Source organism: Acinetobacter sp. SCLZS86, assembly GCF_021560715.1.
GTDB lineage: Bacteria > Pseudomonadota > Gammaproteobacteria > Pseudomonadales > Moraxellaceae > Acinetobacter > Acinetobacter towneri_A.
In genome coordinates this window covers 1,557,131-1,614,801 of sequence record NZ_CP090864.1, presented here as the reverse complement: position 1 = coordinate 1,614,801, position 57,671 = coordinate 1,557,131, and the positions used below count along the sequence as shown (strand labels likewise).

Annotated in this window: 56 protein-coding genes (2 of these 56 running past the window's edge); 51 read left to right on the top strand and 5 right to left on the bottom strand. The window is 39.2% G+C overall.

Annotation, left to right across the window (positions count from 1 at the left end; all coding sequences use genetic code 11):
* The 36 genes from LZP46_RS07720 to LZP46_RS07545 form a co-directional block, all read left to right on the top strand.
* Positions 1 to 266, top strand: partial view of a hypothetical protein gene (locus LZP46_RS07720; RefSeq protein WP_236093456.1) — the 3' portion only. 55 nt of this gene lie to the left of the window's left edge; only the last 266 of its 321 coding nucleotides appear in the window; the start codon falls outside the window, past its left edge; it ends in the stop codon at positions 264 to 266.
* A gap of 2 nt (positions 267 to 268) precedes the next feature.
* On the top strand, positions 269 to 631 hold the full coding sequence (locus tag LZP46_RS07715) for a hypothetical protein (protein ID WP_236093455.1): 363 nt from the start codon (positions 269 to 271) through the stop codon (positions 629 to 631).
* The gene (locus tag LZP46_RS07710; protein ID WP_236093454.1) at positions 628 to 1,305 is read left to right on the top strand and encodes a hypothetical protein; all 678 of its coding nucleotides are present in this window, start codon (positions 628 to 630) and stop codon (positions 1,303 to 1,305) included. The genes LZP46_RS07715 and LZP46_RS07710 overlap by 4 nt, the downstream gene beginning before the upstream one ends.
* Positions 1,302 to 1,817, top strand: a complete 516-nt coding sequence (locus LZP46_RS07705; RefSeq protein WP_168377808.1) for a hypothetical protein — start codon at positions 1,302 to 1,304, stop codon at positions 1,815 to 1,817. The genes LZP46_RS07710 and LZP46_RS07705 overlap by 4 nt, the downstream gene beginning before the upstream one ends.
* Positions 1,814 to 2,071 carry a hypothetical protein gene (locus LZP46_RS07700; protein WP_080747880.1) on the top strand — a complete coding sequence of 86 codons (258 nt, stop codon included), beginning with the start codon at positions 1,814 to 1,816 and terminating at the stop codon, positions 2,069 to 2,071. The genes LZP46_RS07705 and LZP46_RS07700 overlap by 4 nt, the downstream gene beginning before the upstream one ends.
* 73 nt (positions 2,072 to 2,144) lie before the next feature.
* On the top strand, positions 2,145 to 2,723 hold the full coding sequence (locus LZP46_RS07695) for a hypothetical protein (RefSeq protein ID WP_180182753.1): 579 nt from the start codon (positions 2,145 to 2,147) through the stop codon (positions 2,721 to 2,723).
* Positions 2,720 to 3,025: a hypothetical protein gene (locus tag LZP46_RS07690; protein ID WP_236093453.1), complete on the top strand. Its 306-nt coding sequence runs from the start codon at positions 2,720 to 2,722 to the stop codon at positions 3,023 to 3,025. The genes LZP46_RS07695 and LZP46_RS07690 overlap by 4 nt, the downstream gene beginning before the upstream one ends.
* A 10-nt stretch (positions 3,026 to 3,035) precedes the next feature.
* Entirely contained in the window at positions 3,036 to 3,719 is a 684-nt protein-coding gene (locus LZP46_RS07685; RefSeq protein ID WP_236093452.1) for an adenylosuccinate synthase, read from the top strand.
* A complete protein-coding gene (locus LZP46_RS07680) occupies positions 3,716 to 4,684 on the top strand; it encodes a helix-turn-helix domain-containing protein (RefSeq protein ID WP_236093451.1) in 969 nt (322 codons plus the stop codon). Before LZP46_RS07685 ends, LZP46_RS07680 begins: the two co-directional genes overlap by 4 nt.
* Positions 4,677 to 5,258, top strand: a complete 582-nt coding sequence (locus tag LZP46_RS07675; RefSeq protein WP_180172923.1) for a hypothetical protein — start codon at positions 4,677 to 4,679, stop codon at positions 5,256 to 5,258. Before LZP46_RS07680 ends, LZP46_RS07675 begins: the two co-directional genes overlap by 8 nt.
* Positions 5,255 to 5,650: a DUF1064 domain-containing protein gene (locus LZP46_RS07670; RefSeq protein ID WP_236093450.1), complete on the top strand. Its 396-nt coding sequence runs from the start codon at positions 5,255 to 5,257 to the stop codon at positions 5,648 to 5,650. The genes LZP46_RS07675 and LZP46_RS07670 overlap by 4 nt, the downstream gene beginning before the upstream one ends.
* Positions 5,651 to 5,673: 23 nt before the next feature.
* Complete coding sequence (locus LZP46_RS07665; RefSeq protein WP_236093449.1) at positions 5,674 to 6,132, top strand: hypothetical protein; 459 nt, start codon at positions 5,674 to 5,676, stop codon at positions 6,130 to 6,132.
* An 87-nt stretch (positions 6,133 to 6,219) separates the two neighbouring features.
* On the top strand, positions 6,220 to 6,873 hold the full coding sequence (locus LZP46_RS07660; protein WP_236093448.1) for a hypothetical protein: 654 nt from the start codon (positions 6,220 to 6,222) through the stop codon (positions 6,871 to 6,873).
* 101 nt (positions 6,874 to 6,974) lie between these two features.
* Complete coding sequence (locus tag LZP46_RS07655) at positions 6,975 to 8,639, top strand: terminase (RefSeq protein WP_236093447.1); 1,665 nt, start codon at positions 6,975 to 6,977, stop codon at positions 8,637 to 8,639.
* 9 nt (positions 8,640 to 8,648) lie between these two features.
* Positions 8,649 to 10,937 (top strand): portal protein, encoded by a 2,289-nt coding sequence (locus tag LZP46_RS07650; RefSeq protein WP_236093446.1) that lies wholly within the window; start codon positions 8,649 to 8,651, stop codon positions 10,935 to 10,937.
* Positions 10,938 to 10,940: 3 nt separating this feature from the next.
* Positions 10,941 to 11,381 carry a hypothetical protein gene (locus LZP46_RS07645; RefSeq protein ID WP_236093445.1) on the top strand — a complete coding sequence of 147 codons (441 nt, stop codon included), beginning with the start codon at positions 10,941 to 10,943 and terminating at the stop codon, positions 11,379 to 11,381.
* A gap of 131 nt (positions 11,382 to 11,512) precedes the next feature.
* Positions 11,513 to 11,974, top strand: coding sequence for a DUF2829 domain-containing protein (locus tag LZP46_RS07640; RefSeq protein WP_228256792.1), 462 nt, complete (start codon positions 11,513 to 11,515; stop codon positions 11,972 to 11,974).
* A 5-nt stretch (positions 11,975 to 11,979) separates the two neighbouring features.
* The gene (locus tag LZP46_RS07635; RefSeq protein ID WP_120365282.1) at positions 11,980 to 12,285 is read left to right on the top strand and encodes an Acb2/Tad1 domain-containing protein; all 306 of its coding nucleotides are present in this window, start codon (positions 11,980 to 11,982) and stop codon (positions 12,283 to 12,285) included.
* Positions 12,286 to 12,459: 174 nt separating this feature from the next.
* A complete protein-coding gene (locus LZP46_RS07630; protein ID WP_236093444.1) occupies positions 12,460 to 13,521 on the top strand; it encodes a hypothetical protein in 1,062 nt (353 codons plus the stop codon).
* A gap of 26 nt (positions 13,522 to 13,547) precedes the next feature.
* Positions 13,548 to 14,837, top strand: coding sequence for a phage capsid family protein (locus tag LZP46_RS07625; RefSeq protein ID WP_120364422.1), 1,290 nt, complete (start codon positions 13,548 to 13,550; stop codon positions 14,835 to 14,837).
* Positions 14,838 to 14,915: 78 nt separating this feature from the next.
* Positions 14,916 to 15,389, top strand: a complete 474-nt coding sequence (locus LZP46_RS07620) for a hypothetical protein (protein WP_042890533.1) — start codon at positions 14,916 to 14,918, stop codon at positions 15,387 to 15,389.
* Between the two features lie 71 nt (positions 15,390 to 15,460).
* Positions 15,461 to 16,354 (top strand): RyR domain-containing protein, encoded by an 894-nt coding sequence (locus tag LZP46_RS07615; RefSeq protein WP_236093443.1) that lies wholly within the window; start codon positions 15,461 to 15,463, stop codon positions 16,352 to 16,354.
* On the top strand, positions 16,354 to 17,028 hold the full coding sequence (locus tag LZP46_RS07610; protein ID WP_236093442.1) for a phage adaptor protein: 675 nt from the start codon (positions 16,354 to 16,356) through the stop codon (positions 17,026 to 17,028). The genes LZP46_RS07615 and LZP46_RS07610 overlap by 1 nt, the downstream gene beginning before the upstream one ends.
* Before the next feature lie 93 nt (positions 17,029 to 17,121).
* The gene (locus tag LZP46_RS07605; protein WP_236093441.1) at positions 17,122 to 17,319 is read left to right on the top strand and encodes a hypothetical protein; all 198 of its coding nucleotides are present in this window, start codon (positions 17,122 to 17,124) and stop codon (positions 17,317 to 17,319) included.
* Positions 17,300 to 17,707: a hypothetical protein gene (locus LZP46_RS07600; RefSeq protein WP_236093440.1), complete on the top strand. Its 408-nt coding sequence runs from the start codon at positions 17,300 to 17,302 to the stop codon at positions 17,705 to 17,707. Before LZP46_RS07605 ends, LZP46_RS07600 begins: the two co-directional genes overlap by 20 nt.
* A 55-nt stretch (positions 17,708 to 17,762) precedes the next feature.
* Entirely contained in the window at positions 17,763 to 18,614 is an 852-nt protein-coding gene (locus LZP46_RS07595) for an HNH endonuclease (protein ID WP_236093439.1), read from the top strand.
* Positions 18,598 to 19,035, top strand: a complete 438-nt coding sequence (locus tag LZP46_RS07590) for a hypothetical protein (protein WP_236093438.1) — start codon at positions 18,598 to 18,600, stop codon at positions 19,033 to 19,035. The genes LZP46_RS07595 and LZP46_RS07590 overlap by 17 nt, the downstream gene beginning before the upstream one ends.
* Positions 19,032 to 19,346, top strand: a complete 315-nt coding sequence (locus LZP46_RS07585; RefSeq protein WP_236093437.1) for a hypothetical protein — start codon at positions 19,032 to 19,034, stop codon at positions 19,344 to 19,346. Before LZP46_RS07590 ends, LZP46_RS07585 begins: the two co-directional genes overlap by 4 nt.
* Before the next feature lies 1 nt (position 19,347).
* The gene (locus LZP46_RS07580) at positions 19,348 to 20,022 is read left to right on the top strand and encodes a discoidin domain-containing protein (RefSeq protein WP_236093436.1); all 675 of its coding nucleotides are present in this window, start codon (positions 19,348 to 19,350) and stop codon (positions 20,020 to 20,022) included.
* A gap of 7 nt (positions 20,023 to 20,029) precedes the next feature.
* Positions 20,030 to 23,770 (top strand): hypothetical protein, encoded by a 3,741-nt coding sequence (locus tag LZP46_RS07575; RefSeq protein ID WP_236093435.1) that lies wholly within the window; start codon positions 20,030 to 20,032, stop codon positions 23,768 to 23,770.
* A 1-nt stretch (position 23,771) separates the two neighbouring features.
* Positions 23,772 to 24,995, top strand: a complete 1,224-nt coding sequence (locus tag LZP46_RS07570; RefSeq protein ID WP_236093434.1) for a hypothetical protein — start codon at positions 23,772 to 23,774, stop codon at positions 24,993 to 24,995.
* A 27-nt stretch (positions 24,996 to 25,022) separates the two neighbouring features.
* Positions 25,023 to 25,601: a hypothetical protein gene (locus LZP46_RS07565; protein WP_442863495.1), complete on the top strand. Its 579-nt coding sequence runs from the start codon at positions 25,023 to 25,025 to the stop codon at positions 25,599 to 25,601.
* A 2-nt stretch (positions 25,602 to 25,603) separates the two neighbouring features.
* Positions 25,604 to 28,180 (top strand): hypothetical protein, encoded by a 2,577-nt coding sequence (locus LZP46_RS07560; RefSeq protein ID WP_236093433.1) that lies wholly within the window; start codon positions 25,604 to 25,606, stop codon positions 28,178 to 28,180.
* Positions 28,177 to 29,517, top strand: coding sequence for a hypothetical protein (locus LZP46_RS07555; protein WP_236093432.1), 1,341 nt, complete (start codon positions 28,177 to 28,179; stop codon positions 29,515 to 29,517). The genes LZP46_RS07560 and LZP46_RS07555 overlap by 4 nt, the downstream gene beginning before the upstream one ends.
* Positions 29,518 to 29,519: 2 nt before the next feature.
* Positions 29,520 to 32,033, top strand: coding sequence for a hypothetical protein (locus LZP46_RS07550; protein ID WP_236093431.1), 2,514 nt, complete (start codon positions 29,520 to 29,522; stop codon positions 32,031 to 32,033).
* A gap of 69 nt (positions 32,034 to 32,102) precedes the next feature.
* On the top strand, positions 32,103 to 33,980 hold the full coding sequence (locus LZP46_RS07545) for a hypothetical protein (RefSeq protein WP_236093430.1): 1,878 nt from the start codon (positions 32,103 to 32,105) through the stop codon (positions 33,978 to 33,980).
* 56 nt (positions 33,981 to 34,036) lie between these two features.
* Here the strand turns inward: LZP46_RS07545 and LZP46_RS07540 are convergent, their stop codons facing one another.
* Positions 34,037 to 34,837: a BRO-N domain-containing protein gene (locus tag LZP46_RS07540; protein WP_236093429.1), complete on the bottom strand. Its 801-nt coding sequence runs from the start codon at positions 34,835 to 34,837 to the stop codon at positions 34,037 to 34,039.
* Between the two features lie 78 nt (positions 34,838 to 34,915).
* On the bottom strand, positions 34,916 to 35,080 hold the full coding sequence (locus LZP46_RS07535; protein WP_236093428.1) for an Arc family DNA-binding protein: 165 nt from the start codon (positions 35,078 to 35,080) through the stop codon (positions 34,916 to 34,918).
* A gap of 107 nt (positions 35,081 to 35,187) precedes the next feature.
* Between LZP46_RS07535 and LZP46_RS07530 the strand changes: the two genes are divergently transcribed.
* On the top strand, positions 35,188 to 35,517 hold the full coding sequence (locus LZP46_RS07530; RefSeq protein ID WP_178866665.1) for an Arc family DNA-binding protein: 330 nt from the start codon (positions 35,188 to 35,190) through the stop codon (positions 35,515 to 35,517).
* Positions 35,518 to 35,549: 32 nt separating this feature from the next.
* On the opposite strand, the gene LZP46_RS07525 is transcribed toward LZP46_RS07530, so the two are convergent.
* A complete protein-coding gene (locus tag LZP46_RS07525; protein ID WP_236093427.1) occupies positions 35,550 to 36,236 on the bottom strand; it encodes a hypothetical protein in 687 nt (228 codons plus the stop codon).
* A 487-nt stretch (positions 36,237 to 36,723) separates the two neighbouring features.
* On the opposite strand from LZP46_RS07525, the gene LZP46_RS07520 reads away from it, so the two are divergent.
* The 10 genes from LZP46_RS07520 to LZP46_RS07475 all read left to right on the top strand — a co-directional run bounded on the left by LZP46_RS07520 (position 36,724) and on the right by LZP46_RS07475 (position 51,858).
* A complete protein-coding gene (locus LZP46_RS07520; protein WP_236093426.1) occupies positions 36,724 to 37,503 on the top strand; it encodes a TIGR04255 family protein in 780 nt (259 codons plus the stop codon).
* Positions 37,503 to 38,042, top strand: coding sequence for a hypothetical protein (locus LZP46_RS07515; protein WP_236093425.1), 540 nt, complete (start codon positions 37,503 to 37,505; stop codon positions 38,040 to 38,042). Before LZP46_RS07520 ends, LZP46_RS07515 begins: the two co-directional genes overlap by 1 nt.
* Positions 38,043 to 38,064: 22 nt before the next feature.
* On the top strand, positions 38,065 to 38,868 hold the full coding sequence (locus LZP46_RS07510; RefSeq protein ID WP_236093424.1) for a hypothetical protein: 804 nt from the start codon (positions 38,065 to 38,067) through the stop codon (positions 38,866 to 38,868).
* Positions 38,869 to 38,984: 116 nt separating this feature from the next.
* Positions 38,985 to 48,821: a PLxRFG domain-containing protein gene (locus tag LZP46_RS07505; RefSeq protein WP_236093423.1), complete on the top strand. Its 9,837-nt coding sequence runs from the start codon at positions 38,985 to 38,987 to the stop codon at positions 48,819 to 48,821.
* A gap of 130 nt (positions 48,822 to 48,951) precedes the next feature.
* Positions 48,952 to 49,692, top strand: coding sequence for a hypothetical protein (locus LZP46_RS07500; protein WP_178866662.1), 741 nt, complete (start codon positions 48,952 to 48,954; stop codon positions 49,690 to 49,692).
* Position 49,693: 1 nt separating this feature from the next.
* Complete coding sequence (locus LZP46_RS07495) at positions 49,694 to 50,101, top strand: hypothetical protein (protein WP_178866661.1); 408 nt, start codon at positions 49,694 to 49,696, stop codon at positions 50,099 to 50,101.
* 99 nt (positions 50,102 to 50,200) lie between these two features.
* Entirely contained in the window at positions 50,201 to 50,407 is a 207-nt protein-coding gene (locus LZP46_RS07490; RefSeq protein ID WP_178866660.1) for a hypothetical protein, read from the top strand.
* A gap of 88 nt (positions 50,408 to 50,495) precedes the next feature.
* Complete coding sequence (locus tag LZP46_RS07485) at positions 50,496 to 50,783, top strand: hypothetical protein (protein ID WP_236093422.1); 288 nt, start codon at positions 50,496 to 50,498, stop codon at positions 50,781 to 50,783.
* 113 nt (positions 50,784 to 50,896) lie between these two features.
* Positions 50,897 to 51,277: a hypothetical protein gene (locus LZP46_RS07480; protein WP_178866657.1), complete on the top strand. Its 381-nt coding sequence runs from the start codon at positions 50,897 to 50,899 to the stop codon at positions 51,275 to 51,277.
* On the top strand, positions 51,274 to 51,858 hold the full coding sequence (locus LZP46_RS07475) for a glycoside hydrolase family 19 protein (protein ID WP_442863494.1): 585 nt from the start codon (positions 51,274 to 51,276) through the stop codon (positions 51,856 to 51,858). Before LZP46_RS07480 ends, LZP46_RS07475 begins: the two co-directional genes overlap by 4 nt.
* Before the next feature lie 32 nt (positions 51,859 to 51,890).
* On the opposite strand, the gene LZP46_RS07470 is transcribed toward LZP46_RS07475, so the two are convergent.
* Complete coding sequence (locus LZP46_RS07470; RefSeq protein WP_236093421.1) at positions 51,891 to 52,634, bottom strand: hypothetical protein; 744 nt, start codon at positions 52,632 to 52,634, stop codon at positions 51,891 to 51,893.
* Between the two features lie 388 nt (positions 52,635 to 53,022).
* On the opposite strand from LZP46_RS07470, the gene LZP46_RS07465 reads away from it, so the two are divergent.
* Positions 53,023 to 53,514, top strand: coding sequence for a hypothetical protein (locus LZP46_RS07465; RefSeq protein WP_236093420.1), 492 nt, complete (start codon positions 53,023 to 53,025; stop codon positions 53,512 to 53,514).
* A 104-nt stretch (positions 53,515 to 53,618) separates the two neighbouring features.
* Here LZP46_RS07465 and LZP46_RS07460 read toward each other — a convergent pair whose 3' ends face one another.
* A complete protein-coding gene (locus LZP46_RS07460; protein WP_236093419.1) occupies positions 53,619 to 54,536 on the bottom strand; it encodes a LysR family transcriptional regulator in 918 nt (305 codons plus the stop codon).
* 93 nt (positions 54,537 to 54,629) lie between these two features.
* Between LZP46_RS07460 and LZP46_RS07455 the strand changes: the two genes are divergently transcribed.
* The 3 genes from LZP46_RS07455 to LZP46_RS07445 form a co-directional block, all read left to right on the top strand.
* Positions 54,630 to 55,871 (top strand): acyl-CoA dehydrogenase family protein, encoded by a 1,242-nt coding sequence (locus LZP46_RS07455; protein WP_236093418.1) that lies wholly within the window; start codon positions 54,630 to 54,632, stop codon positions 55,869 to 55,871.
* Between the two features lie 130 nt (positions 55,872 to 56,001).
* The gene (locus tag LZP46_RS07450) at positions 56,002 to 57,123 is read left to right on the top strand and encodes a phosphotransferase family protein (protein ID WP_236093417.1); all 1,122 of its coding nucleotides are present in this window, start codon (positions 56,002 to 56,004) and stop codon (positions 57,121 to 57,123) included.
* Positions 57,120 to 57,671, top strand: partial view of a histidine phosphatase family protein gene (locus LZP46_RS07445; RefSeq protein ID WP_236093416.1) — the 5' portion only. It continues 147 nt past the right edge of the window; only the first 552 of its 699 coding nucleotides appear in the window; it begins with the start codon at positions 57,120 to 57,122; its stop codon lies off the right edge, out of view. The genes LZP46_RS07450 and LZP46_RS07445 overlap by 4 nt, the downstream gene beginning before the upstream one ends.

Genomic DNA, 57,671 nt, shown 5'->3' with positions numbered 1-57,671 from the left:
TACCGCTGGAAGTCCAAGAGATCATTGATACTTTGGCTGAAAGCCAAGGTAGTGATCGTGCTAAGTGGTTAAGAGATGCCATAGATAAAAAGATCGAACTGGAGACAGGTCAATCATCATCTGAGCACATAGAAAAATCAAAGAATACAACGTCTACCAGTGTATTCAAGAATGTATGCAGAAATTTAAAAAGTTTTTGGCAGGCATTAAAAAAGCCCGACGTTGCAGGTCGAGCTTCTAGTATTCATCAACATTCAGGTAAATGAACATGAGTAATTTAACAGAACATAAGTGCGCTGGCAAATGTCCAGAATTTAAAGGGGAACAGTGCCATCACTGTTTGATTCAGCAAATTGAAAAACGAGAGTTTGATTTGGGTTTAGCACTTGATGATGCGTATGTGAAAACTGCAGAAGATTTCACCGCTGGTGATGTCGTCGTGTTTATCGATGCATTGAAACCAGATCATCTCATGACTGTCCACAAAGTACAGGGTGATGGCGTGCTGCTGGATGGGAATCGCAATTTCGCATTAGCTCATTTGATACGACATGCGAACACAAGAGAAATTCTTGCAAATAAGCGCCACATCACGACTTTTGAAGAAGCATTCGGGGAGGATGTGGAATGAAAGAACGTCCGATTCTATTTAGTGCCCCAATGGTCAGCGCAATTTTGGAAGGTCGCAAGACTCAGACTCGTCGAGTAATAAATCCACAGCCTGAAGGCACAACTTTGAAATGTTTTTTAAATGGGGAGTGGTTGAGTAAAGATTTTAATGGTTTGGCATTACCTCAAATTGAAGATTTACCAATTCATTGCCCATACGGAAAAATAGGTGATCGTCTTTGGGTACGTGAAACATGGTCAACTGTAAATTTATACGGTGAAATCGCACTTGCTTATAAAGCTGATGGTGAAATTACACGTGTTGTAGAAAATGAAAGTTTTCAAGATGAAGATGGATTAATAAATTATGACGATCCACGATTAGAAAAATATTCATTTGCAGCATGGGCTGATGATCTACTTGAGGGTAAAGAAGGTAACTGGAAGCCATCTATTCACATGCCACGTTGGGTATCACGTATTTTGCTTGAAATCACCAATGTTCATGTAGAGCAACTTCAAGACATTTCTGAATCAGACTGTTTAAAAGAAGGTGTCGGTTCACCAATCTTACGTGACTGCAAAAAACCTAAATTTATGCAGTTATGGGAATCAATTAACGGTACTGGCTCATGGAATAAAAACCCATGGGTTTGGGTGGTTGAGTTCAAAGTCATCCAAGGTGGTGCAGCATGATTGATAACACCTCAATTCTCGCCCTAACTGACATTATCCAATTGCCTGAAGCTGAACGCTTACAGGCAATCAAGGATAAGTTTTCAGCAAAATCACATGATGAATTACTTAATTTACTTGGCAATGTTCTGAATGTTGCTGTGAATTATGCCCAATCGTGTGATGAAACATTGTATTTACATCTCGTCACCACTGGCGATATGCACCCATACGCAATAGATAAGCTTATTTCACCTAGTTTTCATGGTGCTTTGAATGGGCTGATCCTAGCGCAAAAAGCACCTAATCAAGATGTTTTATGTGAATCGTGTGCTTATCGTTGCGGCACTTTAGCAAATCATTGTCTTTCTACTCAATCTGACTTGGCTCATGCCTTGGAGTTGGATGCTGTTTTTTATTGCCATAAAGATATTGAAAATTTGCATAGTCCGTCTGCTACAGATCGTAAGCGCATGAAACCATGCAAAGGCTGGGCACAGCATGTGAAGAAACATAAGGGAGTAGCAGCGTGAAATCAAATGAAGCTAAAAAACCTATGTATATCTTTACTGAACTAGGTAAAGAAAAACTTTGTAAGCACTGTGATGAATACTGGCCTACAGATTCAGAGTTTTGGTTCATGATTAAATCAAAGTTAAAGGATGGAACCATTACATTTCGACCAGAATCAGCATGTAAAGGCTGCTATGACCGTGTTTACAGACCACATCATTTAAAAGGTGTGAACAAGGTTCGTTCAAGTCATGAAAAGAAGGTGGCAGCATGAAAGAACTCCACAAAACTTTGCTGTTCATTTTTACGCTCTTTGGGGCTGTTTTAATTCGATTAGGGGGTGTGGCGTGATTAAAAAACGTAATAAAAAATACAACCCCAATAAACCTGCTTTAAATCCTGTACGCAAGTTTCAGCTTATTGGGGAAGCGATTGAAGAAAATCGCATTCTCGAACTTTGGCAATTAACAAATGGGAAATCTGAGGATCAAGCGCCTGAGTTAGCCCATTTGCTAACTTTGACCAAGGGTACACTTGTGATTGCCATGCGTAAGGATTTAATCGACAACGAGCAAAGCTTCCATATCAGTTGTGACATATACGCAGATCATCCAGATGGCCGATCTATACAGCTCGATTTTGAAATAGCTGTACCTGAACGCATGACATATGGACAGTTTTTGAATGGTTGTGAAGAAGATCAAGAGCCGATTTACATCGTTGAATGTGGTGTCAAAACTCGCTGGAAAGGTGCCAACAAGTTAATGGATGAATATTTCCATGAAGTTGCGGGACCGGGATTCAAAATTGTAAAGCAGCCATACATTGTGACTTGCTTTTCTGCATTCAAGAACGTGGCATGTCAGCGCGAATTTAAAGCCGTTCAGATCTCCCTTACTGGTAATGGGTTAGGGGTGGCAGCATGATTATCGGAGTTGCTGTTAAAGCAGGTGAGCTTATGGTCGCTCTACCAAAACCTAATCGCCATGCAGATTGTATCAATATTATTTTGTCACTTGGTTTGGTGCCAGATATTCAAAACCAATGGGGTAAATCATTACACCAAGGTTTTTATTGTGAAAATGGGAAGTTCTATACACGACCACAAGCTTTTTTACATGCAGTTGAATGTGGCCAACAAGAATGGACAGAAAATGACTTAGAGCTAATAGCCTTGGGTGAAAAGAAATTTTCACGTATGGGGCTATGTAGTGAAGATTTGTGGTGAGGTGGAATTTATGAATCATCGTGAGTTGTGTGAAATCGGTGCAAAATTTCTAAAACGATCTGAATCTGCAAATGGGCATGGGTGTCATTTCACTATAGTTGAAGCAGCTTGTTATGGTGAGAATCCAGATGTGTTTGGTATACGTCATGGAGGAATACATGGTCATGGCGTAGGTACTTTCCTATTGGAAGCTAAAATAAGTCGGTCTGACTTTTTGGCTGATAGAAATAAACCACATCGTATAAATCCCGAGACTGGTATGGGGAAGTATCGTTACTACATCTGTCCTACAGGTTTAATTAAAATTAATGAATTGCCTGAAAAATGGGGATTAATTTACGTCAGTCCAAAGGGTACCTGTAAAGTTATTGCTGGTGTGTTATCCGCACCAAAGATCAAATATTATTGTGAGTGGTCCAAAAAATATAAAAGCCACTTTGATCATCATATGATTAAAGAAAATTTTAAAACGTTGGCATTTAATGAGCGAAATATCCAAAACGAATTAAATCTTTTAACGATGGCTTTGGCTCGTATAGATGATCCTGAACAATTGCTTTATCAGAAAAGAGAATTTTCAAAAACTCTCTTAGAGAATCAGAAGCTTAAACACGAATTACATGTAATTAAACATGATCGAAATTTAAAGTCTTTAATTGATGGTTTACCTAATTTGAGAGGTAATCCTGCATGAGCAATTTCAACTTTGTTAAAGCTGTACGTCAAATTTCCATGCCACCAACAACCAAGTTAGTGGCAATCACTTTGGCTACATACGCTGATTATGAAACTGGTGAATGTTATCCATCTATCCAAACGCTCATGGACGATACTGGACTATCAAATCGAGCAGTGGGCTTACACATTAAACACATCGAAAATTTAGGAATATTGGTTGTAGATCGTTCAAATGGTCGTCGATCTTATTACCGTTTTGACGTAGAAGGTCTCACAAAAGCAGTGACGCAGGGTCACAGCTCGGATAATAAAAGCAGTGACTCTGATAACAATACCAGTGACTCTGACGACAGTGAACCAGTGACTCTCACGCAACAACCAGTGACTCTGGTGCAAAAAGCAGTGACGCAGGGTCATACTAACTACCAAGAACAACCAATAGAACAACCAATAGAACGTAGTAGTAATACGCACGAGGAAAAAATTTCACAACCGCCAGCTCAATTTGTTCAGTACCACAATTTTGATCTTGCAAAAATATCAGTGATCGAACTTGGTCAGAAATATTCAACATTGAAATCTGATTTCATCGAATTGTCTAAACCTAGACACCCTGATCTTGATCAACACGATCTTGAAAACTTGTTTGATGAATTTGGAGATTGGTTTGCATCACCGAATGATTACGGTAAGCAATCTTTCAAGACAGCACAGAAGTGGGCTGTAGCGTTTCTGACATGGGTAAACAACAACAAGCAAAAACTTATCAACCGAAAGGCGAAAAATAGCGTCACTGAGCAATCAGGACGAAATAAACCTATTCAAACACCATCTGCATACCAAGCTAAACAGGAAAATGTAAATCGCTGGTTGCGTTATGGTCAAAAAGTCCGTGAAGAACAACATCAGGAATCATCAATAATTGATGTAGTACCTGAACCCCCAAAGAACTTTCTGATTGAGGAGGTGGGTCATGCGTGAGTTCACCATTACTGAAGCACGTCGTTTAATTGACAAAATGCGTATTCGGTACGGTAAGAAATTTACAGATTTTTGGGCAGCAGTTGATGAAGCTGATCTTGAACAGGCCATGATCGAGGACTTTTCAGGATTGACAGTTCAGCAGCTGGAAAATGGGTATAACCGTATGCTCCATGAACCATGGCCACCATGTATTCAAGATTTTAAGATTTGGTGTTTACAAGGTTCACATTGGCTCACTGAAAATGAAGCATGGCAACAAGCATTGGCATACGAGAAGTCGAATCAAACAATCTCAATCAGTGTGCATGTACTCAAAACTCTTAAAGAATTTAAGAAAGGTTTTGATGAAATAAATCCTAAAGCTGAATCTCAAGCTAAAGCTTTTAAAGATATGTATATCCGTATTATTTCAAATGCAAAGTTAATTGGGGATGTCCAAAGCTTTACTGATCCAGTGAAGATGATTGAAGCACCAGCAGAATCAAATCATCGAGCTGTTCCTTGTCCACCCGAATTAGCTTCTCAAATGCGGAAACGCAGAATCAATAAAAATATTAAGGATGTGGCATGACAAGTTATTTATCTCCAGCGCAAATTAAGAGACTTGCACACAAACGTGAGGCCAAACCTAAAAAGCCAAAGTATGGGAATCATAAAGTTGTCGTTGATGGTGAAAAAGTTGCTGATTCACAGCATGAATATCGTCGTTTGAACGATTTGATTGTTTTACAGCGTGCAGGTGAGATCAAGGATTTACAGACCCAGGTTCGATACAACCTGATACCGGCACAGAAAATTTGTGGTGAGAGAGTACGTGGCACAGATTACATAGCAGACTTTGTTTATTGGACTAAAGATGATCAGTTCATCTGTGAAGATGCCAAAGGTCATAAAACTGCGGATTACATCATCAAACGTAAATTGATGAAATTAATTCACAATATTGACGTAGTTGAAGTTTAAGAACGATTTAGGGGAGTATGACAATGAAGTCTAACGCTGAAACAATCCTTGAAGCCATTGAGGATTTACATAATCAAGAGCAAATCGTTACTAGAGAAACTTTGTCACAATTGACAGGCTTCAAATTATCTATCGTTGATGATCGTTTAAGCTATCTTGTCGATAGTGGCCAGATTATCCGTGTACAGCGTGGTGTATTCATTCCAGCCCCTAAACATCGCCCATCTCGTATTATGTCCAAGATGGTTTTACCTGATGGTACCGTTAAAATTGAAATTGGTGATGATCAGATTTTGACATTAACGCCACGTGAAGCACGTAACCTTGGCAATCTCATGGTTGCTGAAGCTATGCAATATGCCAATATCGAAATGGGCCATCACATGGCAATTTTACAAAGCGAGGTTTCTGGTCAGGTTCGTAAACTTTCAAAGCAAGTAAGTGATTTATTGGATATAGGCAAGCAAGGAGAGCTGTTGTAATTTATCAAAACGGCTTCACCCCCCTCTAAGGTTAGACCTCCCCCACATATATACATGATCATTAAACCAATATGAGGTTTGGTGATCATGGCTGAAAAAAAAGTAATTGATTGGGAAAAGATCGAACTCGATTATCGAGCAGGTATTAAGTCTCTACGTCAAATTGCAGGTGAGCATGATATTGCAGAATCAGGCATTAGACGTAGAGCAAAGCAATACGAATGGGTTCGTGATCTATCTGAAAAAATTAAAGCTAAAGCAGATGACATTGTGCGCAAGGAGAGTGTGCGCAACAGTGTGCGCACGAAAACGACCATTTCAGAAAAAGACACTATTGATGCAAATGCCAATGAAGTAGCGTCAGTCCGATTAGCACATCGTAAAGATATTCAACGTTCACGCAAGATTGCTATGAGTCTTTTTGATGAGCTTGAAATGATGGTCGGTCAAGAGAATGTCAAATTGCTGGAAATGCTGGGTGAGCTTATGTGGTCGCCTGATGATAAAGGCAACGACAAGGTGAATGACCTTTACATGAAGATTATCTCAATGCCTGGTCGTGTGAAGTCTATGAAAGATTTAAGCGACACACTCAAAACATTGATTGCTTTAGAACGTCAAGCGTTTGGACTTGATGATGAGAACAATAAACCTGTCGATGCACTGACTGCATTACTTGAACGAGTGAGCACTGGAAATAGTTCTGCATTTAAACCAATTGCCGATGATCCTGAATATTAGTGCATGTACGTGAATGGAACGACTAATCACCCACACCAAAACAATTTCATTCACGTACACGCTTCAAAAATGCACCAATGTTGTGCAAAATGGAGTAAAAATTGATTTATAACACTAACTTACAGCCACTACCGACAAATGCCGAGGAGCTTGAACGCTGCTTGGCAGACCCTGTTTGGCGTATTTTTAGTGGCTGTTTATATAAGATCAAAATTAAAGGTGATGACTTTGTAAATGAGTTAGGGCAAGTAGAAGAAGCTCCAACATTTGAATTACCGTTCCAGCCTAATGATGCACAGAAGAAATTCTTAAATCGGTTGTGGTACCGCAATATTATTTTAAAAGCGCGTCAGTTGGGTTTCACCACATTGATTTGTGTGTTGTGGTTGGACCATGCGCTATTTAATGCGAATCAGCATTGCGGTGTGATTGCACAGAACCTTGAAACTGTTGGTGATATTTTTAGCGATAAGATTAAATTTGCGTACGATAACTTACCGCCTGAAATATTAGAACGCTTTCCACTCAAAACGAATAATGGAACTGAGATGGAATTCGCCCATAATGGTTCTAAAATTTCAGTGGCCACATCATTCCGTGGCGGTACCATGCACCGCTTACTTATTTCTGAATACGGTAAAATTTGCGCTCAATCGCCTGGTAAAGCGAAAGAGGTTCGTACAGGTTCATTACCAGCAGTTCCAACAACAGGGATCTGTGTCATTGAATCTACTGCTGAAGGTCGTGGTGGTGACTTCTTTGATAAGGTTCAGATCGCACAGAAGAACTTTGCTTCACGCAAAAAACTTACGCCAAAAGATTTCAGACTACATTTTTATGGTTGGTGGGAAGAACCTAAGTACCGTATTGACTCAACTGAAGTCATTATTTCTAAAAAAGATCATAATATTTTTGATCACATTGAAATTGTTGTATCCAGAAACTTAGGCAAGAAGATCAAAATTGATCCTGATCAACGTGCTTGGTATGTATCGACACGTGATAATGATCTATCTGGTGATCAAGCTTTGATGTGGCAAGAGTATCCCTCATTTCCTGACGAAGCATTTCAGGTCAGTACAGAAGGGAACTACTACGCAAAAGATATGCTTGAGTTGCGTAAACGTAGTGGTATTGCTCAAATTGAAGTTTTAGATGTACCTACGTGTACGTTTTGGGATATTGGCAACCATGATGGTTGTGCAATTTGGTTTCATCAAATGATGAATCAGCAAGATCGCTTTATTGATTATGAAGAAGATCATTTTCAAGATTTGCGTCATTACGTGAAACTGATTAAAGATAAACCTTATATCTATCATACTCATTTTTTACCTCACGATGCAGCACATCAAAGGCTTGGCGATTACAACAAGTCAGTATTAGAAATGCTTGAAGAATTATTACCTGGTCATAATTTTGTGGTCATTCCACGTATTACGTTACTCACAACTGGTATTCAACAGACTCGTAGACATTTAAAGAATGCTTGGTTTGATGAAGAACGATGCAAATTGGGTATCGAACGTATTGAAGGCTATAAGAAAAAGTTTAACCAACAAGCCAATATGTTTATTGACCAGCCTGATAAATCGAATGGTTGCTCAGAAGGTGCAGATGCACTTAGACAGTGGGCACAGGCTAAAGATGCAGGGTTGCTTGGTGATTATGTCTATACGGCTAGTCTTACTGGTATGAATCAAGGTACAACACATCAAAATCCACATGGTTATGTCGAAGCACCTCCGACAGATTGGCGTTTATAAGGAAAAGCTATGTTTACTCAAGAAGATACAGCTACAAGTGAGCAGATTAGCGATGATGATACGCTCAGTCTGGAAGAATTAACGGAGATCATGCACGAAATTGAGGAACAACCTCATTGGCGTCACATCGCAGATAAAGAGATGGATTATGCAGATGGCAATCAATTAGATACAGATTTGCTTAACCGCATGCAACAGATCGGTATTCCACCTGCAGTAGAGGACAGAATTAGTCCAGCTTTATTGTCGATTATGGGTTATGAGCTACAGACTCGTACTGATTGGCGTGTAAAAGCCAATGGTGAAACTGGCGGTGATGATGTTGCTGATGCCTTGAACTACAAGTTAAATCAAGCTGAACGCTTATCTAAAGCAGATAAAGCGTGTAGTGATGCTTTTCGTCCTCAAATTTCATGTGGTTTAGGATGGGTTGAGGTAAAGCGTGAGCAAGACCCATTCAAATATCCTTATCGTTGTGTTGTAGTTCATCGTAATGAGATTCATTGGGATATGAAGTCTACAGAACCAGACTTATCTGATGCACGTTGGTTACGTCGTACTCGTTGGGTTCATCCTAAACGATTGATGAGTGCTTTCCCAGAACACAAGGAGCTCATCCAAACAGTTGGTCGTTATGGCGGTTCATGGTGGCAACAACCTGATGTGCTGGATGGTGGAGCAAGTACAGGCTTACAAAACGCTTGGCTTGATGCACGTTCATGGACGATAAGTGAAAACTACTGGTATAACCCTACATCTAAAGAGATAAATGTTACTGAGGTTTGGTACCGTCGTTGGATCCGTGTACCAGTTTTAAAGTTCAGTGATGGTCGAATCGTTGAATATGACGCCAATAATATGGCTCATGACTTAGCAATTTATCAAGGTGTTGCACGTGTAGAGCAGGCTACCATATCAAAGTTGCGTCGTTCATATTGGCTTGGACCACACCTTTTACATGATAGTCCTTCGCCATATTCACACTATTATTTCCCCTATGTTCCGTTCTTTGGGTTCAGAGAAGATAACACCGGCATTCCTTATGGCTTTGTTCGTGGCATGAAGTACAGTCAAGACAGCATTAACTCTGGTATCTCAAAGTTACGTTGGGGGATGAGTGTTACACGTGTTGAACGGACCAAAGGTGCAGTGGCTATGACAGACGAACAATTACGTCGTCAAGTTGCACGTCCTGATGCTGATATTGTATTGGATGCAGCACACATGGCTAGACCTGGTGCAAGATTTGATGTTAAACGTGACTATGAATTATCACAGCAACATTTCCAACTGATTAGTGATAATCGTGCTGCCATTGAGCAAGTAAGTAATATTACTTCTGGGTTCCAAGGTAAAAAAGGTAATGCTACTTCTGGAAAACAAGAACAGTTACAGATAGAGCAGTCAAACCAGACCTTAATGAAGATGATGGATAATTTTCGTGATGGACGTACCCTCATGGGAGAAATGCTACTATCAATGATTGTTGAGGATATGGGCACTCAGCAACAGACTATTATTATTGAAGGTGATGCGGTACGTGAGGATCGTACAGTTGTTATCAATAAACCTGAGGTTGATGAACATGGTTATCCTTATGTTAGTAATGATGTTCAACGTACACGCTTGAAAGTTGTACTTGATGATGTTCCAAGCACCAGCACATTCCGAGAGCAACAGCTTAATGCCTTGTCTGAGATTGTGAAGTCCTTACCTCAAGAGGTTCAAGTCGCAGTATTGCCTTATGTGATGGCCTTGACTGACATTCCATTCAAGAAAGACATTATTGAATCTATTCGCCAAGCTACACAGGCACCAACACCAGAACAAGTGGAGCAACAAATTAAAGAAGCTGTTGATAAAGCACTTGCCGATGCAGGTATTGATCTAAAACGTCGTGAGCTTGAACTTAAAGAGCGTAAAGCAGTAAGTGAAATTAAGGAAATAGACGCACGTTCAGTACAAATTGGTGTGCAAGCTGCATATTCAGCAATGCAAGGAGGTTCACAGGTAGCAATGATGCCACAGATCGCACCTATTGCTGACGAGATTATGAAAGGTGCAGGTTATCAGCGTCCCAACCCAATGGGTGATGATCCTAACTTCCCAACCGCAGAACAGACAGCAGCACGTGATGTACGTTCACCATATTTAGAAGGTGAAGGGGCGCAGTTAGGCAGTGAAGGATTGGCAGAGGTACAACAGAACACAAGTCCAATGAACCCACCAGTACCACAACAAAGTGGCACAGGAATGCAGGGGATTGAGACTCTACGTACAACAGATAATTTAGGGTGATTTATGATTATTAAACCAACAAGCGAAATAGCAAATCTGCCAACACTTAGGGTAATGTGGGACTGCATAAATTTTACAGATGAGAACTTATATAAATACACATCCGAAGATATGATTAATTCGGAAATCTATATAATTTTTGAGAATGAATTTCATAAGGTGTTTGTAAAAAATAAACCATTAAATGTAGATTGGTTATCTTGTGATTCATACACAGTAAATCAATTTTATATCAATGATCCATTTTTAACTAATGGAAAAGATATACATCTTAAATTTTTTGTTCATTCTAATGATTGGATTGATTCTAGGGGAATTGCGTTATCTTTATCTTATGTAGAAGATACTGATGTTCAGGAAAAATTAAAGGAACAAATCAATTCAAAAATATATTTTCCAACTGTTCTTATAAATCATGTGAAGCCCCCTGTAAGGCAAGAGTAATTCTTGTTATTCACAGATACTAAGACAGTCAAATCGACTGTCTTTTTTATTGTGGGCATAAAATGTTAAAGAAATTATTACCTTTCGCTATGTGTGCATACATCGGCACTAAATCCGTATTAGCAACAACTATGACACGTGGTGAATATAACCATTATCGTAATTGGGATATACCTGAAAACGAAGACCCTTCAGAACAAGGCTACTTAGTTGAATATGTTGATGGTGGAAAACCAAATGATGAACGACATAAAGGCTATATCTCTTGGTCGCCAGCATGTGTATTCAAAGATGCTTATCGACCAAACGGAAGTTTAAATTTTGGTGATGCACTTACTGCTTTGAAACTAGGTAAAAAAGTTGCTCGTTCATGTTGGAATGATTTGCAATATGTGGTTGCTCAAGGTGAATCCAAGCAAATTGAATCAACCTATATCTGGAATCCACACAACAAAGCTCATGCTGAAAAACTTGGTGGGTACATCGATGTTGCACCATATTGCACATTAAAGACAGTACAAGACACTTTGGCTATGGGTTGGACACCATCTACAGGTGATCTATTCGCAAATGATTGGTTGATTTTGGAGTAATAAGGATGGAAAACCAACACCGTAAAATTACTGGTTATCGTGAACTTAATACAGAAGAAATCGCATTGATGAATGAGATCAAAGAACTTGGACCACAAATTGAAGCGATGATCATTAAGGTTCAAGCGCATATTAAAAAGCAGCGTGATAGCTGTTGCATCATCGAACAGTTTCAAGAGATAACTGACCAAGAAACTTATGATCGACTCAACGATGCAACTCCAGAACGTTTTGCAGCTATGGCTAAGACAGAATTTCAAACAGGACTCATGTATTTGGTGCGTTCTGTGGCACAGCCAACAACATTCTAAATAGCTTGATTTAATCTAAGCCACCTTCGGGTGGTTTTTTTATACCCCCTGTAAGGCTAACGACATCATATATAAATCCTAGACACTTGTCTCATGTTGAGCAATCAACAGCTAAACGCTAGATAACTCTAGCCATTCGCCTTTGCGGTCACAGCGATAAGTGATAGGACAGACATGGATATTACAGAGCAACAAAATGAGTTGATTGAAACGAACGGTGGTAAAGCATCACCTGAACTTGCAGCGCAGCTTTTAGAGCAAGCGTTAAATGGCGATACCGCAAATGCGGAAAATGGTAGTCAGCCAGCAACTACCCAAGTTACAGAAGAAAATACCCCAAAAGTTGAAGGTCAAGACGGTACGCATGAGGAGCATAGCTCCGCAAGAGCTGATACACAACAAGCACAACAGCAACAACAGGTCGATGAAGGCCAGTTAAATGCTGAAAATGCTGTGATCTTAGCTAAAGACGGAAAACACACCATTCCCTATGACAAGTTAGTGGAAGCACGTAACGGTGAAAAGGAATGGAAGCAAAAGTTTGATGAAGCTCAACAACAGTTGGCACAACTTCAAGCTGATGCACAGGAACGTAAAGATAACGGACAGGCTCCAACTACACAGGACAACCAAGCTGATATCGCACAACAAGCGATTGATCAGGGTGTAGACCCTGCAATCTTTGGGGATTTTAGCGAAGAAGCTTTGGCTGCTGGTATTCAGAAACTTGTTAATTCACAGGTTTCAACTTTGGTGCAACAGCAATTACAAACTGCTTTAGCTCCAATTCAGCAACAACAGCAGGTCAGTGTAGAGCAAGCCCATTTTAACGAAATCTTTACAGCACACCCAGATGCAGAATCTATTGTTGAATCGAAAGAATTTAATGATTGGAAGAATGCACAACCAAGTTTTCTGAAAGATGCGTATGAAACAGTTTTGGATAAAGGTTCAGCTGCTCAGGTGGTAGAACTTCTAGGATTGTATAAGTCGAATACCCAATCAGGTCAACAAGCTGCTCAACCTGCCAATGATGCAGTAAAGGCAGTAGCGCAAAAAGCTGTGAGTCAGGCTCAAACACCACCACCGAACAGTCTGAGTGATTTGCCTGCTGGTAGTCCTGCTGGTGTTTCTCGTGATGAGCGTTTGGCAGCAATGTCGCCAGCGCAACTTGCAGAGGAAATGCAAGGATGGACACCCGACCAAGTGGAGCAATTTCTCAATAGACGTGTTTAAACATACGTGATGAGAGTATTTGAAACATGACTACTAAAACTAACGCAAGTTATGGCGATAAGACCAATTTAGTTACCCAAGCGGTAGGTCTGTTCGCTACACACATGAATCGTAACAGCACCTTAAACCTATTGGCTGGGAAAATGCCTAAGGGCGAAGCAGGTGCGGAAGCGACTCTCCGTAAACAAACCACATCCCATATGCCTATTGTTCGTGTTCAGGACTTAGGAAAAGGGCGTGGTGATGAAGTGACATTCCACTTACTAAATCCAGTCGGTGCATATCCAATTATGGGTAGTGCGTATGCTGAAGGTCGTGGTGTGGGGATGTCTTTGAATGAAGATCGCCTACGTGTGAACCAAGCTCGTTTCCCTGTTGATTTGGGTAACGTGATGTCACAGATTCGTAGCCCAGCTGATTTACGCAAACTTGGTCGTCCAGTCGCTCAGAACTTGATGGATCGCTATTGTGATCAGTCATTACTGGTGCATATGGCTGGTGCACGTGGTTCTCATAACAACATTGAATGGGTTATTCCTAAAGATAATCATAAAAACTTCAATGAAATCATGGTAAACCGTGTTAAAGCACCAACTAAAAACCGTCACTATGTTGTTGATGGTTCTGGTGTGCAGAGCGTTAAAAGCAATGCAGGTGAGTTTGATATTGCAACAACTGATCTATTTACAATGGATTCAGTTGATTCAATGAAAACTGTTCTGGATCAAATTGCTTTACCACCACCTATTTGTAAGTTTGAAGGTGATGTTGCTGCGGAAGATTCACCATTACGTGTATGGCTTGTATCGCCAGCACAGTACAACAAATTTGCTGCTCAACCAGGTTTCCGTTCTTTCCAATCATCTGCATTTGCACGAGCAAGTCAGGCAAAACAACATCCGCTTTTCTTAGGTGATGTAGGTTTATGGAACGGATTTATTATCCGAAAAATGCCACGTCCAATTCGTTTCTATGCAGGTGACACAATTAAATATTGTGCTTCGCATGATAGTGAAGCTGAATCAGATTTAATCGTGCCATCAAGCTTTGGTAGCACTTTCGCTGTTGACCGTTCAATTATTTTGGGTGGACAAGCAATTGCGGAAGCAATGGCTGCAAGTGATAAGTCTGGTGTGCCTTTCTTCTGGTCTGAAAAAGACCTTGATCATGGCGATAAATGGGAATTATTGATCGGTGCCATTCGTGGTACATCAAAAATCCGTTTCGCTGTTGATACTGGTGAGCGTACAGAGTTTACCGACTATGGTGTAACTGTTGTCGATACCGCTGTGCCAATCATTGGTGCTAATCAGTAATTGTTTTGGGTATGTCCCTTGCGAAATATATTTCTCAGGGCATACCTCATCTTATTCTAATCCTTGGAGATTTTTAAAATGGCGACAATTAAGAAGAAGCCTAGTGGTTATGGTCAGTTTGGTGGATTCTCACCATATGGCAATGTTACAGCGTTAGCATTTTTTCTTGCCACGAATGCTTCAGGTGCCGTAATTGATTCAGATACAACTGCTGCAGTAGCAAGTGGTGATGTTATTGATTTAGGTGAACTACCAGAAGGTATGCGCCTTGATGATGCTCAAATCCTGATTAAAACAGGTATGACAGCCACCGTTACAGGTTCACTTGGCTTTAAATATGTTGATGGTGATAGTACAGAAGTACCACAAGATGCAGCATATTTTATCAATGCTGGTGATCTTGCAACAGCAGGTCGATTACGTGCTAATACAGGTAAATTAGTAACCTTGCCTAAGGCTGCACGATTGATTCTAACCACTGGTGGTGCAGCGAATGCCAAGGCAAGCGACATCAAAGTTATTGTTAGTGGTGAATTGACAGGTCCTCGTTAATGTTTTGATGGTGTAGGTTTTAGATAGACCTACACCATTCTTTTTATTTTTTAACTTATTACGGTGATAAGATGAAAACGATTGCAATAGCGATGATGTGTCATGCAATTAATGCTGCATATTGCCAATCAATGGGTGATGATAGCCAACCTACTTGGGATGACACACCAGAATCACATAAACAAAGTTTGATTGCTGGCGTTGAAATGCATTTGGCAAATCCTGATGCCACACCTGAACAGTCTCATGAGTCTTGGTATAAGGTCAAAGAAGCTGAGGGCTGGAAGTATGGTGAAGTAAAAGATATGGAGAAAAAAGAACATCCATGTTTTTTACCTTATGAAGAATTACCAGATGAACAAAAGGCAAAGGATTATTTATTCCGTACAACGGTTCATTTGGTTAAGCAATTGCCTGATCCTGAAGATTACTTGGCATTGAGTGCGGAAGTTGTGAATCTACGCCAAAAGGTTGAGCATCAAAAGAATGTCGCAATTAATACAGCGACAATAACCCCAACCAATGTTGTTCAAAAATCTGCTGGTGTATTAATTCAGTATATTGGAAATAAATCTCTATATACCGACCACTTATACGAATCAGCTTTAACCTTTGAACAAGGTCAAGTGCGATCAATTCCAAGTGATTTGGCAACCAAGTTTTTAAAACATCCTGAGTTTACTCGTTATGAGGGTGAGCCTGAATCTATTTCGGGTGAATCTACCGAGCAAGGCTTAGATGATGATACGTCAAGTATTCTCAATCGCTCTAAAGAAAAACAGCAAGAAGAAATTGATAAAGAAAATAAAGTTCTTGATGAAATTGAAACGATTGGAAAAATGACAAAGGCTGGCTTGGTTCAATATGCTTTAGAAAAGTATGAGCAGAAACTTAGCCCACAAAAAAATCTTGATGAATTAAAAGAATCAGTTACCCAAATGATTCATCAATATGGGGTTGTGTAATGCAGCTAAATGACCTGATCAGCCGTTTTCGCACACTGGCCAACGATAAAGTAGAACCATATTTTATTGATGATGCCAGTGTCATTGATTGGCTTAATGATGCCGTAAGTGAAGCGTGTATCCGTGGTCGTTTATTGCATGAATCCCAAAACAATGATGTTTGTAAGATTAATATATTGATTGGTTCATCTCGTTATCAGTTACATGAATCGTTATACGAATTGACTCGAGTGTGGTTCCAGCCAAGCGATGGAACAAAAGGGCAATACTTGACTTTAATGTCAGCTGAATTACTCGATCATTACTATGATGGTGAGAATTGGCGAGTGAAACAGGGTAAACCTGAACACATTATTCAGGATGATACAGGTATTCGCCTTGTTCCAATTCCTGATGTAGATGGTGAATTACAATTAGAAGGCTATCGTGTGCCATTGTTACCAATGGAAAATGATACTGATATTCCAGAAATTAACCAAATTCACCATGTTCAATTGATTCAGTGGGTGCTACACCAAGCGTTTAAGGTACCAGATGCAGAATTCTTTGATCCAAATCGGTCAGCATTAGCAGAGCAGGAATTTACAGATTATTTCGGTATTCGTCCTGATAGTGATTTGCGACGCATTACTCGTGAGGATATACCGCATAATGTTATTCCATTCATGCCATGACTTGCTTGTGACATAAGCACCCTTGTAAGGCTAAAGCTTTTCAGGGGTTTTTTACATAATGATCTTACTTATTTTATTTAATCATGCACAAATATGGGCAAACGTACAATTGATTTAAAGACCGAAGATACGCTTTACATTGGCGGTGCCAAAGTTCAATTGATCAAAAAATCAGGACAATTGGCTCGAATTTGTGTTGAAGCAGATAATCACATTGAAATTAAACATGAGCGCATGAGTGCTTCCGATTCCGACAAGGAGAATAAAGCACATGGCAAACACACTCTATGACTTCGCACGTCAGCGTTTTTTAGAAGCACAGATTAACTGGATGACCAACACTATTAAGGTCATCTTGGTTGATACAGATGCATATACACCACAAACATCTATACACCAATATTTATCTGATATTCCAACATCCGCACGTATTGCTGGACCAGTAACACTAACTGCTAAGGCTACTACTGGTGGTGCTGCTGATGGAGCTGATGTGACATTTACATCAGTATCAGGCCCATCAATTGAAGCAATTGTTATTTATGTTGATACAGGTACTGAGAGTACAAGTCCATTGATTGCTTATATTGACACTGCAACAGGCTTACCGATTACGCCTAATGGTGGTGACATTATTGTGACATGGGATAACGGAACAAATAAGATATTCAAGGTGTGAATCCATTATCTCACATGATAAAATATGAGTATATTTATCTTGTGAGGTAGTCCACATGAAAAGATGCACAAAATGCGATTTAGAGAAAGACATTTCTGCTTTTCCTAAGTCTGGTGGGAAGGGAGGGTTGTCTAATTGGTGCCGTGCTTGCCACCACGATAGATACTTGGAAAATAAGAGGGCATCAGAACAGGTTTCTTGCCCTTCAATTGATCCAATACGAGAATTGAGTGAAGCGAGAGTTCAGAAAAATGTGAGCTTGCGTGAAATATCAAGCCATCTTGGCGTTAATGAAATCACGGTAGGTAAGTGGTTTAACCGAAAAACCATGCCAAGGCAAAAGTATGTTAGGGCAATGTATGAGTTTTTTTGCTTGGATATACCTATGATTCTACAAGCTGGTGATGGTGGTCGTTTACCTTTAGCAGTTACTGAATGCAGTAATTGCAAAAAACAGTTTCCAGTTTACAAGGCTGGTGTGCGTTTTTGTTCAAGAGCATGTTCTGGTAAAGATTTATCGAGTAGGCAGCTTGGGTATAAAAACGCGATGTGGAAAGGTGGTGAAATAGTCACAGGCCATACAGGTGGTGGTTATATTAAAGAACTTGCACCTGAGCATCCAAATGCTGATGCGAGTGGTTATGTGTTGCAACATCGCCTTGTTATGGAGCAGGTCATTGGTCGCCCACTTGAAAAGCATGAGCGTATTCATCACAAGAATGGTGATCGTCAGGACAATCGACCTGAAAATCTTGAGTTATGGGTTGGTGCAAACAGAAGCAAAAAAGACCCGCATGGTGTAAGGCTCGTAGATCAGGTAATAGATATGCTTTCATCTCTACAGCAGCATGAATTGCTTTTAGTACAAAAGGCTTTGGAGGATAAGTTGCATGAGTTTTATATTTAATCAAGTTAAGACCTTGCTGATAAAAAAAAGACTTGACCTAGAGAGCGATAGAATCTGCGCTGTCTTATTAAATGGTTATTTTACGCCAGATAAGGATAATCAATTTTTATCTGAGATACCTGAAATAAATATTTCAAGTGAGCCAGTAGAACTTAAAAATAAGTCGTTTAAAGATTACGTGTTTGATGCTGACGATATTTCCTTTCCTTGCGTTAGCGGAAACGACATAACAGGAATTTTAATTTATCAAGGTTGTAAAAAGCATCATCTCATCGGGTTTATTGACAAAGCAGTTTCTTTACCTGTTATCCCAAATGGCGGCAATGTCGACGTTACGTGGGATAATGGCGCAAGTAAAATCTTTGAAATGAAAGGGGATTTCATTGATCTTAAAGATGATATAGGTGGTGTAGAAGTATGAGTGAAATTATAAAACCACCTACACAATCCGTAGGTGTTGCAGGTTTTAAGGCTGATTTATATGCCAGTGATATTAAAAAAATCGACTGGCATATTTTGATTCATTTACCCAAGTTTCAAATGTATGCAGTAGAGGTTGCAGGTCGCCAATATGGTCATGTTGGCAATGTCATGGATTGGATAAAGGGTTATGTGCAAGACCGCATTCGCTCTTATGGAGAACAAAACTTTTTTGACGAGTTCGTAAAATGGCATGATGAAAAAGGTTATTGGAAAAATGAAGATGTATATGGTCAGTTGATAGGTGAATAAAATGGCGGGTATTAGCTTAGAATGGGCGCAGTTTGGTGATTTTGATAGCTTTGATGTGCTGCGCTCAAATAGTCCAATGAATGTAAATAGCTTGCCAAGCCCGATTGCTACCAACTTGTCTACCATGTACTACGTGGATACCACAGTGGTAGCGGGTGCTACTTACTATTATCGCGTGGTCGCATGGCGCGATGGGGTGAGCAAGGTGAGTGGGGAGATTGGAGTCCAGGCAAAATCAAACATTTACCGCTACTACCGCATTTATATTACAGCAAATACGGGTGAGTTTGATGGCTATTCTGAAATGCAAGAGATTGAGCTTGCCGTAACGGCTGGCGGTGATGATATAACTACACCATCAACACCCGCCAAGCAGAGTTCGTATTATGGTAGTCGCAGAGCAACAAAACTGGTGGATAACGAAGTTTTAGGCAGTGAGGCAATCTGGACTTCTGCAAACGAAACTTTCCCACAATGGGTATCTTTTGACTTGGGAGAGCAGATAAGAATTGCAGAGCTGAGAATATACCCAACATTCGAGCCTTGGCATAAACGCGCCCCTAAAGATTTTATTGTACAAGGCTCAAATAATGGCACAAAATGGGAAAACATCAAGAAGTTTGCAGGTATAAACGACTGGGAAAGCGGGACCCCGAAATCATTTGATTTGAGGTAGTCGCAAAATGGCAGATACTTACGAGCATGAAAAGCCATACGACCTAATAGGCCAGTATCATGAAACACCCTCGCCTAGTGCTTTGGGTACGCCTTATGGTTTGCGTGGGGTGTATGAAAGTGCTGGCGACGGTGGACAGAACGCTGTTGCGGTTGGATTTGATTCTCTTACTTTTGGAAATCCAATTGCCAGATATACACAAACTACATGTGCTACAGGCATTGAATCACAAGTTGTTTTTGGTGACCCTTTTCTTAAAAATACAAAGCACACAATCGATCTTACGCCAGTATGGTGGCTGCCTGATTTAAACCTATTTACTGATTATGGTGTTCCAAAAGTTGAGCTTTGGAAACGTTATGTTTATGTTTCAGGTTTTGACGAATCATTTGTTTATAACCCTAATGTCTGGAACTTCAATAGAGAAATTGAAGTTTTTGGTTTTGATGAGTTATCGGTTGAAACTCCATCAAAAGTCTACAACCTACGACAATATATACAGGGTGTAGGTGGCGATGACGCTGCATCTTATGGTGCTGCTTACATACAAGGCGGTGTTAAATATCTCGACCTAAATAATCTTGATTTTGACGCAGCACAATACGGCTTAGCAATTGTTATTAATACCAAAGCAGACCTGTTTGTAAACTTGGTTGATGAGGGTATTACACCACAAGAAATGCCAAGTCCAAATGTATCGCCACGTATCATTTATGCAAAGTCACAAGTAGCCACACTTTGGGGAAATGCTTTAGTACAATTTCCTCCAAGACCGAAAGGATTTGTTGTAACAAGTTATGGTGTGGCTTGGGTTTCACACAGTCCAAGATACTTAGAGCCAAACTATATAGATACCTTTAATTCTGGCTATCCGAAAGTATTTGACCCTACTCAGAAAATATATGTAACTGGTGTAAATACAGTAATTGCTGGCGGTATCTTTGGTGACATTTCGGCAAAAAATACCAGAAGAATAATTAAAGTATTAGGGTTATATGCACAATCATTCGGTGATTGGGGAGTTATTGAAAGCAACCTAAGAAATATAATTCCTAAAGGATTAGATAATCAAAACTTTGGTGGCAATGCAATACGCAATAAAACACCATCTATTGCACCAATTGGAATTAACAGCTTTACTGGATTAAATGCAGCAATTGGCTATCATATTCGCACGGTAAAGCCAAGTGGCTGGTATCAACCAAAACTTGGTAATCATACGCTTACCAAGTCACCAGAAATAGAACCTGTTGGAATACATCAGAATGACTTTGGCTCCACATGGCTTTCTAACAAAACTCGTTCTATTTATGCTGGGCTTGGACGTGAATCTCTTACCATTGGTGAGATTACTGTTTGGCACTTTACAAGGCGTTTAAAGTCAACAGGTATCTTTGAAGATTGGTGCGGAACGCCACGTGTAGAACATGGGCGTAGAACAATACTCGCTAATGGTTCAATTCATTCTGCTTATGGTGACAACGCATGGGTATCTTATGCGGTACGGTCATTATCGCCAAGTCCTATAACTTATCCGAACATACCTATTCATCGTGTAGGCGGTACACAGCATATTCAACCTTTTGGGTATGTTGCTACGTTGTTTGGTAGTCGAATTATCCCTGAAAGCCATTCGATTTATCCACAAGGTTTCATCAACCCCTTTGGTTTAACAATTGTAGATTTATGGAAAAAATATATAAAACCAAATGGATTTTTAACTACAGGTCAAGAGGGTGGTCATCGTTTTGGTACGCATAGATTTTGGAATTTACGCCAGTACATTGAAATGTACTACGATGTTGATAGCGGTTTAACACCTCCTAAATGGATGGGTTGGACAAGTATTGAAAATCGAAATAAAACCATTGGTGCTATTGGAAGTAATAGTGCACGTATAAGCGAACCTAACATTGAAAACAAAGCGCGTGCATTGTCTCCAAGTGGATTGAGCGCATTGACTTTTGGTCGAACAATGATTGCTGACCGTGTACGTTCTTTAAAACTACAAGGTATGGAAGCACCTTATATTAGTGGCTGGTCTGCAATTTATAATGCAGCGTCTGCTATCGCTCAGAAAGGTTTTAAAGCCGATACCTTTGGTATAGGGGCTATTCTAAATACTCGAAGATATTTCAATCGTATCGGTAATTTTGAAAGCCTTGAAATGGGCACGCCGATGATTGCTGATCGAATCAGAACTTTATCATTTGAACATAGATATACCATTGCTCCACCTTATATACTTATACATTCAGTCCATCTATACAAACGTTATATTGAAGAAGTTGGGCGTTTTGATGACTATCAAGCCTTTGGCAATCCATCATTAAGTATTCATTGGAATATCATTACTCCACGTTGGACTATGCGAGACGCCTATGGGTCACCAACCCTTAAAAACGTTACGCCAGAGCTGGGAACAAGAGGTCGTAATAGCGAGGAGTTTGGGCAAACAAATATTCGTACACAATGGCGTGAATTGTTGCACCTAGGCAGCGAATCTGTTGTGTGGGGTAAGAGTGAAATCGCATTTAGAGATCGACAATTCTCAGTAAATGGGTTTACTGGATGGGATATACCAGTACACACGGTCACAAAGACAGGTGTTCCTCCTTATTATCCGCAATACATTTGGCTAGATGCTGTTGAAATAGATGGCGAGCAAAAAGTTGGTCATGGTATTGAGATACCTGATTGGCAAGTACCTGTTCCAAATATTAAAACGAATGTGATTTTCCCAGTAGGATTTGTGGAGAGTAGTTATGGTAGCCATTACACTCAATCTAATGGGATATTGGTGCAACCTGGATTGCAAGAATTAACAATTGGTATTCACCATGTAACTTTAAAAAATAGAAAAATTAGTGTGCCTACCATGGGTGATTTTCTTGAGATTAAAGAGGCAAATCCAAGAATATCGCCTTGGACAGTTTGGGCAACTGAAGATACTCCAAACCAAGCAAAACTTAATCATCCTGATTCGAAAACTAGTTTTCATCCAGTTAATAGTAGTGGAGGAATACGGCCAGCTGGAGAGGTTTTTGGAAACTTAAATATATCTTTGCAACATCGAAAATTTTCAATTGGTGTTGGAGATCAAAGTGATTTTGGTAATGGTCATAAAATTGATTTAAGACGACGCTATATTAATTTGAAAGACTTTGGATTTAGAAGTCAGCGAATAGGATTTCATGTTGTTGGACCTTTTGATCAAAATGTAACGCAATTCGATTCAAATGACATGCAGAGTTTTGGTCAGCCCTCGATAAGTATTACCTACGGTGGATCATTTTTTATCAACCCAAATGGGATTACTTCATCAGCGTTCAATGAACCTGTAATAGATTTCTTTAATCGCACGATCAAAAATGTTGGCAGTAATCATCTACAAATGGGGACCTGGCTAAGTGATGATAACCCTTTTATGTGGCAAGGTTTACGTGTGGGTGAGCTAGTTAAGGGTAACTATGGTGGTTTTGAAAATGAAGCATTTGGAAATACATTTATTTCATTAAAAGTTAGAAATGTTGAAGCGCAAGGCTTTGAAAGTTTTGTCATGGAATATGACTACACGCAATTTGATAAACGGATGCGCGTTGTTCGCCAAGAGTTACCTAAGCAAAAACTATTTATCGAGTCTATAGGGTTTGTATCATCAAGCTATGGCGTGCCTAATGTAAAACCAGCAGCGCATTACATTCGCCCAGATGGTAATGCAGATCAGTACAGAAAAGGGGCTTTTTAAAATGGCAGCTAAAAAATTATTTCCCGTCGCTGGGATAAACAACGTCTCTACTGACGATGCTTTGCAGCGTGGCGGTGATGCGCCTAAATTATTCGTCCGTGATGCGCTGAATGTCGATATTTCAGATACAGGACGGATTGCCTTACGAAAAGGGGCGAGCCAAGTATCGCCTTTAAGTTTCAAGAATATCTGGCAAAGCCCCTTGCATAATGATGTGTTTGCAACATTAGACACTGAGTTTGTTAAATTAAATGTACAGACGTGGCAACATGAGGTATTGGCGGAAATTGGCAATACTCAACTCTGTTATGAAGTCATCAATAATCTTGTTTATATTGCAAGTGAATTAGGCTTGTGGACTTATGATGGGAAGTATCTTCGTTCATTAACAATTGATACACCCGCTATGCCAATGTTGACTATGCTAGACAGTGGAGGATCATTGAAAAGTGGGACTTACAGCGTAGCAATCTCATGGCTGCGCGATCAACAAGAATCGGCTTTGTCACAAATTGCATCAGATCAAATCAATCTTGCATCGAACAGCAGTCTTGATGATCCATCATTTTCTAGTATTCAAGTAAATTTACCTTACTGTTTTGATCAATCCGTTACGCACGTCAGGATTTATATGTCTGATCGTAATGGTGGCGAGCTATTGCGCCATTCCGATCATCCAATCAGTACAAGTTTAGTCACAATTAATAGCTTAGATTTGGGGATGACGGCTCGCTTTAAAGGCTTATCGCCTATGCCAACGGGTCGATATATGAAGTATTGGCAAGGTCGTTTGCTCACTGCTGATAAAAATATACTCAGATTTTCAGAGCCACTAGCATATCATCTTCACGATGAAAAGTTTGGCTTTGTCGTTATGCCACAACGTATTACTTTTATTCTACCAGTTGACGGCGGTATCTGGGTTGGTCAAGTAACTCATGTTGTTTTTTTAACAGGGACTAAACCATCGGAAATGACTTTTCAGTCTAAGACATCCCATGCACCAATACCCGATAGCGCGATCGAAATTGACAATAACGATATTGGTTCTGATATATCTCAGGGTGGCAATACGACTGCATTATGGTTGGCAGAGAATGGTTATATTCTTGGAACATCGAGTGGTCAGATTATCGAATTACAAGCTGGCATATTAAAAGGTGTCACTGCAAAGTCTGGTAGGTCTGTAAGGCTAGGGAGAAGGGTTACAACCATTGTAACGTGATGTCATTGTTTACTTACATGGTATCTAATGATGAACACGAAAGAACTGGCAAATGATTTAAAAGCGGAAAACTACCAGATGACTGAGCAAGGCATCTATTTTCCAAAACAGGGAATTTTAGCTCAAGGTGAATATTTTGACCGTATTAATAGCGGTGAGTGGCAAACAACTCGCAACCTAGTGGTGAATGAAGGTCTTGCGCATTTGCTTAATGTCGCAATGGGTACAACTGCGAAACCAGCAGGTTACTACCTTGCATTATTCAGTGGTGCAACAGCACCAGCAGCGAACTGGACAGCAGCTAATTTTGCATCTGTTGCAGCTGAAATTGTGAGTATGACAGAAGGTTATACATCTGCAACACGTCCACAATGGACACCGCAAAATACATCAACCAATTCGATTGATAACTTTAATGCTGTCGCTAAAGTGACCATTGCTACATCATCACAGCTCACTGTAACTGGTGCTGCAATGCTGACAAATAGCACAAAAGGCGGTACAACTGGCACATTGATTTCAGCATCAAAATACACAGCGGCACGTGTATTCCAAGACGGTGACGAATATGAAATTGGTTATCGTTTGAGCTTTACAGCGGCATAAATATGCGTAGTCCACGTCCTTACGGGCTTTTAGTGATTAATGGTGAGCTCACTGAAAATGACAATTTGTTCATTGATCACCAGCTTAAAAAATTAAGTAATCAAAAAGTCATCTCAAATTTAGAAAGCATCAGGCAGGTCAAAGACTTGCCTGATGGTGGCTATGTCATATTGCAAGATATGGGAGGGATGCTAAAAGCGATTGCTCACAAAGAGTTATTGTTAGATGAGTTTGAATCAGATGGTTTGGCAAAAGTCTATGTACCAATGCTCTATAGCGGTGTTATTACAAAAGCAAGAATAAGAAAGGAAGAAGGTGTAAGCCTTAAACTCACTGAGCAAAGTCGTAGACGTCTAATTAATTATTCTAATGAAACATTACCCAATAAAGAATTAAATTTACAACGATTCATTATTGAACCTAATGCTCAAGTAGTACCTGAGTTTATACCGAAAAATAATTTTAGTGACTTCATTGCTACGCAATATGTGCAGCAACGCCCCACATGGTATAGCGGAGCAATGGCGGAGGTCATGCAAATTGTGGGTGGGTTTGGGAAACAGAATTTAAAAGAACTGCCTGAAAATGCTATGGAACGGGCGCAATTTAAAATTCCTGATAAATATATTGAGCGTATAGCCCAAGAAATTGAGGGTATCCGCCTACCTGCATACAGTGGTGTACCGCCCTTGGATGGGGCATTTCAGTATGATTATAAATTTTATAATACGAATGGCGTGGTATTTGACACTGCTAATAAGCCTTGGTTGGTGCGTATAAGTTCAGGTGGTGTGTATGCGATGCCATTACCTATTATCCCTGCAACCGCTACATCTGCTTTTCGGGAATATGTTGAAGAAGTGGGTGATGATGAGTTATTAAAAATCCTTGATCGCTTTGGTGCGATGCCGAGTGGCGAGGGCTTTCCTAAAGGACAGGATTTTCAGTCGTGGCGCAGAGCAGGAGTAATCATTAAAGTTTGTGATACAAAAGATTTCTACTCACATATACACTATTCACCTGCATGTGGGTGGTCATTCAACCTTAATGGTACAGAGGGTTTTAATACTTGTTATACCTATGATGAAGATGGCATTGCTATAGGAAAGGCTTATAAAATTCGTCTTAATTTTTCACCTGCTGAAAATAACGGGTGGTTAAAAAAAATTAATGCCACTGGCAATGCAAGCCGTATCGCAAACTATTTGAATAAACTAATTGCGCTATTACCAAAAAATACACATAAAACCAATGCAATTCTATATAAGCTACGTCGTGTGCCGCAAGAAGATATATATTTTCAAGCCGAAACAAGTATATACAATCCATTAGGTGTTACATCAGTGGATGTTGATTACTGGGATAACCTTGAGATTGAACCTATCGCTACTTTGACAGGTAACTTGTCGCTGGTGGCGCAGGGCAAATTGTTTCATCACGCCAAACCAGAGAATCAACCGCAAATCAAATTTCCATTTGTGGAAATGGGTGGGTGTGTCTCATTTGATTTTGGTGCATATACGATCCCTGAGAAGAAGCCTAATTGCGACACCATTATGTATGGATATTATGTTGGCAATAGTTTAAAGGTGATCAAATATTTTGTTGATTGGCGTGGCTATCAAAAACAAATAGAGAGCAACTATGAACCAATGATGACAGTGGGGTCGTGGGAGAAAACAGAAACATTTGGTAGTTCATCACCTAAAGGTTATTTCTATACCACTGATTTTGACTTTAGAGAGGTGTTTTCACCTGTTGTTACAACGACATCAATTAAAGGTGAAGATAAAGGTTTTGATAGTCAGCCTTTTTTTAGTTTTGATGCTTTTTTTTGGAAACCTGGTTCAATTTGGCGTAATCGCTATTACACACATTTAACAAAGACAAATCGAACTGAATTGGAAGCGGTTAATTTAGGGATCTGTATTCCATATTTTACACGTAATTCAGTAGTGTTAGCTAAAAAAAATACAGTGATTGGAATTACAAAATCTGAATCACTAAATCTATATGCCATGCGTGATCCGACTTCTTACCGTTATTGGACTTATGACTTTGTATTTGCATGGGCTGGAGGGTTGGAGAAAATGATTGGGGAGCCTTATCCAGTCAATGGCAACCCAGTGTGGGTAGAAATAGAAAATTATAACCCTTCGGAATATTCAGACTTTGCGGATCAAGGTAGTTGGTTGCCCAATTTACCTTATGACATTACGTGGCTGATTCACCCAGATGCAAATCAATGGAATCATTCTGGTGGCGGTGGCGCTCCAAAAGTTAAAGAGTATTCAATATCCAACACGGAGCCAAGTAACACAACAGGGTCATTATACTTCGATATAAGTGAAACACCTGTTCAAGTACATAGTCGAATACCGCAAGATTGGTATTTTTCTGCGTCACCAGATGAGTATGGAAATGTATTTTACAGAGATGCCTGTAAGGTTGTATTTGGGGATAGTGAATATGCCAACATATCTGAAACAGACCAGAACAACCGTCGCTATAAGTGGGGGTACAGTCGTTTAGTTGAGCATAAGTCTGCATATCATTTTATTGGAGTAATTAACGAATGACATTGTATCGCGATGATATTCAGGAGACGATTGCATACTCCAATAATACGGTAGGTAAGTCCAAAGCAATCACAGAAGAACTCATTAAAATTAAAGAGGATTCTCTATATCGGCTTACCGTATTTTCTGCCGATGTTGTTTCAATCACAGATGAATTGGTCGATTCTGCTATTTTCCCAGTCAAAGATAAAATCATGGTAGTTGATCATTTCACTGGTCGTAAACGCCATGCAGATTTTATACATGATCAAATCATCGTTTCTGATAGTTTTAAAAACCGCCTATGTGCCAAGTCATTGGTTCACGATGAAATTAGCTCAGCTTCTACATCAACAGACAAACAAAGAAGTATTAGTATTGAGCGATTGTTCATTGCTGAAAACCTAAGCACTAAAAAATATAGTCTGTCTAAATTAAATGAAGCCTTAAAAATTAAAGAGAGTTTTAAGGCAACGGCTCGTTTTAAAGACTCAATTGTCGATAATCTTGATATTTTAGATGCTTCTTTAAAGACTAAATTACGAGCATTCACCAAAGAGAATGTGATTTTTCAAGAAAATTATCGACTTAAAAAAATATCACGATCAGTAATTACAGAAACATTAAAAGCACAGGGTAGCTGTGTTGCTCGATATTCTGATTTTATTGAGGATCATATTACATACTCAGAACAATATGCGCAGCGTATAAAGGCAAAGCAGCGTGTTATTGATACGATCAACGTCAATGAGTTGCTAAAACAACAGCGTAAATCACAAGAAAAAATTAATGAAACCTTGATGGCTTTTGATTTTAATCAAGGGAAAAATATTGCCAAGCAATTAATCAATGACCTTGTTTTTATTGAAGATGATTATTCAAAACACAAGCAATATGGATATGCGTGGACAGCAAATGTTGATACATGGGCAATGAGCCGTTACCAAGATTATGGTTTTAGTGAATTGGTTGTAATTAATGGTGTGCTCTATGGCGTAGCTGAAGATGGCGTGTATCGACTAGATGCTAAAGAGCACATTGAAGGGGAGCTAGTGACAGGGCAGTTAGATTTAGGACAAGGGCAGCTAGTTCACCCTTTGGGCGCTTATCTTGAATATGAGCTATCTGGAAATTCTAGAAATTTGGAAATCGGTGTGAGCGCAACTCAAAGCGGCTCCAAGCAAACCTATTACTATTTATTGCCAACTGAAAAATCAGACCACCTTACGAATGGCCGAGTATTGTTTGGTCGTGGTTTGCGTGGTCGTCATTTTGCGTTTGAAATCAAAATATCAGGTGAGCACGCATATATTAATGACTTGAATATTGATATATCTGCTACAAAGCGGAGAATTTAGTTATGTTACTTCCAAGTATGCTTGTTGTAGAAAAGGCGATTGACCAAGTTGATGACAAGATGAAATATTTTGAAGGTAAATCTAGTGCCTTATTGTCGGACTTATCTCAATCACTTGCGGATATAGGCAACATTAAAGTAGAGGATATAAGTCCCTCCGCACCTTTACCAAAACCTGACGCTGCAGGGTATGCACCAATAGCAGGGATTGCTGCACCCGAATTAAACGCCGATACACCTGTTGCGCCAATTATAGATATTAATATTCAAAAGCCGCAGGAAATATCTGCTCTTGAATTTCAGGAATTGAATATTGATTTACCCGATGCTCCAATTTTTTCAGAGGATTTATCTACACCTGATTTTATTAATGCTTCATTGGTCCCTGAATTTGACACGGCAGTTAATTTACCAACAGCACCTACTTTTAATGTGCAAAATTTTGATGCAGGTGCCCTGCCAGATAAGATCAATTTAAGCGATTTAATAAAGGATTTAGATTTAAGCGATCTGGAATTGCCAGCAACACCAGAAGCGCCAATTTTAAATTTACCAACAGCACCAAGCATGGGTGTCATTTCGGCCCCATTAAGGCCTGAAATTAATGACGATATTGAAATGCCTGGCGCACCAACTATTGTCATTCCAGAAATGGATGCAATGGAAAAAATTCAATTGCCTGATTTCAAATATGAAGAAATTCCTGTATTTGAAGGCAGTCCACCTGAGTTTAATATAACAATTCCAGACAATATAGATGCTTTAATCTCTGATGCCAGTAATGTTGTGAAGCAAGATTATTATGCTTTTAACACTGAGAGTGCAATTAAGCCGTTGGTCCTGGAAATCCGTTCATGGCTAGATGGAAGTCATGCAGGTCTTGGTTTGCCCGCTGCAGTTGAGCAATCATTATTTAATCGGGCTAGAGAGCGCACAAGCCGAGAAACTGAACGATCAGTGCAAGAAGCTGTAACGGAGTGGGCAAGTCGTGGTTTTTCAATGCCACAAGGGATGTTGGCAAAGCAGGTCAGCGATATTCGTGATCAAGGTAAACTTGCTATTGGGGATTTAAACCGTGATATTTTAATTCAGTCTTTTGACAAACAACTTGAACATATCCGCTTCCTTACTGAGCAAGGCATGGCATTGGAAAAAATGAAGCAAGACATGTGGCTTGCTTATGTTTCTAATATGATGGAATTAGTTAAGTTCCAAATTGACAGTAAAATCAGTGTTCTAAATGCTCAAATTGGTATTTTTAACGCTCAAAATTCTGCATTTGAAAGTTTGATCACAGTTTATAAAACTAAAATTGATGCAACCATTTCACGAATCAGCGCTTACAAAGCAATGCTTGATGCGCAGGCGGTTATTGGGCAGATCAACCAACAAAAAGTTGATGTTTTTAAAGCCAAAATTGAAGCAGTTATGACCAATGTTGAGGTATATAAAGCACTGGTTCAAGGTGCTACTGCACGAGCTGGATTGATTGCGACTAAATTTGATGCATATAAATCTGAGGTTCAAGCATATTCCGAACAGATTGGGGCCGAAAAGCTTAAAGTTGAAGCTTACGATTCTCAAATTAAGGCTGAAACCTCCAAAGCATCCATGTATGAATCTCTTGCTCGTATGTATGCGGCAACTATAGATGGTGTATCTGCTAAAGCCAATGTTAAATCTAAGCAGATTGAACTCAACCTTGAAGCTGCACGTGTAAAAATATCTGAATATCAAGCAAATATTGAAGCGTACAAGGCTGAAATTGATGCAAAAATGGGTGTTGTTCAAAGCAATACATCAGCATTTAATTCACAAGTAGAATTATTTAAAGCACAAGCTGACGTTGAAACATCCAGAGTAAATACTCAAGCAAGCGTCATTGACTCAATATCGCGTACTAAAATTTCTTTTGCAGATGCACAAGCCAAATTTGCCGAAATGAGAATGCGTGTTGGTATCGCGAATAGTGAATCACTAGCTCGATTTGCTGATATGAAATCCAGAACAGCTATTGCCGTTGCTGATGCACATTCACGATATGCTGATTTGAGTTTGAGAACAACGATTGCTAATGCAGATGTGTATAACAATTACATTCAGTCTCAGAGTAGGGTCAGTATTTCTAATGCAGAAATGCAGGCAAGATATGCCGATATGCAATCACGCACCAACATTGCTTTTGCTGAAACACACGCACGCTATGCAGACATGAATTTACGTACTTCAATTGCCAACAGTGAAACACAAGCACGATATACGGATATGAATGTGCGTACGAATATTGCCTATGCAGAAATGCAAATGAAAGAGTATGAAGCCAAAATGCAAAATGCGATTCAAAAAGCTCAACTCGCATTAGAAGCTGCTAAGTCGGTAGGGCAATATACTGCTCAGTTGGCGGCTGGTGCTATGTCTGCTATGCACGTTTCCGCAAGTATTAGTGGTAGTGGTTCAAGTTCACTTAGTTATAGTGCAAGTGAGTCGGAGAGTACGAGTCACAATTACTCATACTAACCCTGTAAGGCTAACGCTTACAGCCTGTATTGATTAAATATACATGATATTTATATTGGAATAAGTGTCATGTACGGCTTAAAAAAACGTTCAAAGCAAGATGAAAATGGACTAATTCAAGGTGCAGGTACTGGCACATCCGACAGTATCAAAAAGAGTGTACCTGCAGGCAGTTATATTATGCCTGCCGACTCTACCCAGAAAATTGGTGTAAATAATTTAAAAAATCTTGGTAAACCCTCTACTGAAGTGAATGTATCCAATGGCGAATATTTGCTTCCACCAGAGCAGTTACAAGAAATAGGCGGGCAGTTTCTACAACGCTTAAAGCAGGCAACTCATACACCAACGGAAAAACCACAACTAGGATTTAAACCTGGGAAAAAAACTCCAGAATTGTTTTTTTCTGGTGGAACTGATGAAAATGGTGTTCCTGAGCTTTTAAAACGCCGTGAGCAAAACCCTATGATGAATCAAGGGATTGGAAATACTTTAAGTAATGGATTTGGAAAAGCATCTCCTCCACCTGATTCACTGCCAAACACTCAAGCTCAAACAGCCGCACCTCCAAAATCTAATGCCAATTTTGGACTTGGTGAGTTTGACTTGGGTCTTGAAATGCCTAAAGTCAATTTGGGGCAGATGAATCCTGCCAATACTTTTAGAGCTGCTTTTTCTACAGCAAATGAAGGCAAGCCAGCATCATTGGAACAACCTGCATCGGGTTTTGATTTGCTTAAACGCCGTGAGCCAAGTCAAAACCCGATGATGAACAATGGTATAAAAGATACTTTAAGTTCGAGATTCCCATCTAGTGCAGCACCAAAATCTCAAGCCTCATTAGTACCATCAACAACCAAGACAAAGCCTGCGGTTACCACAAATGCACCTGTGACCACCAATCTTGAAAGTAATAATCAGGAGCAGCCAAAAGTAGATATGTTTGACTTAAATCAAGCATCGGTTAATCCAACACAAACCCAAGAAAACCCTTATGCCATTCAGCAAAAAGGCAATGCTTTTAGTTATGCAAACCCAAGTGCGGCTGCTCAAGCACGTGCAAATGGTGTACCTGAAACACTTGGTCTAGGTTTTAAAGTCAATTCAGCAGGCGACCCTGCAGGGGTGAAAAACTTATTAGCAAATACCCGTGAAATGGTGGCAAGCAACGAGCAAATAAACCGAGCTTTGGCGCAACGTGAACTAAATATGGGCATGCAAGGATATGCAGGCATTGCTAAGCAGCCAGAGCGCCCCGTAATGTCGGATGAAGAGAAAGCAAATCGTGCATATCTAGCAAATCAGATTAAGTCAGCAATTGACCCGAAATTTGGGCCTACAGCTAAACAAGCTGAAGTGTTACTTCGTTTGTCTAATAACGACCCTGATGCAGCAGATTTATACAAAACGGATGCCGATAATGCTGCAGCTTTACAGCGTGAAGCAATGGGGCAAACTGGTCAAAACTACCGTGCTGAATTGGGTGAGCAAGGGGAAAATAACCGCTTTAACTCTAACCTAAACTTTGAAGCACAGAAATTTAATGCGACTAATAACTTGGCGAATCGTCAGTTTAGTGAAGAACAGTTGAATAATATGCCCGCAAGAATGAAGCAGGCTTATGAACTCAATTTACTTAAAGCCTATGATGCCGCTAAAACTCCAGAAGAAAAACAATCTATTGCTGAGAAATATAATTTTGCGACTGGACGTGCTGAGCAGCAACAGAAACGAAGTTTAAAAGCTGTGTATGGTGGTCAAACACTGACAGATCAGGGGGCAATTCGTAATCCTGATATTCTTATAGATGAAGGCACAGGACAGCGAATTGACTATGATTCACCGTCGCAACGGCAGCAAAACACACCTCAAGTTGGGGCAGTCGTTAATGGATACAAGTATAAAGGTGGAGATATAAATAAGCCTGAATCGTGGGAGAAAGCTTAATATGCCAATGAAAAAAATGGAAACAACAAGCCACCCTAGATAGGGTGGCTTTTTAATTATCTGTTTGCCAAATATCGACCCACTCTTAATAAGTCGCTGCCGTATAAGTAGTCCAGCACACCATCGAAACGCTTTGTAAATTCAACAACATTCATTGGATAGTAACCTTTGGTTAATGGCTGAACACTTAAAACACCATCATCTCGCACGCTAATAAACCAAGAATGATAATGGCCACCGTTGTATTCATTATTAATCTGTTGAGCAACTTGAATCACTTCTGGGGGATATGGAAGGGCTTTAATTTCCTGTTTTTCAGGTTTAGCCTTTAACTGCATTGTTTCTAAAAAGTGAACACTTTCAGGAAAATGAATTGCTAGTAGCTCCGCATAGCGTGGAATTTTGAAATGGCGATTGTGACGACTCCACATTTCTGCAAATATTTTACGTTCACCACCAGAACGACGTGCAACGATTTCATGTAGTAAAGCTTGCTGTTCTGGTGAGATGGATTGGCGACTTTCAATCTGTTGATTTAAAACTTCATGATCTAGGATATCCAACACCCATTTACGGAATTGCTTTGCGATTGCTGTTCTTGAAAGCATAGCTATCAAGTGACAACCGCGCAAAGAAAACACCCTAACCTCACGAGCTTGACCCTGTAACGTCAATTTGACGTTACGAGCCATACTTACTGTGAACTCATCTGAATTGCGCTCAAAAATCTTATTAACAGCATCTTCACGCGAGTAACCCAGAGCCTGCCCAAGCTCACGTGAAGCAATCCAGATTTGCCCATCCTGTTGTACAGGCGAAAAATTTACTTCGTTAAAACTTAATGCTAAACTAGTCATACGTTTATATCCTTTGTGATAGCAACAAAACCTTGTTTAATCTTGGCGGATGGCAAGGTTTTTTTGTGCCTGTTGATTTCATGCTTTCGCACTCTCTTGTTGTTTCTGCTCTCTTAGCCAGTCCTCAACAATTTTATTGAGTTGAGCAGTCAAAGATCGGCGATTCTTGATAGCTTGGATTTTCAATTCTTCTACTATCTCTTGTGGCATACGCACATTTACTTGTTGATCATTTCTAACCATTAACTTTCCTATTTATGTTAGCGTTTTAATAACATAGCAAAACATTAACATTGATGTCAACACATTTTGTTAGCATAATGCTAATTTTGCTCAATAGAGATAAACTGATGACTGAAGATACGCAGTTTAATTTACGTTTACTTAAGTCGATAAAAGATGACATTGCTAAAGCGGCAAAGAAAAATGGGCGATCTATAAATAGTGAAGCTGCATTTAGATTACAAAAAACACTAGAGCAAGATGAATTTATGTCTTCTTCGAATGGTTGTGCTGAAATTATTGATGCTGTACTTGAAGCGGAATCGAATTCAAATGAATTGCAAACAAGATTAGATAATATTGGAGTTTCAGAATCTGTTGATAGCTCGATATTTACTTCCCGCATACTGAAGAAGTTAGAAGCGATTGAAAAAAAATTAGATGAAAAAGATAAATAAAGCCGACTCGTGTCGGCTTTATCTTGATTGCTTTAATTACACTGCATTTGCCCACCAATGCTTTGGCACGAACCACCAGTGGTTGGGAAATATGTATCACCTGCACCACGGTTGTATCGTGTGCCATCTGAACCCCAACATCCTGCACCATCACAGTTGGTTATTGTGGATGGTTGACGTTGTGGCATAGGTGCGGAATATGAATTGCTAGAAGTTGAGTAATCATCATAGTTTGATCTTGGGCTGGAATAGCTGTCAGTATTTTGATAATAATCGTTTGAAGTTCGAGAGCTTGTATCTTCTGTAGAGTGTGTACGATAAACGTACTTGTCGCTATTGCTGTCATCGTATGAATGATAATTGTAAGAAGGATTTTTTGTATAGGAATAGGTTGGTGTAGTTGCTAAATTATTATTCTGCATTTCTTGCTGATATGGTGTGGTTATCTCATTATTCCAGCCAGTTTGTTCTTGGGGGTGATTTGCTGATTTGGCAGCACTCCAATCCATTTCCCAAGGCTTTGGCTGTGCATCCTCTGCTGCTAATTCTTGATCAGTTTTACCATAAAATGGTCTTAACATTGGCTCTGTTTCTTGTTGAGCATTCTCTGCCAAATGATTTGGCTTTGAAGATTTTGGAGCAAAAGAAAAAAATGCAACAAGGACGATAGTAAACGCTAATAAAAAGAATATTAGACCATGCTTATTTTGAGTTTTCATATCCCCACCAAAAACTAATAATTATATGAAATTACGATAGTTTATTTTTTCGACAGTATCAATACTCCCCTGTAGGGTTAGCACTCATTCTTTCAGTAAAAATAAAGTTGATGTGCAGGCTAGACCGTACATCGAAAGAAATGTGTATCTATCAACCGTCCACATTTTTGCCTGTCATCTTTTTTGAGGAAAACCAGTTCACTGCCATATAGGCAGCTTAGAAACAGAGGGGGTACGCAGATTGTGCGTACCCTTTGTTGACTGCCGTATGGGATGGGGTTAGATGGGTTCAACAGTAAATATAAAGCCATTTTTACTGGTAGTTTCATGACTATATGATGGGCAACTTAAGTCGATATATTGATATTAAGGAGCTTTCATGAAAAAGTTTTAAACGAAAATTACGATGAAGGTACAGATATCATTTTAATTGGGTAATTTTGTGGGTAATATATACGTTATAAATTGGGTAATCTTGTGAAAAACTATGAGTAAATATGAAAAACTAACAAACCAACCTCTAGTTGTTGTGTTGGCAGAATTCCGTTTCTCAAGCATTCTACAAATGGAAAGTTACATCCCTGCATTTCAGAATTTTTTGAGACAAGATTTTCCTCTTTTTTCTACAACAGAACAACAAGAAATGATAATTGAGCAACAAGGTATACGTGTAAATAGCTCAACTGGGTGGGTGTTTCTGTCAAGTAATAAAAAACGAGCAATAATGCTTGATAAAAGTCGATTAGTCGTTCTTAGTAGTGAGTATGAACGATTTCCTAATTTTTGGAATGATTGTAAAAAAGCTCTCGATTTCTTAATTCAGGAAGTTAAACCAACACTCCTATTGAGAGTAGGATTACGTTATTCGGATGCTATTATTCAAAAAAATAAAGAAGAACCTATTGAATCATATGTTCAATCGGTAGTTTGCGAAGCAGGGAGCATTAATGGCGTTGGAGATCAAGTTCATAGGATTAATGAAACTGTTTATAAAACACCAGCAGGCATTATTGCAATTAGAAGTTTGTATGGAATACTAAATTTGCCTGTATGGCAAGATTTAGTGGAATCTCCGATTACTTTTCATAAGGAAACAGGATTTAGTAAAAGAATTTTATTAGATTTTGATCATTATTGGCAGCCTGAAGTGGAAACTCAATTATTTGAGCTAGACTTCATTTCTAATAAAATGGAAGAGTTACACTCAATTACTAGAAATGCTTTTTGGGAAATTACGACTAGTCAAGGTCGGGAGGCTTGGAAATAATGGATTTTGCAGCTCTCACAGTATCCACAATACTTAATGTTGGGTCTTTAAGTAATCATTCAGGTTCTGGGTTTGTTCAACATGTTGTATCAGAACCTAATCATTATTCAACTGGTAGTATTTCGCCTAATTTTGCATGGTTAGCCGAACATTCAAGAACGGGCCAAAAATATACAATTCTTAATAAACAAACAACAATCCTTGAGCAAAATCTTGAATTCATTAAATCTACTTTTTCTTTAACAGAGGAAGAATTAGCTAAAAGTATTGGTGTTACAAGGAAAACTTTACTAAATTGGAAAAAGTACGAATCCGAACCAAATAAGGAAAAAACTCAAAAAATGTTTGAGTTATACCTTCTTGCAAAGAATTGGAAAAGTGCACAATTTCCTACAGACAATATTAAATTAAATAGTCCTGTACTAGATGGTAAGACTGTTAAAGACCTACTACAGGATTCAAATAGTGATAGCGAAAAAATATTATTCGCTGGCAATCGTTTAATGCATCAATCTATTGGTGAAACTGATTTAATTTGAGGTTTGAATTGTGCGACATTGGATGGAAGAAAGTGGTTGGTTGCAAGGTTGTATTGTTAAGCCTGAAGATGTCGCTCATTTATTAAATTTAGCTGGTAAATCAGAGTTATTTGCCGATGATGTTTTATTGATCGTTGCATCAGGTTCGTGTGATGTGGCAAATAGTTCAGATTTAGTGATTGAATTTTCTATTGCACGATATGTAGATAAAGACCCTAGTTTTGGTAATTTTTGCTTTAACAAAAACCCTAGAAAATTGAATTGCACTCTAGAATCTTTACAGGGAAATAAGTATGTCACTTTAATTGCTTTTGAAAAAATTTGTATAATTAAAGACGATATTCCTGAAGGAATTTTACCAAACCTGGAAATTCAATTCACTCAAGAGGAATTAAATTTCTATATTGATTGGTTAGCATCTAGATACAAACGCCCTGCGTTTCCAACAGAGTTTGATCGTCGAGTAGACGCTGCTTGGAAAAAAGACAAGCGTAAAAAAGCTGTATCAAAGGTAAGTAACAACTTAATCGGAATATATGCAAAAGTTTATCCTGACAAGGAAATTGCAGATGGTGAAAATTATTTTGTTGATTTATTGGCTTTAGTTGTACCAAATTTAGAAGATGAAGACTTAAAAGCTATTGATTCCATAACCGATAAGTATAAAGAGGCATTAATAGAGGCTAAGATGAATGTGGGAGAGACAAAAACTGTGACAGAGTTTCAGGTTTCTGTTGGTACATTAAAGCAATATAAGAGATTTAATTTAGATGAATTATCATATAAAAATGATGATCCATTACCTCCAGAAATTTCGATGAATTAAGAGAGTTATATTTTACACGTTATATAAACTAGTAACACATTTTTCATTATCCCCTGTAAGGTTCGACCAAATTCTAAATAAAAACCATGATAGACGCATAAAATTAGGAGTGCGTCATGTCTGAGAAAAAACCTTGGGAAATGGATTGGGGTAATACTAAACAAGAACAAAACCCTGCCAGCAATTCTAATGTAAAGCCGTGGGAGATGAATTGGGGTAAACAAGAACCTCAAAAACAAGAAGAACAAGACAACCCGTTGGCACGCGGCTGGAATAAAGCAAAAAACAGCATGGCTATTTCTACTGATCTTGCTACTGGTGATACAGCATCAGCAGCGCAAAAGGTCAAAGAAGCAGATGATTATGCAAAAGCTAATCCAGGCTCCAAAGAGGGTCAGGTTCTCATGAATGCATGGGAGCGAGGAGATGGGATTACTGGAGGTATTTCAGAAGTTGTAGGGCAGATTAAAAAAAATGCTGAAAATTCTGACGGGTTTATTGGAGGTGTTCGTTCTGTAGCTAAAGATGTTAAAGCGATGGGTTCTGGTCTACTTGAACAAACACCCAATATGATTGCACCCATGACAGGTATGGCAGCGGGTGCAAAAGGTGGTGCGCTTGCGGGTGGGGCAATTGGAGCTGCTTTTGGCGGTGCGGGTGCAGCACCTGGTGCTGCAATTGGTGGTGTAGTCGGGATGATTGGCGGTGGAGCTGCAGGCAACACAGCGATTGAGGGTGGCTATCATTTACTTGATTCGATACAAAAAGCTGGAATTAATCCTCAGGATACAAAAGCAGTTCAGGCATTTATTGAAAAGAATGGCGATCAACTTTTTGATGAAGCTGCGGTCAAGGGTCTTGTTTTGGGTGCGGTTGATGCTGCAACTTGGAAGATTGGACGTTTTCTTTTAGATGCACCCGCAAAGGCTGCGACTACTCGAGCTTTGGCTGACATGGGGGTAGATACAGCAGACAATGCTGCGGTGAAAGCAGCAATGAATAGCAATGATTTTGCTAAACGTATTGCAGCAGACACAACATATCAATCATCATTGAAAGGCATAGGTAACGCAGCACGAAATACGGCAGCCTTTGCAACAGAACCTTTAGGGGAGTTTACAGGGGAGTATGTTGGCTCAGGGGTTGCGTATGGCGATTGGGACACAAAAAACGCAGCATTAGAAGCGATTAGCTCACTCGGTCAATCCGGTGTTATGTATAGCGGGCAGAAAGCCTTTCAATACTTAACAAAACCTAAAAGTGCGGTGGATGAGAAACAAGCAGCGAATATTCAGGGTGAGCAAGCTCAAACAGAACAACAAAATAATTCTCAAATTCAATATGACAATGGACTTGATTTCACATCTACTAATGTTAATCAAGCTGAACAGAATGGAACGCCACAGCAACAAACTACCTATGATAATCAAGTAGATTTTGAATCGACTACAAGCACACCAGCTTCAGATACATGGACAGTGGGTGGTGAACAACAACAAAATACTGATTATGGTAATACGATTGATTTCGAGCATCCTGCTCTAAGTACGGAAATTCAAACATCATCTATTCCCGACTATGTATTTCCAACTCAAGAACAAACCCCTTCTCAACAAATGGGGATTAATCCCAATGATGGTCCTATGTCATCTGCAGCGGCTTTAGCTGTAGATAGTGGAGTGACATCAACAGGATTATTAACTTACTCAGCTGAGCAGGAAGATGGTCAGCAATTAAGTTCTGTACCTACAAATTACCGTACTTTTTTGGGTGAAAGCCAACAGGCTACGACGCAACCTGATTTATTGAGTTCTTTACAATCTCAGGAAAATAGCAAAGATGATGCGGCTAGCAATAATACAAACACAGCCACAGCACCTGAAATTGAGACCGAAAAACTTGATTTAAATACACGTATTCAAGAGGCCCAACAAAAGTTTGATGCAGAAACAAGCGTGGCCCAAAAAGCCCAATTAAGACGTGAGTTAACCAACTTAAATAGTGAGTTAAATCGAGTTGAAATGCTTCAGCTGAATGAGCAGAAAAAGCAGCAAATTGACATTTCAGCAAATGAAGCTGCAACTAGTTCTGGTAATAATTTACCAGCACCTACACAAGCACAAATTGAAGCAGGCAATTATAAAAAAGGCCACATTAAGGTTCATGGTTTAGATATTGCTATTGAAAGTCCGCGTGGCTCCACACGTAGTGGTAAAAACCCTGATGGTAGTGACTGGTCGCACACGATGAGTGACCATTATGGTTATATCAAAAAAACCAAAGGGGCAGACCAAGAACAGTTAGATGTGTATGTAGGCAAGAACCCTGAATCAGAACGTGTCTTTATCGTTGATCAATTAAATCAAGATAATGATCAATTTGATGAGCATAAAATTATGCTTGGGTATCAAAGCCTAGAAGAGGCTGAGCAAGCGTATAAATCTAACTTTGATCCAGGATGGAAAGTTGGTCCTATTCGTTCATTATCAAAAGATGAGTTTAAAAGCTGGTTAGATAATGATGACACCGTGCGTCCAGTCAGTGAAAAAGTTCAGCCTAAATCAGATCGTATTGCTGATAAAAAGGAAGTTGTGACTACAGCAACTGGACGTTCATTTGAGGTTCAGCATAAGTTAGTGGAAGCTACTGATTTAATCACATCAAATAATCCTAATGGACAAATTAATCCTAATTATCCTCAAGAGTTACAACCAAGAGACCGTACTCGCGCTGCGTCACAAATGCAAATTACGGAAATTGCGTATCAGTTAAATCCATTATTGCTTGGTGAAAACCCGAACGCTTCTGATGGAGCACCAATTGTTTCAGTGGAAAACATTGTTGAAAGTGGTAATGGTCGTTCTATGGCGATTACTAAGGCATATATGGAAGGTAAGGCAGAGCATTATCGACAGTGGTTGAAAGAGCAGGGTTATAACACTGATGGTATGACAGCGCCTGTATTGGTACGTGAGCGTATTACACCAATGACTTCTGCAGAACGCATTGCTTATACAGGTGAGGCGAACCAACGCTCCACACTTGAGTTGAGCGATACTGAACAGGCGAAATCCGATGCTGCAAAATTAGGTTCTATTTTGCATCAATTTTATGGTGGGGAAATTGACTCTGCACAGAATAGAAACTTTGTTAAATCCTATGTCAATGGAATTGCATCATCGAATGAGCGAGGCAGTTTATTAGGTGCAGATGGTGTTTTGACCCAAAAAGGTTTACGTCGTATTCAAGCATCCTTGGTTGCACGTGCCTACGGTGATCAAACTTTGATTTCTGATTTGTTTGAAAGTTCTGACAGTAATATTAAGGCGATTGGTGGTGCCTTAATGGATGTTTCAGGGTTCTGGGCAAATATGCTTGAAATGGTTGATCAGGGTGTCATTTCAAAAGATGTAGATATTACGGCCAACTTGTTGGAAGCTGTAAACCTTATCAAAAAGGCACGTAGAGAAGGTCGATCTGTTTTTGATTTAATGAATCAAAGTGATATTTTTTCAGGTGAAATTGATCAAGTTACACAAGACTTTCTGAGAATCTTTTATTCAGGTGATAAACTGACTCGTGCAAGAAGCCGTGAGAAAGTTGCCACTGCACTTAAATACTATATTGATAATGCACTTTCCACTAAATCAGGTGTCAACTTGTTTGGTGAGAATGACCCTACTGGCGCAGAAATTTTAAGGACTACACATGAACAAGTCAGACGACAAGAAACCGAAAAGCAACAAGACATCTTCACTAGCCCGCAATCTAATGAACCAGACGCTGGCACAGCTGGCGGTGGACGATCAGGACGAGGAACTAGCCCAAGAAGTGAAGCAGCGCAAGAACAACCAGAATCCTCAAAAGTCTTAAAGAAAACAGCGCCAACATCTGAAAAAGAAACAATTCAAGATTTTGGTGAAAAAATTGGTGGTGCTCGTAAAGATACTTCAGTGAAGACTGGCCCCAAAACCTCTAGCACTACTACAAAGGACAATCGTCCAACTTGGGCCAAGCGATTTGAGATTACTGAAATTGCTGCCTCAAGTAATCCAAATGAAGTTGGTAAATGGATTATCACGGATACAAGAAAAAAGGATTGGAAGGGGAATGCCAAGCAACTAGGCAAACAATTTTTTGATTCTCAAAAAGATGCTGAACTTGCACTACCAATTCTAGCTGTAGCTCAAAAGCACCGTGTGTGGGCTGCTGGAAAAGATAGCTTTTCTATCTATCGTGAAATTAGTGATCGGAAGCGCGTTAAAGTTGTCGAACAAGAATTTCAAACACGTGAAGATGCTATGAAATATATGGCAATCCATGCGATTGAAATTCTAGAAACCAATACAACTTTTGGGGAAATTGATCTTCCTCGACCTGAAAATACGGTAAGAAAAGGACTAGATCGCCGTAAAGGTGATGCTAAAGATGCCGATTTTATTCGTGTGTTTGGTTTCCGTGGTGTTGAATTTGGGAACTGGAATAATCAGGCAGAACGCCAAGAGCTATTAAATGATGCCTTTGATGGTCTCATGGACTTGACTGAGATTTTAAATATCCCACCCGCAGCAATTAGCCTAAATGGGGAACTCGCTTTAGCGTTTGGTGCCAGAGGGCAAGGATTAAGTGGTGCAAAGGCGCACTATGAACCCGAACGTGCTGTGATTAACTTGACCAAATTGAATGGCGCAGGTTCATTAGCTCATGAATGGTGGCATGCATTAGATCACTATTTTGGTCGACAAGATGGCAAAGCCCCATCTGAATGGGTAACGAACGCGGATGGCAGTCGATCATTAAAGATTGCAAAACACTTTGAAGATATGAGCGTCACTTCTGGATTCTCTTATAAATCAAATGTTCGTGAAGATGTGCAAGAAGCCTATAAACAATTGGTACAGACAATTTTTAGAAAATCTGAAAACTATATTGAAGATACTGTTAAGGTTGAAAGCTTCGTTAGTTCTGCGAGAAACAACTTAAAAGATCAATTAGATAAGTTACGTGCTGATCTTAATCGTGAGCTTGATCCCAAATATTACAAGCGCTTTAACAAAGCGGCCTCAGCTGAACAGTTGGCTGAGTTTGACACTGTTGCTGAGTTATTGCTCACAGGTACCGCACTCGCTACGGAAATGCGTCATAGCAATAACAAGAATAGTCGAAATATATTTAGTGGCGCACGTTGGTCTAATGATGCCCTAGATAAATTGAGTGTGATTTATAAATCTGTCCGTGGTAGATCAGGGTTTAATGCTGAACAAAAGGGTGTATTAGACCGATTACGTCAATACATGAATACATATGCCCAACGCCTCAAACTATTGGCAGAAGCTCAAAATGGTACAGAGAAAGCGAAAATGATACCAACGGATTTTGCTATGAATGCAAAAGAGTTAGATCAGGGACGCGGTACAGATTATTGGATTACAACTCCTGAAATGACAGCACGCGCATTCCAAGGGTATGTAGAAGATAAAATTTCAGAAAATAGTGGTTATAGTCCGTTTCTGAATTTTGGTCCTGAAAGTGCAGCAATCTTTACACCATGGGGTTTTAAGCGACCATTTCCTACTGGTGCAGAACGTAAAGCGATAAATGAAAAATTTGATACTTTGGTGAAGTCTTTAAAGACAGAACAAACAGAATCAGGAACCAAACTATATAGCCGTAATAAATTAAAACCAGATGATGAGCGTGTTGGCACATCACCAATGAGTACTACATTTAAGCCATTATCTGTGGTTAGTGGTACCCGACGTGTCCTTTCTATTCTTCAGCATCTCAAATTGTCCGCTACACAAGATGCGTCGGTTAGTGGAAGAATTACGATCAAGGGTATCGGTAGTCGGGCTTTTAATGTTCAGGTCATTTCTAGCTTTGATGGACTTCCTGCGGAAATACAAAAAGATGCAACCTACCAAGATGAGAATGGCAATACACAAAATTATGATGTAAGCGGTGTTTGGCATAATGGCACGCTCTATGTAGTTGCCGATCAAGTGTATGGAGATAGCGGAAAACAGCTTACTACATTTGATGCGTATGAGGAATTGTTAGTACACGAAATCATCGGCCATTTTGGTATTCAGCAGATATTCGGCAACCAATATAAGACTAAGCTACAGCAGTTGTTTAATGCGCTTGGTGGTATCGACGGCATTCGTAAAATTGCTAAAGATAATGGCGTGGATATGCAGCAATATGAAGGTGCCTATATCCAACCTTATACTCAGGCTGCCAAAGAGGAAATTTATACTGAAGCTGACGTGCAGCAAGCCTTAGTTGGTGAGTTGTTTGCTTTTATTGCTCAAAATGCAAAGTCTCAACCTTTTTTGAGACAAAAATTAAAAGAAGTCGTTGGATATATACGTCAATGGTTCCGTGAACGTGGCTTTAATAATTTCCTTTCACGCTATAACGATAGCGATTTGATGATGTTTCTTGCTGAAGCACGTAAAGCCGTTGTTGATAAACGATATTTTGGTAAGTATGAAAGCAGCACAATATCGAAAAATAACAACGATAAATTATTTAGTCGTAGGGAATCTACAAATCGTACCGATACATCGGCAAAACAGGTGCGGGATAAGCTTATTGAGCGTTTTGGTGCCAGTACAATAAATCAATTAGAAAAGCAGGGAAAATTAAATATCCTGGATACTTATTCCGAAGCAGGTATCGAAGGGTTTTACGAGAAAGGCCAAGTCACCTTAATTGCCGATGCTTTAACGGATGAAACTATTGTTCCAACATTCCTGCATGAGTTGGGTGGTCATGGTGGTTTTCAGAATATGATGACACCAAAACAGTATCAGGATTTAATGCGTCAGTTTGATCGGCTAATTTCCCAGAACAATCCAATCGCTTTAGAGGCAAAGCGTCTTGCAGAACGTGAAACGAACTCAGATATTCAGCAACTAGAAATGCTGCCATACCTTTTAACTTTGGCATCTAATACACAAGTTAAAAATGCAATTCACAAAGGGAATGTTAAACGTCTGATTGATGAGCTTATCTCTCAAGTTAAAGCTTGGCTTTATGACCGTTTAGGGGTGAATTTGAACCTTAGCCCGAATGATATAGTTGCTTTAGCAGAGAGAATGATTGGTAAAGCAGCAAATAGTAATCAGGGTTCTCAACGCTTATATAGCCGCAGCACAAATTATAATGATATTACTAATCGCATTACGGATGGTTTAAAGCAATTACCAAAGGTTGAAAGTTTGATTAACAACAAGAAGGTTGATTGGTTACCACTAGGTTTGCAATTTTTGAGTCGTAGACATTTAACTGAAATCTATCACAAAATTTTACCACCATTAACTAAGTACAATGAATTAGCAGCACAAATGGATGCTGATAAAAATGATATTGCTGCTGAGGCGGATAATATTGTACGTGAGTGGTCTAAATTAAAGGATGAAGAAGCTTTAGCAAATGTAATGCATGATGCAACTTTAGCTCAAATTGACCCTGCTAAACCATACCAACAGGGCGATAATAAAGTTAAATATCAACAATTACTTCATGCGTATAATAATTTATCCCCTGAAGCTCAAGCAATGTATAAAAAGGCTCGAAATGCCTATAGTGGGCATTATGCCAAAGTTCGTGAAGCGATTAGAGAACGCATTTTACGCTCAAGTTTAAGTAATCAGAAAAAAACTGATCTGTTAAAGAAAATTGAAGGTTCCTTTGGTCAAATTAAAGGTGTGTATTTCCCGCTGTCACGTTTTGGGCGTTATGTGATTGTAGTGCGAAATAAAAATGGTGATGCGGTAAGTGTGAGTCGGGCTGAAACGATGGGAGAAGCCAACTCTGTACGTGCTGATTTAATCAAGCAATACCCATTGTTTAAAGTTGAAGATGTGAAGCAGGATAAAGAATTCAATGCTGCCGAAGATGGTGTTAGCCGTGGCTTTATGTCTAGCTTATTTGAGGAGGTTGGTAACTTAGGTTTAGATGCTAAGGCGCAAGCTGATTTTGAAGATACGTTGAGTCAATTGTATTTAAGCTCTTTACCGGATTTATCTTGGGCAAAACATGGCATTCACCGTAAAGGTACAGCGGGATTTAGTAATGATGCTAGACGTGCTTTTGCGCAAAATATGTTTAGTGGTGCAAATTATCTTGGCAAATTGCGCTATGGTGATCAATTGGCTGAGCAACTTAGTGAAATGCAGAAACATGCTGATGAACAGTTTAAAAATGTTGCTGGATATGATCAGCGATCAGCCCAAAGTGTTATCGAAGAAATGAAGAAGCGCCACGAAAATTTGATGAATCCTAAAGGGCATCCATTATCAAGTTTTCTTACTAGCGTTGGCTTTATGTATTACTTGGGTTTATCACCTGCAGCTGCAATTGTGAACTTGTCACAAACTGCATTAATTGCATATCCATTAATGGGTGCTAAATGGAATTACGATAAAGCAGGCAAAGAGTTACTGAAAGCATCACGAGATTTTGCCAAGGGTGTTGAGTTTAAGGTTCCTGATTTTTCTAGCCTAGCGAGTTTTAAAGATAGTATTGGCGATGTTTATAGTCCCAATATTGACAAAATTATCAAAGGACTAGAGCTAGATGCTTACAATGAAGCCGTAAAGCGTGGTGTTATTGATGTTACGCAGGCTCATGACTTAGCAGGTATTGCTCAAGGTGAAGACAGTAAAGTGATGTGGTATTTCCGACCAGCAATGCGCTTAGCAAGTGGTATGTTTCACCATGCTGAAAGATTTAACCGTGAAGTGACTTTCATCGCTGCGTATCGTTTAGCTAGCCAATCTGGGGTTGGTCACACTGAAGCATTCGAGCAAGCTATGGATATGGTTTACAGAGGGCACTTTGATTATTCGGCAGGGAATAGAGCGCGTTTTATGCAGGGTAATGTTGCTAAAGTACTGCTTTTGTTTAAGCAGTATGCACAAAATATGCTGTATACCTTAGTTCGCCATGCTCACCAGTCTTTATATGCACTTGAACCTGCTGATAGAAAAGAAGCACAACGTGCTTTGGCAGGTATTTTGGGGATGCACGCTCTAGCTGCAGGTGCGATTGGGTTGCCAATTACAGGTATGTTAGCAACAGCATCTGTCTTAATTGCGAAGAAGAGTAAACTTGGAGCCGCTGCTTTTGGAGCTGCTGCATTAGCTGCATTCTTCGGTTCGGCTGATGGCGATGATGAAGACCCTTATGAATTGGAAAATGTAATTCGTAACTGGTTGGCAGATATTCACCCTAAGTTTGCGGATTTAGTGTTTGGTGGCGTTCCTCGTGCATTCAGTCCAGTGGATTTATCTGGTCGAGTTGGTTTAAACAACCTGATTATTCCTGATGTGCAGGAAGGGCTTGAAGGCGCAGATTGGGCAACTGCAATGCAATCTGCATTACTTGGGCCAGTCGTTGGAATTAGCACAAGCACAGTAAAAGGTTTGCAGCAAATTCAAGATGGTGACTATGGTCGTGGCATAGAAACCATGTTACCTGTTGTGTTGAAAAATGCGATGAAGTCTTATCGTTACGGTACCGATGGTGTACTTACTAAGAACAATGATGTGATTCACCCTGAGGATGTGACAGGGGTTGAGTTGTTTTCTCAAGCAATTGGTTTTTCACCTGCATCTGTCCGAACTTCCTATGAGGGGCGTTCTGCAATCTATCAGTACAAAAATCAGCTAACAGATCATCGTCGTGGGCTTATGCATAAATGGGTTGTTGCTAGGCAGAATAATGATAGTGATGCAATGAATAAAGCTTGGGCTGAGATTTTAGAGTTTAATGCAAAAGTCAGTGAAAAAAATCCAAGTATGCGTATTAATCGTATAAACTTAATGCAGAGCTATAAGTCCACTGAGCGAAGAGCGAAAGATACTGGTGATGGTGGGGTTTACCTTTCTAAACGAGAGAAGGGCGCTGAAGACCAAGGTAGCTTTGCTTTTAATCGGCTATAAGAAAAGCCACCTTTGTCGGGTGGCTTGATATCTTTGAAAAGTTTATTTGTTGCAGTATATGAAATAGTTTTGCATATGCTGCAAAAACGATTAAAATATTAAAACAAGCGAATTTTAGACAGGTAGTCTGATGGTAGCTCCAATTCCAAAGACTAAAGCAACTGAATTACTCGAAGAACTCTCTAGATTTGATGAGTTGCACTTAGTTATGTCTGAATTTCGTAAGAATAAATATTTAATTGATATAAGAAAATTATTAGAAACCAATGTTGATGTCGCTCAACTGTGGATTTGCAAGGGATTTGTTCATTCTCGAGCTGGTGAGCCGAAAGAAATGTACGATGCTTTTCAAAATGCTCAAAAGTTAGGGGCGATAGACCCAGACTCTATGTTTAATCAAGCCACACAATACGTGCTCTATGGTCTTTTTGATGAAGCAATTCGTGCAATCAGCTTAACTAAAAACACAATAGCGCAAGAACAACTTGAGAGAATTGCATTATCAACATTTGCTTATGATAAAATTGAAAAGCAAGAGTTGATGGCTGAAACTCGTGAAAAACTTCAAATAAGAAAAAACAGACTAAATGATTTAAGCATTGATATTAATCAAGCTGCTCAATTTGTTGACATTTTTTTTAACTTTTTACGTGAACAAAATATTAGATTCGGATTGGTACGTCATACTATTTTTGATGATGAAGAGTACTATCTTCACTTTGAAGCTGTAGCTGATCTTGAGTTAACTCAAGATATTTTAAATAAATTTGATCAGTATATTGCTGAGCATCCAGAGTTTTATGATATTAATTCAAAAATTAATATCATCTTAACTCCAGTTTCTTCTATTTGGCATAATTTTGCGGCTTAAAATGAGTTTTAAACCACTTCAAAGACTAAATTATGCACAAGATTTAAATGCATCTGGAATGACGGACGAATTACATTTTAGATGTGTTGTTCATCAAGCCTATTATGCTGCTTTGAATCAACTGCAATATGAAATAGATAACAGATTATTTTTTCCAGTAGATGGTGATGATCGTATTAGGCATTCGCATAAAGCGCTTATTGATGCTTGCGATAACCAAACGCGAAATTTATGTACAGGTGATGGTCGGAAAAAATTACTGATGACTGTCGTAAATAATATGCGCAGAGCCAAAAGAATGCGCGAAGTTGCAGATTATAATATTGCAACCAATGTTGATAATGTGAGTGCGCAAACCACCCTAAGATTTGTTCAAGAAATTTTTAATTGTCTCGAGCAATATGAGTAACAGTAAGCCACATTGCAGTTATTAGTGAGCTTGTTGGTGGTGGTTACAAATGGTCAAATAATTTAAATTCATCTGCTGAAAAGACTACAGGCATTACGAATGAATAAACTTGAGCAACGAATTCAAAAAATGGCATCTGGTGATAGAGCTTGGATTGGGCATGGCTATGATGTAAACGAAATGCAAAGTATTCATCATTTTTTACTTTGTCTTGAAAGTAATGAGGTGATACAAATTTTAAGTGTTCACCGGGAATCTACATCTGCTCATAGGTTAGTGGATGCCGTTAGAATTGAGAAATTGTAGAAATTTTTTCTTCTAAGAAGCCACCCTACGAAGGGTGGCTTCTTCAATTATCTGTTTGCTAAATAAAACTAAAAAGTGAGTTATTTTTATGATTATATTTTTAAGAATTATTAGGGCCTTTCTCGGTCTTATTGCTTTGTTGATGCCTTTTACATGTTATGGTTTTATTAATAGTTTAGGCGGTTTTTCAAATGTAATTAATAAGTTTGATGCATTTATTGATTCAGGACTTGCCATGACTTTTTTTAGTTATGTCTGTATTGGAATATTTTGTTTCGTCATTTTTTTACTGCTAGGCAGGCTAATAAATAAATTATATTTAAAACAAAATGGGGTGGTGCATCCAACTTTATCTAAAAAATTTTGGGCACTTTGATCCCTCTACATAGATCTATCTAAAATTACGATAGTATCCCCCTGTAAGCCTATGGAAATTGTTCCATTTAATAAAAACTCTACGCAATGCGTGGAGTTTTTTTGGAGTGGGGGATGCAAGAGAATACATGGCCTTGGGTGATTAAAGTTGTACCTGCGGTAGTCGGTGCAATTTTAGCGCTAGTGCTCAGTGGTGACATAGACAAAGACGGAAAAATCCAAGTGTCTTTGAGCGTTATAGGTAAGTTTTTAGCAAGTGTTACAGTAAGTTTATACGGAGGCTCAGCCTTTATTGAGCACTTCGAGTTATTAGCAAAATCTACGATGTATCAGGGTTTTGTTATGCTCATTTTTGCAGTATTTGGGTTGCTTGCAATCGGTATTATTTATCAATCATTTGCTTTATTACACGGTAAACCTTTATCTGAAGTAATTGCAGAAGTTAAGTCTGCATTTATTGCGATTATTAGTGCAGGCAAGGGTGGTGGAAAATGAATAAGATGCAAATCAAAAAGCTGCAGAAAATAGTCGGTGTTGCAGATGATGGCATCATTGGTCGTGGCACATTAACTGCAGTATTTAGAAAACTGGGGGCTTCACAAAGTCGTGCTGAAGAGCTCGGTCTTGCTGCTAATGTTCATCTACGCAACTTTGGCATCTTAGATAACTCACTTCGCTTCACGCACTTCTTTGCACAGTTAGCACATGAATCTGGAAACTTCCAATACATGGAAGAAATAGCTTCAGGATCTGCATATGAAGGACGTGCTGATTTAGGTAATACACGGGCTGGTGATGGCAAGCGATTTAAAGGACGCGGACCGATTCAGCTCACTGGCCGCGCAAACTATCGTAAGTATGGACAACAACTAGGCATCGACTTTGAAAATAATCCTGAAATTGTAGCAATCCCAAGCATCGGGTTGATGGTCGCTTGCAAGTTCTGGGCTGACAATGGACTTAATTCGTTAGCAGATCAAGATGATGTAAGGGCTGTGACACGTCGTATCAATGGTGGTTATAACGGTTTTGAAGATCGTAAATCACACTTAGCAAAGCTGAAAAGTTGGGTGTGATAAAAAGCCCGCTGATGCGGGCTGCACATAATTTAGGCACCTAATTTTGTTTTTTGCCATTCATTTTTAATAATAATTTTGGTGTCTCTAGAGATATTATTTATGTGACGTGAGATATTAGTTTTCAATTGCAACACTTTTTCCTCGTCTTGATAAAAAAGTTTATCAGGTTTTAGGTTAGCATTACAAAATAGCATTAGATCATCTTTTAATTGATTGAGTGTATCTTGTAAATTCTTTTGTGGGGTCTTTTCTAGATTTAAGAACAACTCAACTTTTACAATTATTGATGAAACTTGCTGATATGAGGAGATAAAAATACTAAAATCTTCTGTTAAGTTATTTTGAGTATGATTTACTTGTAGTGTTGCCCTAAGATTATGAATTATATTTGTTGATTTAGAAATAATTTCTGAGATATCAGTTCTCAAAGTATTAATCCAATCTTGTCTATTTTTTGATGTTAATACAGAAAGCTCTTTTTCTTTATTGTGCTTAAGAGCATTGTTTTGCAATAGTTCTTGACTCTCTATTAGTTTTTCATTTGATTTAGTAACAATTTTAATAGTCACATAGGCGGAAATAATTGCTGTAAGAATAGAGACAGTAATGGTTACACTTAGCGCAAAATAATCAGTTATAGGATCAACCTTAAGCTGTATGGGGTGATTGGGGTCTATGTTTTGTATTTGCAGCGATTGGTTTTTTGGTATTTGATTAGTAATCTGAATAGTTGGTGATAGCTTTTCATTTTGTGACTCAGATGCATTGTTCATGATTTGATTTCTCCCCATATTTCTTTCAATGTATTCTTAATTTCGCAAAGTGTGCTGTTCATTAAATTTAATCATAAATTTAAGAATATCTGTGTCTTATGCTGCGGTCTACAAAAATTAAGAAAAACATTTTTTAAAAGTTTGTAGACTGTTGAACTGCAATCAAGGGCAAACTCATGCAATGAAAGTCGACGCATAAAAGTCGGCTTTTTTATTTGCATCGTTTAAATACGACTAGCTTTTTTAAGCATGTTTGGCATTGCTTAAAATGTCAGAATTGCTAGTATATTCAACGCTTTCAAACATAGTTTTGCATTTATTTTGCATTTATTTTGCAAGGCAAAAAATAAGTTTATTTAATTCAATAGTTTACGCTCGGAAATTTTCAATGCTCTCAATTTATTTAACAGATGTTCAGCAACACGTGCAATTTAAAGATTACCCGGGTGAGCAGCCTGTTAAATTTATCTTGAATTTTAAAAAGATTTTTCCAAGTGTAATGGAGCTTTTACTACCTGTATTGCCTGAAAATGAAAGTCTGGAAGAAATGACGTGGGAATCAACCACTGCAGATTTAGAGTTATTTAAATTGCTGCTCAGTGGGTGGGGCGTGATTGAATTACGTTTAAATGCGCTCAGTCAGTTCAAGGGCAAGACATTTGCAGATCAGTTAGTGAAACAAGCCCAACAAAAACGTAAAGATTTCGCCAAAGCACAACAACAATTACAAACTGTGGAGCTAGATTACTTATTTATGCATGAAACACATGCCTTAATTGATGCTGAATTGGTAGAAGTAGGTGAAAAGTTCTATTTGCCAATTTTGCGTGATTTATGGAAAGGCAAAGTATCTACAAAAGTATTGGAAGCGAAGTTTTAAGAACAAACCCATATTAAAAAGCTGTCTCGGCGGCTTTTATTTTTTATAGAATCATACAAGACGATTAGCAACCACTTGCAAATTCAAGATTAATTCAAAATAGCCTAAGTAAAGATTTTAGAAATTTCCTCTCTTAAGAAATAATGCCTTGAATTTTCATGTAAATCTTTATGCCAATACATCCCCATATTAATTACAGGCAAGTCTACAGGCACATCAAAAATATTCAATTTTTGGCTCATATTCAAATGCTTTAAAATCATTTTAGGAATAGTTAGTATGGCTTGAGGATGCTGCTGTAAAATCTGTAACGCCGTAGAATAGTGCTGACAACGTAAAAAAACCTGCCGTGATAATTGCTTTTGATGCAAATAAATATCTTCTAGCAACATACCAGTACGCCGTGATGAAACCCCAATATGTGCAGAAGATAAATAAAGTGCAGTCGTCATTTCATTTAATTGGCTACAGACCACAAATTGGTCTTGAACTAAGGATTGAAACTGAATTTTATCGCCAAAGTTTTGTTCTAAATCAATTACAAAATCAATTTGTTGTGTTGCTAAATCTGCCAAAACCGTTTTACGCTCTAATTTGTGGCTCAGAAATTGAATATCTAGATTCAACTTTTGAAAATGCGCCACCAATTTAGGAAAAATAATCGGTTCAATTTCATCATGTACTGCAATTTTGAGCGATTGCAACATATTCGGCTCAAATTGCTGTTTCTGTACCACAATACTTTGAATCGCCAACAGGGCATTTTTAATCGTCGGATAAATTTGCTCGGCAAAAGGCGTAGGCAACATTTTATTGCCACTTCGTACCAGTAAATCATCTTGTAAATGTTGTCTTAAACGCTGCAAAGCGTGACTGGCAGCAGATTGGCTAATACACAAAATTTGTGCAGCTTTGGAAATACTACGCTGCTCATAAATTGCAACAAACATCGGGTATAAATTGATGTCTAAACGATGAAAAACGGTAAGATCAAATTTTGCATTGTTATGAACATGATTCATAGTGTTTTATTTAATTAAATCATTTTGTTCATATTAGTTTTCAAGTTAAGGTGTTGTAAAGCAATGAATACAATATTTTAAGGGATTTGAACCATGTTTGAGCTATCTGCACGCGCCAAAGACTATATAGAACGTACCAAAGCCTTTATTGCCAAAGAAATTGAGCCGATTGAAGCTGAATTCTGGGCAGAAGTTCACGAATTAAATCAGGGTGGTGACTGGACAAAATGGCAATGGCCAGCACAATTAGAACAATTAAAAGCCAAAGCCAAAGCTGCAGGTTTATGGAATATGTTTTTACCTTGTCCAGAATTAGGACAAGGTTTGTCGGTACAAGAATATGCACACATTGCAGAGTTGAGTGGACGCAGTTTGATTGCGCCAACCGTAATTAACTGTAATGCACCCGACAGCGGCAACATGGAAGTTTTATGGCGCTATGGTTCTGAAGCACAAAAGGCAGAATGGCTGACACCGCTGCTTGAAGGTAAAATTCGTTCTGTGTTTTGTATGACTGAACCTGCAGTGGCTTCAAGTGATGCGACCAATATGCAGGCAACAGCAGTCGTAGACGGCGATGAAATTGTCTTGAATGGTCGTAAATGGTGGTCTTCAGGTTTGGGCGATCCAAATGCCAAAATTATTATTTTTATGGCGCATACACCCGATGAAACCAAAGACCGTCATCATCAACACTCTATGGTTTTAGTCCCTGTGGATACTGCGGGCGTTAAAATTCAACGCATGTTACCTGTATTTGGTGATTACGACGCGCCACACGGTCATGGCGAAGTCAGTTTTGATAACGTGCGTGTGCCTGTTGCCAACTTTATTGGCGGTGCAGGACAAGGTTTTGAAATTGCACAAGGTCGTTTAGGTCCAGGGCGTATTCACCATTGTATGCGTTGTATTGGTGCAGCCGAAAAATCTTTGGAGTTGATGATTGACCGTGGCATGAGTCGTACCGCATTTGGCAAGGAAATTCTGAAACTCGGTGGCAATTTGGAGCGTGTAGCGGAAGCACGTGTGGCGATTGACCAAGCACGTTTATTAACTCTCTATGCAGCCTATAAAATGGATACTTTAGGCAATATGGCAGCACTTACCGAAATTTCTGCCATTAAAGTGGTTGCACCAAGTGTCTTGGAAAAAGTAGTTGATATGGCGATGCAGATTCATGGTGGTGCAGGCGTATCTAGAGATACACCGTTGACAGGTTTCTTTGCCCAAGCGCGTAGTTTACGTCTTGCCGATGGACCAGACGAAGTACACAAAGGCATGATTGCCAAACTTGAGTTGGCTAAACGTGGTTATCGTAGCAGCCGCAAAAAATAAGTCAGTTGCGAATTTTTTATTGTGTCGCTTGGTAGTGTATTCGGCAATATTTCTGATATTGCCGATACATCTCAAGAGAACACGGAAAATCTATGTTAGATTAAAAAAATTGGAAAATTAGGGAAAAATAATGTCAGTTATTGATGTAGGCGGCACAGTACGCGAAGGCGAAGAACTCGATATTCAGGCAGTGACAGCATGGTTAAAACAACAAAATGTCGATGTCTTAGAACCTGTAGAAGTCACACAATATTCAGGCGGTGCATCGAACTGGACATATCGCCTCAAGTACAGCAATGCTGATTTAATTTTGCGTCGTCCGCCTAAAGGTACTAAAGCTAAATCCGCACATGACATGGCGCGTGAATATCATGTACAAAAGAACTTAGCCCTGTTTTATCCTGTATTACCTGAAATGGTAGCGTTGTGTCAGGACGAATCTGTCATTGGCTGCGATTTTTACGTGATGCAACGTATTGAAGGCATTATCCCTCGTGCAAAACTGCCACCTGAGCTTAATTTTAGCGAAGCCCAAGTGCATGAACTTTGTGTGAATGTTATTGATAAACTCATTGAGCTGCATCAAGTACCTTATGTAGGAACAGAGCTAGAAAAATTAGGGAAGGGTGATGGCTATTGCCGACGTCAGGTAGAAGGTTGGGATGCACGCTATGCCAAAGCGCATACCATTAACGTTCCATCTTTTAAATATGTGCGTAAATGGTTACTAGATCATATTCCTGCAGATTCTAAAACCTGCATTATTCATAATGACTGGCGTTTTGATAATGTGATTTTAGACCCAAAAAATCCAACTCAAGTGATTGGGGTTTTGGATTGGGAAATGGCAACACTGGGCGATCCACTCATGGATTTAGGCTCTGCTTTGGCATATTGGGTGGAAGATAGCGATAACCAAATTTTTAAAGCAACGCGTCGTCAACCAACACATTTAAAAGGCATGTTCACACGTCAGCAAGTCGTGGATTATTATTTACACAAAACAGGCTTGAGTACCGATAACTGGACATTCTATGAAGTGTTTGGAATTTTCCGTTTAGCAGTGATCGCCCAGCAAATTTATTATCGTTATTTCCACAAGCAAACCAATAATCCTGCATTTAAAGATTTCTGGATTGTCATTCATGCTTTGCATATCCGTGCTTTAAAGTTAATTGGCTTGCAAAAACTAGAAGCAAATGAATTGGCGCAAAAATATATCACCAAATTTAAGGAATTGATGCCGAAATGACCACTATTTATTTAATTCGTCATGGGCAAGCATCTTTCGGGGCAGAAAGTTATGACCAACTTTCGCCCAATGGTGAGTTACAAGCCAAATTGCTCGGACGTTATTTTGATCGCATTTTAAAAGAAGCACCTTATGTGGTGGCTGGTTCAATGCAGCGTCATCAGCAAACTGCTCAATTGGCTTTGTCAGAATGTTTTCCTGAGGTTGAAATTCATACCGATAGTGCATGGAATGAGTTTAATCATCAACAGGTTTTTGCTCAGTATGAACCGCGTTTTAATCAACCTGAATTGATGAAAGAAGATGTCGCGAAAGAGGTCAATCCTCGTGCATATTTGGCAAAAATCTTTGAAGGTGCGATAGAACGCTGGACAGGCGGTGAATATCACCACGAATATGAAGAATCTTGGCCGCATTTTAAACAGCGTGTCGAAAATGCATTGCAGCATTTATGTGATGATTTAGCCCAAAGACAACCACGATATGCTGTGGTATTTACTTCTGGTGGTGTGATTTCGGTGGCTGCAGGTAAAATTTTAGGCTTAATG

What these genes read in the sequence shown, in the direction of transcription:
- LZP46_RS07505 (WP_236093423.1), top strand. Translation starts at nt 38,985, where the DNA reads ATGTCTGAGAAAAAACCTTGGGAAATGGATTGGGGTAATACTAAACAA.
- LZP46_RS07715 (WP_236093455.1), top strand. Translation starts at nt 269, where the DNA reads ATGAGTAATTTAACAGAACATAAGTGCGCTGGCAAATGTCCAGAATTT.
- LZP46_RS07685 (WP_236093452.1), top strand. Translation starts at nt 3,036, where the DNA reads ATGAATCATCGTGAGTTGTGTGAAATCGGTGCAAAATTTCTAAAACGA.
- LZP46_RS07545 (WP_236093430.1), top strand. Translation starts at nt 32,103, where the DNA reads ATGTACGGCTTAAAAAAACGTTCAAAGCAAGATGAAAATGGACTAATT.
- LZP46_RS07630 (WP_236093444.1), top strand. Translation starts at nt 12,460, where the DNA reads ATGGATATTACAGAGCAACAAAATGAGTTGATTGAAACGAACGGTGGT.
- LZP46_RS07530 (WP_178866665.1), top strand. Translation starts at nt 35,188, where the DNA reads ATGACTGAAGATACGCAGTTTAATTTACGTTTACTTAAGTCGATAAAA.
- LZP46_RS07550 (WP_236093431.1), top strand. Translation starts at nt 29,520, where the DNA reads ATGTTACTTCCAAGTATGCTTGTTGTAGAAAAGGCGATTGACCAAGTT.
- LZP46_RS07635 (WP_120365282.1), top strand. Translation starts at nt 11,980, where the DNA reads ATGGAAAACCAACACCGTAAAATTACTGGTTATCGTGAACTTAATACA.
- LZP46_RS07625 (WP_120364422.1), top strand. Translation starts at nt 13,548, where the DNA reads ATGACTACTAAAACTAACGCAAGTTATGGCGATAAGACCAATTTAGTT.
- LZP46_RS07705 (WP_168377808.1), top strand. Translation starts at nt 1,302, where the DNA reads ATGATTGATAACACCTCAATTCTCGCCCTAACTGACATTATCCAATTG.
- LZP46_RS07710 (WP_236093454.1), top strand. Translation starts at nt 628, where the DNA reads ATGAAAGAACGTCCGATTCTATTTAGTGCCCCAATGGTCAGCGCAATT.
- LZP46_RS07645 (WP_236093445.1), top strand. Translation starts at nt 10,941, where the DNA reads ATGATTATTAAACCAACAAGCGAAATAGCAAATCTGCCAACACTTAGG.
- LZP46_RS07610 (WP_236093442.1), top strand. Translation starts at nt 16,354, where the DNA reads ATGCAGCTAAATGACCTGATCAGCCGTTTTCGCACACTGGCCAACGAT.
- LZP46_RS07485 (WP_236093422.1), top strand. Translation starts at nt 50,496, where the DNA reads ATGATTATATTTTTAAGAATTATTAGGGCCTTTCTCGGTCTTATTGCT.
- LZP46_RS07470 (WP_236093421.1), bottom strand. Translation starts at nt 52,634, where the DNA reads ATGAACAATGCATCTGAGTCACAAAATGAAAAGCTATCACCAACTATT.
- LZP46_RS07660 (WP_236093448.1), top strand. Translation starts at nt 6,220, where the DNA reads ATGGCTGAAAAAAAAGTAATTGATTGGGAAAAGATCGAACTCGATTAT.
- LZP46_RS07640 (WP_228256792.1), top strand. Translation starts at nt 11,513, where the DNA reads ATGACACGTGGTGAATATAACCATTATCGTAATTGGGATATACCTGAA.
- LZP46_RS07465 (WP_236093420.1), top strand. Translation starts at nt 53,023, where the DNA reads ATGCTCTCAATTTATTTAACAGATGTTCAGCAACACGTGCAATTTAAA.
- LZP46_RS07690 (WP_236093453.1), top strand. Translation starts at nt 2,720, where the DNA reads ATGATTATCGGAGTTGCTGTTAAAGCAGGTGAGCTTATGGTCGCTCTA.
- LZP46_RS07600 (WP_236093440.1), top strand. Translation starts at nt 17,300, where the DNA reads ATGGCAAACACACTCTATGACTTCGCACGTCAGCGTTTTTTAGAAGCA.
- LZP46_RS07475 (WP_442863494.1), top strand. Translation starts at nt 51,274, where the DNA reads ATGAATAAGATGCAAATCAAAAAGCTGCAGAAAATAGTCGGTGTTGCA.
- LZP46_RS07495 (WP_178866661.1), top strand. Translation starts at nt 49,694, where the DNA reads ATGAGTTTTAAACCACTTCAAAGACTAAATTATGCACAAGATTTAAAT.
- LZP46_RS07675 (WP_180172923.1), top strand. Translation starts at nt 4,677, where the DNA reads ATGCGTGAGTTCACCATTACTGAAGCACGTCGTTTAATTGACAAAATG.
- LZP46_RS07615 (WP_236093443.1), top strand. Translation starts at nt 15,461, where the DNA reads ATGAAAACGATTGCAATAGCGATGATGTGTCATGCAATTAATGCTGCA.
- LZP46_RS07455 (WP_236093418.1), top strand. Translation starts at nt 54,630, where the DNA reads ATGTTTGAGCTATCTGCACGCGCCAAAGACTATATAGAACGTACCAAA.
- LZP46_RS07605 (WP_236093441.1), top strand. Translation starts at nt 17,122, where the DNA reads ATGGGCAAACGTACAATTGATTTAAAGACCGAAGATACGCTTTACATT.
- LZP46_RS07515 (WP_236093425.1), top strand. Translation starts at nt 37,503, where the DNA reads ATGGATTTTGCAGCTCTCACAGTATCCACAATACTTAATGTTGGGTCT.
- LZP46_RS07525 (WP_236093427.1), bottom strand. Translation starts at nt 36,236, where the DNA reads ATGAAAACTCAAAATAAGCATGGTCTAATATTCTTTTTATTAGCGTTT.
- LZP46_RS07500 (WP_178866662.1), top strand. Translation starts at nt 48,952, where the DNA reads ATGGTAGCTCCAATTCCAAAGACTAAAGCAACTGAATTACTCGAAGAA.
- LZP46_RS07510 (WP_236093424.1), top strand. Translation starts at nt 38,065, where the DNA reads ATGGAAGAAAGTGGTTGGTTGCAAGGTTGTATTGTTAAGCCTGAAGAT.
- LZP46_RS07620 (WP_042890533.1), top strand. Translation starts at nt 14,916, where the DNA reads ATGGCGACAATTAAGAAGAAGCCTAGTGGTTATGGTCAGTTTGGTGGA.
- LZP46_RS07570 (WP_236093434.1), top strand. Translation starts at nt 23,772, where the DNA reads ATGGCAGCTAAAAAATTATTTCCCGTCGCTGGGATAAACAACGTCTCT.
- LZP46_RS07555 (WP_236093432.1), top strand. Translation starts at nt 28,177, where the DNA reads ATGACATTGTATCGCGATGATATTCAGGAGACGATTGCATACTCCAAT.
- LZP46_RS07540 (WP_236093429.1), bottom strand. Translation starts at nt 34,837, where the DNA reads ATGACTAGTTTAGCATTAAGTTTTAACGAAGTAAATTTTTCGCCTGTA.
- LZP46_RS07670 (WP_236093450.1), top strand. Translation starts at nt 5,255, where the DNA reads ATGACAAGTTATTTATCTCCAGCGCAAATTAAGAGACTTGCACACAAA.
- LZP46_RS07665 (WP_236093449.1), top strand. Translation starts at nt 5,674, where the DNA reads ATGAAGTCTAACGCTGAAACAATCCTTGAAGCCATTGAGGATTTACAT.
- LZP46_RS07490 (WP_178866660.1), top strand. Translation starts at nt 50,201, where the DNA reads ATGAATAAACTTGAGCAACGAATTCAAAAAATGGCATCTGGTGATAGA.
- LZP46_RS07650 (WP_236093446.1), top strand. Translation starts at nt 8,649, where the DNA reads ATGTTTACTCAAGAAGATACAGCTACAAGTGAGCAGATTAGCGATGAT.
- LZP46_RS07680 (WP_236093451.1), top strand. Translation starts at nt 3,716, where the DNA reads ATGAGCAATTTCAACTTTGTTAAAGCTGTACGTCAAATTTCCATGCCA.
- LZP46_RS07565 (WP_442863495.1), top strand. Translation starts at nt 25,023, where the DNA reads ATGATGAACACGAAAGAACTGGCAAATGATTTAAAAGCGGAAAACTAC.
- LZP46_RS07460 (WP_236093419.1), bottom strand. Translation starts at nt 54,536, where the DNA reads ATGAATCATGTTCATAACAATGCAAAATTTGATCTTACCGTTTTTCAT.
- LZP46_RS07585 (WP_236093437.1), top strand. Translation starts at nt 19,032, where the DNA reads ATGAGTGAAATTATAAAACCACCTACACAATCCGTAGGTGTTGCAGGT.
- LZP46_RS07595 (WP_236093439.1), top strand. Translation starts at nt 17,763, where the DNA reads ATGAAAAGATGCACAAAATGCGATTTAGAGAAAGACATTTCTGCTTTT.
- LZP46_RS07520 (WP_236093426.1), top strand. Translation starts at nt 36,724, where the DNA reads ATGAGTAAATATGAAAAACTAACAAACCAACCTCTAGTTGTTGTGTTG.
- LZP46_RS07560 (WP_236093433.1), top strand. Translation starts at nt 25,604, where the DNA reads ATGCGTAGTCCACGTCCTTACGGGCTTTTAGTGATTAATGGTGAGCTC.
- LZP46_RS07480 (WP_178866657.1), top strand. Translation starts at nt 50,897, where the DNA reads ATGCAAGAGAATACATGGCCTTGGGTGATTAAAGTTGTACCTGCGGTA.
- LZP46_RS07590 (WP_236093438.1), top strand. Translation starts at nt 18,598, where the DNA reads ATGAGTTTTATATTTAATCAAGTTAAGACCTTGCTGATAAAAAAAAGA.
- LZP46_RS07450 (WP_236093417.1), top strand. Translation starts at nt 56,002, where the DNA reads ATGTCAGTTATTGATGTAGGCGGCACAGTACGCGAAGGCGAAGAACTC.
- LZP46_RS07535 (WP_236093428.1), bottom strand. Translation starts at nt 35,080, where the DNA reads ATGGTTAGAAATGATCAACAAGTAAATGTGCGTATGCCACAAGAGATA.
- LZP46_RS07575 (WP_236093435.1), top strand. Translation starts at nt 20,030, where the DNA reads ATGGCAGATACTTACGAGCATGAAAAGCCATACGACCTAATAGGCCAG.
- LZP46_RS07580 (WP_236093436.1), top strand. Translation starts at nt 19,348, where the DNA reads ATGGCGGGTATTAGCTTAGAATGGGCGCAGTTTGGTGATTTTGATAGC.